This is a genomic window from Kordia antarctica, assembly GCF_009901525.1.
Classification (GTDB): domain Bacteria; phylum Bacteroidota; class Bacteroidia; order Flavobacteriales; family Flavobacteriaceae; genus Kordia; species Kordia antarctica.
In genome coordinates, this window is record NZ_CP019288.1 from 1499228 (window position 1) to 1556898 (window position 57671).

Genomic DNA, 57671 nt, shown 5'->3' on the forward strand with positions numbered 1-57671 from the left:
CTGAATTTACAATGATGGTTTTGTAGTGTTTTTTGACAATTTCTAAATCTGATCGCGATTCTTCAACCACAATGGTATTGCTATATATTTGTGCATAATTAATAATAACTGCTGAAGACAGTTGACTTTCAAACTCAGTATTTTTGCAGAGTTCAGTATTTGCCAATCCGTTGTTTAAATACTCCAGTGCTTTATATAAATCACCATTTGTCCGTTCTATTTGAGCTAAAGATCGATACGAATTTAAGGTATATTTATCTGCGCCACCATCTTGAATTATTGTTAGGAAAACTTTGTAACGTTCAACTTCTTTTTTTTGTTTTCTGTAAATAGAAGCAAGCTTATATCTACTTTTATTTAAAGATGTTACATCACTTAATTTGCTTTTTACTTCAATCGCTTTTGTACTATAAGAAAATGCTTCTTCATAGTCTTTCAGTGTATAATAGCAACGACTGAGTTCATGAAAAAGCATTCCTTTAATTGCTGAAGTTTTTGCAACCGTTGTATCTTTCAATACTGCTTCAAATAGCTGTATTTTATGTTCAGTATCTTTTAAGTTTGCGATACTATCTATTCGTAACGCTAACGACTGTTGCGCATATGCGGACAATCCTATGAATAGTAAGAGGAAAACAATAATTCTTCGCAAGAAAATCATTTTTCTTTAAAAGTAAAGAATTATTTTTTAATCAAACGGAATCACCAATTTGCTATGCAATATATTTCGATATACATATCCGTCCGCCACATCAGAATATACATAAGTAAAAGATGGAGTTACCAATGTTGCATCGGAAGCTAATTGTGCTTTTCTAGCTGTTGGAGACATTGCGCCAGTTACATAAAGCAAACGCGCAACCTCTATAGTCACTCGTGGTGCTGCAAAAGAAGTTCCTTGTACAAAGACATCATAAAAAGGAATTTCTTCGCCTTGGGCAAAAAAATCGACACTTGTTATTCCGTGATTAGAAAATTGAGATATTTTTGAAAGCGCGCCATTGGAAGAAGCTACCGCAATTACATTGTCATGTGTATATGAAGATGGAAAATGTGCCACTTCATCATTATCGTTTTCAGCATTTCCTGCAGATGTAACCAATACTTTGCTACTAAACGTATCTAATATGTTTGAAAATATAGAATTCACATGATCGCCAAAACCATCATCATACCAACCTAAACTCATATGCACAATATCTGCGCGTTCAAAAGCATATTGCGAACCACATAAAAAGTTGAAATAACTAGCTTTTCCTAAATTATTGGACACTTTTATTGGTAATATTTGATGCGGAATACCTTTGTCCGTTAACACATCATGAATTTGATAAGATACAATACTTCCATGTTTTCCTGTATCGTCATCAAACGCATTTGCGTCATTGTTTACAAAATCCCAACCAGACAATTCGCCACCAACAGCAGTATCTGAAGCATCGTACAAAAATTCATGCGGTCCACCAGTTCCGTTAAAAACTGTCAAACCCGTAGCTATGCCAGTATCTAAAACTGCAATCGTAATTCCTGGATTCAGTGCTTTTATGTATGATGTATATCCTGTGTCACTATCGGTTCCAATGTATGGGCTGTCTAAATCCAATCCGAAAATAAATTCGTAATCAACATCTAGCAATCCTGTAGTGCTTTCTTCATCAATATCATCTTCAATAACCTGTTTTTTAGGTTCTACATTGATTCCTCCTTTAAATTGCCACTTTTCAATGTCTTGATCGTCGCAACGGCATATTTCATAGATACCAAAACCTTGTTGGGGCGCTGAATTGCTTCCATTAATCCCATGACTGATTCTAATACTCGATTTCTCAGAATTAGTGGTGCCAGGTTTATACTGAACAATTAGAGTAGTATTGGAATAAACAAGTCGATTAGCATTTGTTGGATTGTTATTTTTTGGACTGACTCCATTTTCTTTCTCTTGTATACTAAAATCATCTGTTGTACAGGACCAAACTAGCAATACGAATACAAATGCAATAAGTTTTTGTATATTTCTCATAATATTTAATTTTTGCGTTTATATATAGGGGTAAAAACACAGAAAACATTACCCAATATTTTTAATCATATTTAGATTTATGGAAGATAGTGAAAGATTTATTAATGCACTTATCACTGGAGATGAAAAGATTACGAAAGAAGTTTACACCAAATTATTTCCAAAAATAAGATCATTTGTCTGCAAAAACAGAGGTGATTCGCAAGATGCTTCCGATGTTTTTCATGATGGATTGATGTATATTATCGTAACTCAAAAAGAAAAAAGAACCGAAATAAAATCATTGGAAGCCTATTTATTTGTGGTTTGTAAAAATATTTGGAAAAAAACTTTAAAAAATCAGGTAATAAAAACGGATACGCATACCCTTGTAGATAAAGAGGAAGAATTAAGCACGTTTATGGTTGAACAAGAATTGTTTGATTTTTATATTGAAAAGTTTGATTTGCTCTCTGGTAATTGTAAAGAAATCTTGAGTAGTTATTTTAACGGTTTAAGTTACGAAGAGATTTTGACCGAATACGCATATGCTTCTATTAACACAGTTCGTCAACGTGTTTTTAAATGCAGAACGAAACTAATAAAATTAATAAAAGAAGATAAACTGTTCCTAAAATTAAAAAAATGGCAATAGAACTCACAGAACAACTTCTGGCGCAAATAGATGCGTATCTACAAGGAAAGTTAACGCTCATAGAAAGTGAAGCTTTTGAAAAACGATTGCAACAAGAACCTGATTTACAGGAAGAAGTGCGTTTGCAACAACAATTATTTGATACGCTTGGCGCGGAAAAATGGCATTCCATTCAACGTACTAAAAATAAAGAACGTTTAGCGGAACTGAAATCGAAATTGAGAAGTAAGGAATATCAAGAATTGTCTGAAAATATTAGAAATGCTGAAACAGTATATTTTAATGAGCAATCTTCTTCAAAATCATTCAAAAAATACTATCGTTATTTCGCTATTGCGGGAATGATTGTATTATTCTGCGGAATTTACTTTTCGCAATTAAATACATCTTATAGTTCGTATTATGAGTCGAATGTAGATTGGTCAACCTTAACTTCTTTCGCTGAAAAAGGAGAATTAAATACGTTTTCTAAAGGAGAATTAGCATTTAAAAAAGAAGATTACAAAACTGCTGCAGAACAATTTTCTATGGTAGAAACTTCTTATGAATTATATGCACATAGCTTACTACGTCTTGGCGCTTCGTATGATAAACTAGATGAAAATGACAAAGCAATTGCAGCTTTTCAGAAGTTAGCAAGTGTTGATGATTCGTATGAAGCTTCCAAAGGATATTGGTATGAAGCGTTACTTCATTTAAAAAATGATGATAAAGAGAAAGCGATTATTGCTTTGAAAAAAAGTGCAGAATTGAAAGATAATTTTAAGTATAGAGAAGCGAAAGTGTTGTTAAGGAAATTGGAGTAATAACTGATTTTATTTTTTGTAATTGTATCAAAGTAAATATTTAGTTTTTAACAATAATACTTACTAGGTAAAATATTTTCAGCTTTTAATTTTCATTTTCTTTGTTTGCCCAAAGAAAACAGAAACAAAAGAAAAGGCACTTTTTCTGGCAGGTATTTTTAGTTTTCTCTTCGGAAAACTAAAACCGAAAAACTTTTGCTTGTTTTCGTTCTTTAAGCCCTATTTTCAGTAAATGATTATCAAAGTTACTCCTAAAAAACAATAGAAATTTTAAACGCAAAAGGATTCCTATACTTCATAAAAAGAATAGTTAAACAACTACCTTTCTAACTTTTTAAAACCACTATTATAACATCGTTCCAATATACTGAACCCAACCTTCACCTTTTTCGGCAATGGTTTGAATAATTTCTTTAGCAGTTTCAGAATTGCAGGTTTCTAAAAATTTACGAAGCAAACTACCCGATTTCTTCTTTTCTTTTTCAGAAGAAGTTTCAGATTTTAAAGTTGCTAACTCTGCAAGAAGCTTCTTTTCTTTTTTGCTATTTTTTGAAAAGGTTTTGATTAAATCAACGATTCTATCATCAATTTCAGAAATATTGATTTCACTTTTGTTAAACGAATTTCCTATGAATTGTGTTTTATCAGTTGTATTACTTTGTTCATTGATAATTGTACTATTTTCAGCAGTAGCTACAAAAAGTTGATTTCCTTTACTCGCAATCAGCTTAGTTATATCTGAAATTTGCTCATTATGACTTTTCAGTAGATTGTTTTCTACTTTTAAAATATCTAACGAATGTTTAAAATGTTGTACTTGATTCTTTAATTTTAAGATTAAAATATCAGCTTTTTCGTTAGTTACTTCAGCAACTGTATTAACTTGAAAGTTGTCTTTTTCCGCAGTTAGAAAACCTAAATATTCATCCAACCAAATTTGTAATTCTTCTTTGGTCGTGGTTTCTGGAAAATCAAAAGCAATATCCAAACCACCTTCAACTTCTGAAGCATGCATTATAATATCTACTTTTTTACTATCATTTACATAATTGGAAAAGAATACCAAATATTGACGAATACTTGAAATAAGTTGTTTGTCTAGTTTGAGAAACGTGTACTTTTTCAATTTTGATTCTATATTATCTTTTGCTAATTGTAGTTCTGAATTTTCCTCAGATAATAAATTATTTGTTATGCTCTTTATTTGATTAATTCTATACAATGATATAGTTAATAAACTTATTATTATTAACATTAAACTTGCTAGAATTGAAGTTAACTTATTCCTTTTATTTACACTTACTAAATCTTCATATGATAACAAATCATTAGTAGATAAATTGAGAGTGTACTGATAAAAAAGTGTAAACATTAACACTACAATAGATATAATAATTAGTGTTGTAATAACTATTTTTCTATTTAAATTATAAAATATTGAATATCTTGACATTTAAAAATTTTTACAGCTCTAAAAATACTGTAAATTTCTTTCAAAAAAAAGTAACTGAACACCTAAAACTTCACCTGCAACGTCACATAAAAATTCCGATTCACAGACGGAATAATTCCAGGACCTGGATAACCAGTAGCGCGGCGTGTGAAATAATTGTTGTCTAATATATTGTTGATTCCAGTTTCTAGTTTGAAGTTTTTGTACGTGTACGACATGGAAATATCTAGAATATCATACGCTGGAATTTCGCCAATAACGCCACTCAAATTACTATCTACTGCGTTTGAAGCATCTGTAAATTGCTGTGAAATGTACGTGTATTGAATGTTTGATAAGAAGTTTTTATACCCAAAACGAATTCCAGTTTTCAAATTTATATTCGGTACAAATTCTACCTTATTGCCTTCTACTCCATTTTCTGGTGTATTTGTATATTCTGAATCTGTAATCGCAGCATTGATGAAGTAATTGAAACTATAATCGTTGTTTTTAATGAAGATTTCATTCAGATTAAAATCTAATAAACCCTCAAAACCGTACATCACAGCGTCACCAATATTTCCACGTTCGCTTTTTACGCTTCCATCCGCAAAAGCACGTTGAATAAATCCAATTCTGTCATTATAAAACAATCCGAATGCGCCAACATCATACGAAACAATATTGTTGTAATTTCCACGCAATCCGAAATCAATAGTCATTCCTTTTTCGTCATCAATCGTTGGACTAATCGCAAAAGCAGGATTGATTATACTAATGTCAGTAAACGTCACCGAACGGTAATTTTGTGAAGCATTTCCATAGATTTCCAACACATCCGAAGGTTTGTAACTTACGCCCAATCCGAAGAGTACAAACGAACGCTTGCGCACTTCGCTGTTGTCAACAGTTTCGTTTAAAATAACGTTTCCAGCGGCATCTGTATTGATTCGCTTGAAAAATCCGTCGCTTTCTGTTTTGATATGTTCAAATCGAAAACCTGGTGTAATGGAGAGTTTTTCATTCAGATAGAAAATATTTTCACCAAAAATTGCCACATTCAAATTAGGATAATCATACGCTGACTGATTTCCATAATTTGGAAATTCGTCCAATTGAAATTCAAAATTTGGATCGCTTCCCGCAGAACCTGGACCTTGCTGACTTGAATTCTCTGCTTTGTAAAATTTTGTTCCAACCAAAAAAGTAGATTTCTTCCCGAATACTTCATATTTATTTAGCAATCGCGCTTCAAATCCGAAGTTATTAAAATCGCCTTTTATCAAATCGCGTTCTGTATTTGGATCAATCTGATTCACTCTATTGGAACGAAAACCAAGTGCATTTCGAGAAGCATTTAAACCAAAAGCATTGAATGTGAAATTTGTGTTTTCTGAAAATTTATGTGAGAATTTTAAGTTGTATAATAACCAATCTACCTGAAACCAATTTCGCGCTCTGTTGCTTTGAAAAGGATTTTCATTGAACATTTCATCGGTTAAACCGCCAGCTTGTTTTGCCAAATACCGCAAATATGTAACCTCAGCTTCTAACTTCGTATTGTCATTGAATTGATAGCCAATATGTGCATATGCATTTTTGGATTCGAATTCAGAATTTGGACGAAATCCATCGCCTTTTTTGTAATTGAAAAACGAATAATAACTCCATTTATCAATGCTTCCGCTTACACTTGTAAAGTTGGTATATAAATTATTACTTCCGATTGTATTTCTAGTGATAAACTCAAAGGATTTCCCTTGATTTGGTTCTTTCATCACAAAGTTGACCAAACCGCCAAATTGCGTTCCATATTGCAATGAAGCCGCTCCACGAATGATCTGAATCTCCTTTAAACCTTCTGCCGCAGGCGAATAATAACTTTCAGGATATCCTAAAACATCTGCGCTAATGTCATAGCCATTTTGGCGTGTGTTGAAGTTTGCCGTTCGGTTCGGATCTAAACCGCGTCCGCCAATATTTAATTGTAAACCTGCGTCATCATTTTGGTAAATATTCAAACCAACAACTTGACTGTATATTTGTCGTGCGTTATTGGAAGCCAAATTTGCCATCGATTGTTCCACCAAAACAACTTCCGTCTTTTTCCCTGCGTAAATCGCCGTTTCTTCTACATCTTTTAATCGCTTTAGCGCGAATACTTTCGTTTTTCGAACATTTAATTCTACTTCTGAAAGTTGTTCGCCAAGTGGTCTTAAAAATATATCTATAACAATTTCAGTATTTCCCGTAAAGGTTTTTTCATACACTTCATATTCAAACGAGAAAAATACCAATGTTATACTATCCTTTTGTGTTGTAAATTCATAATGTCCTTCTGCATCAGTTGTGGCAACTTTACCCGCAACTTTATCGTAAATATCCACATTTGCAATAGGTGTAATGTCCGAATTTTCGAACACAATTCCAGAAATTTTTTGTTGCGCAATTAGTGAGATGCTGCATAAACAAAATGCAATGAATAGGCTGAAACTCTTTATGTTCATTAGTTATTTTTTAGTGGTAAAATCCAATTTTTATGTTGGAATGATTCTTTTTGTTGATATAAATCGACGTTTTTATCTATATATAATTGACTCAATCGTCCGTTTAAAGCCACATAACTTTCTACAAATACTTGTACATTTTTGTGTCCTTGATTTGTGAAATGATCGCCTAAATAATGTGCGTATTCGAGAATGAAATCAGGTTGAAAACTCATTTGTTTTTCTTGATACGAAGTGAGAAAGTCACTGTTTTTTACATAGAAATTGCTTCCTGTTTCGCCAACTACAATTTTGAACGTTGTGTTGCCCATTTTTTCCATCAACATTACGCGCCATGAAAATCTGTAACCTTGTTCTGTCCAAAATAAATTATCAGGATATAAAAGATATCTGAATGGAAATACGAGTTGAATCGTAAAAAACACAATTACAATTGGAATGATAATCGATTTGAATTGCATTCGATACTTAGAAACTGTTTCAATAGTTTCCGTATTTATTTTTATGACAGTTTGAAGTATCTTTTTGAGAAACGCTATAATTTTCTTGTGAAAATCTGCTTCAAAGAAGATTAATGAACTGATAATCATGACATACGGAAACATTCCGATAGGAAATAAAACGCGCGTAAATACATGGAAAAAAACCACTACTACAAATGCAAACCAACGTGTTTTTTTATATAATAGTAGAAACGGAATTAGTAAATCGTACAACATTCCTGACCAACTCATCGCGAAGTGAAACCAATTTTGTTGTAATAGCGTTTCTCCGATAATTGGCAAATCGTATTTTGATGGTAACCAGATTTTTAATGGCATTGCTTTCAAAAGCCAATCTGAGTTTATTTTGGCTAGACCTGCATAGAAATAAACAATTCCGAGTAATAATTTTATTCCATCTAGTGTCCATTTTGGAATTTGTTCATAGGTTCTTTTTCGCAATAGATTGTCTACTGAAAATGTGGCATTCGCCGGAAGGAAAATTAACAGAAAACTCAAAATACTTATGAAATAGTAGTGATTTAAGTAGGTTGTTTTTTCCATCAATTCGATATACGTAAAACTCAAAAAGAACATGATAATTGCCAAGCGATATTTGAATCCTAGTGCGACACAAAAAGCGGCAATTCCACAAATTAAAAATAACAGATATGTGTAATTTCCTAACGGTTTTATCCATTCAAAACCGTAGTAGGAGAAGTGAAAAGTTGGTTGAATATAGATGGTTTCTATCCAACCTTTTGCCCAAAAACGAATGATACTGTAACACATTAGCAACCCAAAACCTATGCGAAAAACTGCCAAAGGCGCCGCGCTAGTTTGTTGCTGTAAGTATGTTTGAAAACGATTCACTCGATAATCGAGATTTATAAGTTCCAACGTTTCCGTTGAAATACTTTTGATTATTTCTTCTGAATACTTCGTAGCTTAGCTCGAAGTAGTTAACTTTTGTACAAAAAAAGGTTGCCTTTGTACGACAACCTTAGTATTGTAGTTTGTTTTATTGTTTAGTCGCCATCTGCATCTGCATAATCAACACTAACGTTAAACGCTTGTAGCATGTCAACTTTTAATGATACAACTGTAGTTTGTAGCGCATCATACGCTTGCGTCATTTTTGTATTATCAGTATTGATTTGTGTGAAAAAATTAGCATTTAATACTTGAATTTTTCCACGCGAAGTGTTGAATTGTGCATTGATTAACGTCGCTAAATCAGCTCTATCTAAAGAAATTAAATACGTTTTGAAGCTTTCGCCAGAAGAATCTCCGTTAAATGTTGTTCCGTTGAATATGTTTTGAACTGCGTTTAATGCTTCTAATGCTAATTCTTTCGATACTTCTTGATTGTAAAATGCTTCTACTTTTTCTGGTAAAGGCGTTGTTGAGAAGTTTCCGGCTGGAATTCCAATTTTAGTAACTCTTAATCCTTTTTCGTAGTAGAATATGAAATCGTTGATAAATTTGTTTGTTGCGCTCGTTGCAGTATTCGCAGTACTTGAGATGAATATGTCTCTGTATGAAGTTGTCCAATCGCTTAATACTTCTTGCGTAAGCAGTTGCATTTGATTTACTAAATCAGAAAGATATGTTTTGTATTTGCTTGATTCTGTATTAGTTGTATATTTTTCCAAGATTGCTACGTCCGTTGCATCAAGTCCATATAACATATAATCTAACGCTGGAAAACCTACTGCATCATTGTTATTTGGATGTGTTAAATCGTAGCTTCCGCCAGTAATATTACTTTCTACATCAGTTGTATTTACTGGATAAATATTCATTTGAAAACTGTACTGAATTTCTTCCGCTTTTCCAATATTGAACGCTTCAACATGTTGCCAAGACTTGTATGCTGTGAACCAAGCTGAACGCAACGTTTCCAGATTTGCTTGATTTGGCGTTGCTACAAAATCATCTTTTGCCGTTGATAATGCGCCTAAGTTTGTACTTAATCCTTGATACGCAGGAACAATAATGTTGTCTGCAATATTGCGCAACATTCCTGCTCTGTCAAAACTGGTATTTCCTGGCGTTTCTGAAACTACAGAATCGTCGCTAGAACTACATGCTGCAATAATTAGCGCTAAAAGTAGTATGGGGAAAATTTTATTCATTGTTTATTATTTTTATTTATTCCAAATAAAGATTGCAAATGTAAAAAAGGAGTTAGAGTATTCCAAAGACTTGAAGTCCTTTTTTATAATAATTCTAAATAATATTTTCTAGTTAGCCGCTTGCGCAGTTGTAAAGCTGAATTCTGCCGAAATTGCTTCCGAAATTTCATCCAAAGTTGCAGGAGTTACGTCCCAAAAACCGTTTCCTGTTAGTAGTTGCGAAATGAATCCGTCAACTTCTGTTTTTGTTAAGTAAGGTTCGTTTGTTCCTGGTTTGCGTGTGAATTGTAGACTGTATATAAATCCAAATCCTTCAGATAAATCATGAAAAGCAGCTGCTTTGTCGGTTGCTAATTTATTTTTTCCACTTTGTAAATAGTATACTGCTCTTACGCCTATGATTGTTGAAATTTTCTCTCTGATTATCGTTGCTTGCACATCACGAACTTCATAGTTTTTAGCTACAATTACCGCTCTACCAAGTTTGAATGCTTCATAAATTTCAGAAGCAATTCCTGCGAAATCAGTATCATTTTCAACTCGAGAAAGGTATTTATTTAGGAAACTATCTTCGTTTAATATAGGATTTGTTGCATTGTCAGTTCCGTAGAGATATCCAAAAGCTTCATCCCATTTGTGTTCCATACTTGTGTAGATTTTGCCTTCTTCAACAATTCCCGCGTCATTATCTGCAACATTACTTCCTGCATCTAAAACGGAAGTACTTAAGTAGTTATTCAGTATTTGATCTACCATTAATGCGCCAATTAACGATTTACTTACGGCTTGATTGTATTCTAACCCTTTTCCGTTGAGGTAACGTGTAGTTCCGCCGCCAGCTTCTTGTAAGTTTCCTGCATTTCCTGCCGTTGCTGTGTTTGTCCAATTTGGAAATACTTCAGCAACTTGATTCGAAATCCACAAATCAAAATCTGCTTTGATTGCGTTTGCATCAGTTGTGTTTGCTGAAAAGAAATCCGAAGAAGCAGCCGTTTTGCTACGAATACTTTTGTTTGATGCGTTTAAATCTGTATTGCTAAAATCTGCATTTCCTTCTACATGCGCGAACATTGCATCTAAAGATATTTCAGTTTTTGTATTATCTGTTAAAGCAGAAATAAATTCCTCGCTCATTTGGATTCGAGTTGTTTGTCCGCTGTAACTTACCGTAGAATTTCCGTCTCTACTAAACGTATATGTTGCAGGCGCAATTACTTCGTTATTGTCAGTAGGAATTGTGTCATCATCACTTGCACATGATGTAATTATAAAACTTGAAAGTGTAAATAATCCGAGGAGTACTTTTTTCATTTTGAATATTTTTAATGGTATTGATTTTTGTTTTGGCAAATATATTATGTGTTTTTGAATTGACAAAGTTTATTTAGACTTAATCTTAATAAACTTAATATTGAATTTTGAATTGGTTTATATCGTATTGTTTTTCAATATTTTATGAGCTTCTTGTTAAATGTTAAATTTATGTTTTTATACATATGTTCAATACTGAATTTAATTTTAAGCATAAAAAAACGTGTTAGCAGATTGCTAACACGTAATTAATATTTTTTATTTAGGAATTTATAAACCCTACTCACCCATCATCTCAATCAACTTTGCAGAAACTCGTTTATACGTTCCATCTTCTAATCGGGTACGAATTGCTGAGAAAGCTACTAACGTCTCTTCAACGTCTTGTAAAGTGTGTGAAGCGGTTGGAATCATTCGTAATAGAATTAATCCTTTAGGAATTACCGGGTATACCACAATGGAACAAAAGATTCCGTGATTTTCACGTAAGTCTCTCACTAACGCCATTGCTTCCGGAATGCTTCCTTTCAAGTATACTGGTGTTACACAACTTTTTGTTGTTCCAATATCAAATCCTCTGTTTTTTAATCCGCTTTGTAATGCATTTACAATTTTCCAAAGATTTTCTTTTAATTCTGGCATTGTGCGTAACATATCTAAACGTTTTAACGCACCAACAACTAATTGCATTTGTAACGATTTCGCAAACATTTGCGAACGTAAGTTATATTTTAAGTAATCAATAATTTCTTTGTCAGCCGCAATAAATGCGCCTGTACTTGCCATCGATTTTGCAAAGGTTGCAAAGTATACATCTATTTCGTCTTGAACTCCTTGCTCTTCTCCAGCTCCAGCTCCTGTCGCGCCAAGCGTACCAAAACCATGTGCATCATCGACAAAAAGTCTGAAATTATATTTTTTCTTTAAAGCTACTATTTCTTTTAATTTTCCTTGCTCACCACGCATTCCAAAAACTCCTTCAGAAATCACTAAGATTCCTCCGCCAGTTTGTTCTGCCATTTTAGTAGCTCTGTCTAAGTTTTTTTCCAAGCTTTCCATATCGTTATGCTTGAATGTGAAACGTTTTCCCATGTGTAAACGTACACCATCAATGATACATGCGTGTGAATCTACATCGTATACAATGATATCATTTTTAGAAACCAATGCATCAACCGTAGAAACCATTCCTTGATATCCGAAGTTTAGTAAGTATGTTGCTTCTTTTTTAACAAATACTGCCAATTCATCTTGGAGTTGCTCATGTAAGTCTGTGTGACCAGACATCATTCGTGCGCCCATTGGATATGCAGAACCATATGCTACAGCCGCTTCTCCATCTACTTTACGTACTTCTGGATGATTTGCCAAACCTAAGTAATCATTGATACTCCAAGTAATAACATCTTTTCCTTGAAACTTCATTCGATTCGAGATTTCACCTTCTAGTTTAGGAAATACAAAATATCCTTCTGCTTGCGATGCCCATTTTCCTAATGGTCCTTTGTCTCTGTATATTTTAGCAAATAAATCCTTCATCTATCTAAGTTTTTCTTTATGTATCAATTCGGGTTGTGGTAATTTATGAAGTTTTTGTGAAAACTCCAATGGCAAAAATAAAAATTTTTACCTGCCTATCATAATTATTACACTTTTATGTGAAGTTCACATTTTTTTGGGTGATTTTTTATGGTATTTTAACCTATAAAGCATAAAAGCAGCATAATTGTTACTATGCTGCTTTTGAATATGTTGTAAAAAGATATTTTTTCTTTATTTAATGTATTCTATTTTTTGCGCTTCTTCAATATTTTTACTGTCAAAGAATCCTTGTGAACGCATCCAATCATCACTATATACTTTACTCATGTATCGAGAACCGTGATCAGGGAAAATTACGATTACATTACTGTTTTCGTCAAATTCTCCTTCTTCTGCTAATTGTTCAATACCTTGCATTGCTGCTCCACTTGTATATCCAACAAATAATCCTTCTGTTTTTGAAATTTCACGCGCTTTATGAGCACTTTCTTCATCTTTTACTTTGATAAATTTATCAATTACATCAAAATCAGTCGCCGTTGGAATTAAGTTTTTACCTAATCCTTCTATGCGATACGGATAGATTTCATCCGAATCAAATTCTCTTGTTTCGTGATATTTTTTCAACACAGAACCATACGCATCAATCCCTAAAACTCTGATCTTTGGATTTTGTTCTTTTAGATATTTTGCCGTTCCAGAAATTGTTCCGCCTGTTCCACTACATGCTACAAAGTGCGTAATGTTTCCGTTGGTTTGTTTCCAAATTTCCGGACCCGTTGTTTTGTAATGTGCATCAATATTTAATTGATTGAAATATTGATTGATGTACACAGAACCTGACATTTCTTCGTGAATACGCTTTGCTACTTGATAATACGAACGTGGATCGTCAGCACTAACATGCGCAGGACATACATATACTTTTGCGCCCATTGAACGCAACATGTCAATTTTATCTTTGGATGATTTAGAACTTACCGCTAAGATGCATTCGTATCCTTTTATGATACTTACCATAGCAATACTAAATCCTGTATTTCCTGAAGTCGTTTCTATAATTGTATCACCAGGCTTTAGAATACCTTTTCGTTCAGCCTCTTCAATGATATATAAAGCAATTCTATCTTTTGTTGAATGTCCTGGATTGAATGACTCTACTTTCGCGTAGAAATTTCCTTTGATGTTTTTAGTTATGTGATTTAACTTTATCAAAGGCGTATTCCCAATGAGTTCGAGTACATTATTAAAAGCATTAATTTGTTGTTCCATAAAAACTAGTAAGTTGTACAGGGTTTTATTTTTGTAAGTTTTGGAAAAATGCAAAACCTTGCAAATTTAAGTTAAATTTTTTAATTATTCCTTAATATTTTCTAAGTCTAGTAAAAACGCGTATTCTTCAGCTACTTCTTTTAAAGATTCAAAACGTCCTGATGCGCCTCCATGTCCTGCATCCATATTTGTATGGAGTAGTAAAATATTATTGTCCGTTTTTAAATCACGAAGCTTTGCAACCCATTTTGCTGGTTCCCAATATTGCACTTGCGAATCGTGTAATCCTGTAGTAACCAACATATTTGGGTAGGCTTTCGCTACTACATTATCATAAGGCGAATATGATTTCATATACTCGTAATATTCTTTGTTGTTCGGGTTTCCCCATTCGTCATATTCTCCAGTTGTTAGCGGAATGCTATCATCTAACATTGTTGTAATTACATCTACAAACGGAACTGAAGCAATGATTCCATTGTACAATTCTGGGTTTAAGTTTGAAATTGCGCCCATTAATAATCCGCCAGCACTTCCGCCAGAAGCGTATAAATGTTCTGGAGATGTATATTTTAGTGCAATTAAATGTTTGGAACAATCAATGAAATCTGTAAATGTATTTTTCTTGTCCATTAATTTTCCGTCATCGTACCAGTTTCTACCTAAGTATTCGCCACCACGAACATGCGCAATGACAAAGATAAATCCTCTATCGAGTAAACTTAACCGTGCAGAAGAAAAATACGGATCTATCGTAGAACCGTACGAACCGTATGCATATTGTAATGTTGGATTACTTCCATCTTTTTTGATGCCATTTTTATACACAATCGACATCGGAATTTTTGTTCCATCTACGGAAGTTGCCCATAAACGTTCAGAAACGTAGTTGTTTTTATCAAACTTTCCGCCAAGGACTTCTTGCTCTTTTTTGACAGTTTTCTTCTTTGTAACCATGTTAAAATCGATCACAGAAGCTGGCGTTGTCATGGAATTGTATGAATAGCGTAACGTATCGGTTTCAAAGTCCACATTCACACCAGTATTTGCTGTATACGTTTCGTTGTCGAACGGTAAATAGTAATCTGCTGTTTTGTCCCATCGCATAATTCTGATTTTATTTAAACCATTATCACGTTCGCTTACGACTAAGAAATCTTTAAATATTTCTATATCTTCTAATAATACATCTGGACGATGTGGAATAATATCTTCCCAATTGTCCATTCCTGTCTTATTTTCAGGTGTTTTAGAAAGTTTGAAGTTGATGGAAGCATCTTTATTACTCATTACATAGAAATGATCTTTGTAATGCGAAATACCATATTCCAAACCACGTACACGCTCTTGAAATACTTTGAATTCTCCATCCGGATTGTCCGCTTCTAACGTTCTGTATTCCATTGTTAACGTACTGTAAGAACCGATGATTATGTATTTTCTTGATTTTGATTTGTAAACAAATGTGATATACGCTTCATCTTTTTCATGAAAAATTACCTCATCATTCGCAACATCATCGCCTAGTTTGTGCTTGTATATTTTTTCGGAACGCAATGTTTGTTCATCTTTATTTGCATAGAACAATGTTTTGTTGTCTGCTGCCCAAGTAGCACTTCCCGTTGTGTTTTCAATACGTTCTTTATGGATTTCTCCTGTTTCAAGGTTTTTGATATGAATTATGTATTGTCGTCTACTTACAGTATCAACACCATACGCCACTAGTTTATTATTTGGACTGATACTGATTCCTGACAATTTATAATACGAATGATCTTTTGCCATTTCGTTGACATCAAACAGAATTTCTTCTGGTGCATCCAATGAACCTTTTCTACGCGTATAAATTGGATATCCTTTTCCTTCTTCGAATTTTTTAATGTACCAATACCCGTTTAATTTGTATGGTACTGAAGAATCGTCTTCTTTGACTCTTCCTTTTAATTCTTTAAATAGATCTTTCTGAAAATCCTTTGTGTGCGCAGTCATTTCATCGTTATAAGCATTTTCTGCTTCTAAATATGCAATGACCTCAGGGTTTTCTCTATCTTTTAACCAATAATAATTGTCAATTCTAACATCGCCATGTTTTTCAAGTTTTGTAGGTTTCTTGGCAACTGTTGGCACAGATAAGGTGTTTTTCATGGATTGTGTATTCTTTTTGCAGGAATTAATTAGTATAAAACTGATAAGCAGTGCAACTACTGATTTTTTCATTTGAAATGTGTGTTAAAAGCCTACAATTTAATAATTTTGTAAAAATTAACCTTTAATTATATACAAATGTTTGGAGATTTAATGGGAATGATGGGAAAATTGAAAGAAACCCAGCAAAAAGTAGAAGCAACAAAACAGCGTTTGAATTCTGTTTTTATTGATGAAAAAAGTTCGGATAACCTTTTAAATGTGACTGTTACGGCGAATCGTGAAATAAAAACAATTCAAATTTCAGATGAGTTATTGCAAGATAAAGAGCAGTTAGAAGATTATTTAATTTTAACATTAAATAAAGCAATAAAACGTGCTGGAGAAGTCCATGAAGCAGAAGTTGGCGCCGTTGCGAAAGATGGAATGCCAAATATTCCTGGTATGGACATGTTTTCTTAACACGTAAAAACATCCTATTTTTATATAAGAAGAGTCGCTTTTAAAAGCGACTCTTCATGTTTGCGGATGAAATAATTATCAAAAAAAGGGAAGCCAAATTGACTTCCCTTTCATATATATTATAAACAATTTAAAAATTAGTTCTTCTGATCTAAAACTCTAAACTGTGTTCTTCTGTTTGCTAAGTGTTCTCTTTCAGTACAAGAAACTCCATCAGCACATCTGTTAGTTAATTTTCTTTCTCCGTAACCGTTAGAAACAATTTTACTAGCATTGATATTTTTAGAGATTAAGTAGTTTGTTACTGCTTGCGCTCTTCTTTGTGATAATGCTACGTTACTTTCCTTTGTTCCTCTTGAATCTGTGTGAGAAGCAATCTCTACAGAAACTCCAGTTTGTAATACAGGTAATAATTTTGCATCAATTTCACGCTTTGCAGCCGCAGTTAATGTTGCACTACCTAAATTCCAGTTAATGTTAAGGTCATTATATGTTAGGAATTTACACTCAACTTCTGTCCAAGTAGTCAATCCACCTTTCTTAGTCAATATTTCTTTCGTAACAGTCTTAAAAACCGCAGGAATATCAGTAGAAACTACGCTAGCATCAGATACTAATTTTGTAGTTTTTAATGTAGCTTCTCTTTGTGCTACCGGAATTGCTCTTGTACTTGGAGCCGATGTCATTACCGTTTTCGTGTACGTTTTACTTATTGAAGGAATATCTTCAACACGAGTCGTTTCGTTTGTAATAATTGTTTTCTTTACAGTTTCAGTAACCGCAGGAATTTCAACTCTAGTCGTAGTTGGTGGTGTTACCATTACGCTACGCTTCATTGTTTTACGTACTTCTGGAACATCAACAACACGTGTAGTTGGTGGTGTAACCATTACCGTTTTCTTAACTGTCTTTGTAATTGCAGGAATAGAAACAACACGTGTACTTGCAGGTGTTACCATAATAGTTCTTGTAAATGTTGCTTCACCACAAGGCTTTCCTCCATTATTGTTAGGATCGCAATCAGGCGTTATATTTGAAGTAGCATCCGAAGCCAAACGTGTTACAGGAACTGTAACGTTTTGAGCTGGAATACCTTTGTAACACCAATATCTACAATCGTCTGGATTTGATGAATTACAATCTGCCGGTGCAATTTCACTCATTTGCCATTCAGCAGCAGCTGGTTTTACCTCAACTGATTCAAAATCACTTGTAAAAGATGCAGGAACTACTCTAATAGAAGAACCATATTCTCTCTTTTTATACGTAATAGTTTCTGTTCCCCAAACTGCAGGAACAACTTCTAAACGTTGTGAAGCGTCTTTAACTGTAATGACAACATCTCTAGTTTCATACACAGCAGGAACAATAACTACTTTTTGATACGCTGGTTGTGTAACCACATCAAAAGTTCTGTTTTCGTATACAGCTGGCACCATTCGTAAGCTAAAACTAGCTTCTTTTACAACTACAGTTTCAGTGTCTCTACTTGTTTGCGATCCAACTCTTACTAAACGTTGAGAAGCCTCTTTAGTTACTATTTCAAAAGATTCTTTTCCGTATGAAGCTGGAACTATTGCTAACTCTTCACCTGCAATTTTAGATAAAACTGTTTCATTAACTGAAGTATATTTAGCTGGGACTACTTTCAACTTTTTGTAAGCTGGCGATATCATAATTTGTACTTCCTGGTTTTCGTATACGTCAGGTGTTACACAACGGACATAACATTTTCCAGGTTCCGGGTTTGTGGGTAAGTCTTGACCAAAGGCGAAAGAACCAATTGCTAAGGCTAATCCAAATAATAGTTTTTTTCTCATGTTAAAAATTGTTAATTATTTAATTGTTGTTATTGATTTGCAAGATACAAAATTACCTATTTGTAAGCGGAATCATATAATTGTATTATTAACGCAATCGAGTTTTAGTTTAACTGCTTTAATTTCCGATTAAAAGCATAATAAGGGGAAAAACCCTGTACAATCTTTTAAAAATGCGCATTCAAGGATTTCTTTTCCAAGATATTTTTGATATATTTACTCATCTAACTAAATCTCTTATAACTATGTTTGAAATATTTCAAAGTGAAAACAATCAGAAGTTTTACTTTAATTTAAAAGCTAAAAACGGGCAAATTATCATGTCTAGTCAAGGATATGCCGATAAAAGTGGTGCAAAAAATGGTGTTGAATCTTGTAAAAAGAATTCTACAGACGATAGTAAGTTTGAACGTAAAACTGCCAAAAATGGAAAGTTTCATTTCGGTTTAAAAGCAGGAAACGGACAAGTGATAGGAAATAGCCAAATGTATTCAAGTGAAGCAGGAATGGAAAATGGAATTGAATCTGTGAAGAAAAATGCAGGAAGCGCTGAAGTGAAAGATTTGACAGAATAAAACTAAAACATACATAAAAGAGGCTGTCTAGAAAGTCGAATTTTCGTCAAACCGAACTTCATTCGGTTTCCCATAATCATTGAAAATCAATATAATGAGATTCTGAATCAAGTTCAGAATGACGCTTTCTAAAACTTTTCAGACAGCCTCTTTTTTTATGCCATTACAATACGTTTTGAATCACTTTCAAAAATTCTTGATGCATCTTAGTCGTATAATCCAAATGTGTTACAATTCGTAATTTTCCACTTCCCATACCAATCAAATCGATTCCCAAAGCTTCAAGTTTGCTCAAAAAACCTTGTTCGTCAATATCATCTTGCAAATAGAAAATAATAATATTGGTATCAATCGGTTCTACATTTTTAATAAATGTCAATTGTTCTAACGTCTTCCCTATTTCTTTTGCTTTGTCATGATCTTCTGCCAATCGCTTCATATGATGATCTAACGCATACGTTCCAGCGGCAGCTAAATAACCCGCCTGACGCATTCCGCCACCTAATATTTTACGAATTCGCAATGCTTTATGAATCGTTTCTTCATCTGCAATCAACACAGATCCGACAGGACAACCCAAACCTTTAGATAAACACACAGAAATAGTATCAAACAATTTCCCGTATTGTTCAGGCGTTTCTCCTTTTTCCACCAACGCATTCCACAAACGTGCGCCATCTAGGTGAAAACCTAAATCGTTTTCTCGAGCAACTGTATGAATTTTTTCAATCTCACTAAAATCCCAACATGCGCCGCCACCACGATTTGCCGTATTTTCCAACGCAATTAAAGCCGTTAATGGACTGTGATAAAAATCGGGCGGATTTATTGCCGCTTTGGCTTGTGCCGCTGTAAACATTCCGCGATGTCCATCAATTAATTTGCACGAAACGCCACTATTAAAACTAACGCCGCCGCCTTCATAATTGTAAATATGTGCGTCTTTATCACAAATTACCTGATCGCCAGGATTTGTATGTAACTTAATTGCTGTCTGATTCGCCATAGTTCCACTCGGAAAAAACAACGCAGCTTCTTTACCAAACATTTCGGCTACTTTTCGCTCTAAATGATTAACGGATTCATCTTTCTTAAAAACATCATCTCCAACGTTCGCTTCAAACATTGCTTTTAGCATTTGTGGAGTCGGTACAGTTACCGTATCGCTTATTAAATTAATTCGCATTTTTCTGGGTATTAGGTATTAGGTATTAGGTAAAAAAATCTACAATCAAAAATCGTTATTCGTTATTCGTTATTCGTTATTCGTTATTCGAAACAAACACTTTTAAATTTAAAATTTCACATTTAGCATTCATAATTACTTTTTCACTTTTCATTTCGATAGCTTCGCTAGGTATTTTCAATCAAAATTCATTTTGATTTCAATAATGCTCAATGCGGCGCACTTTTAACTTTTAACTTTTTATTCGTTATTCGTTATTCGTTATTCGAAACAAACACTTTTACATTTAAAATTTTACATTTAGCATTTATAATTTCTTTTTCACTTTCAACTTTCACTTTCAACTTTTAACTTTTCACTTTCTTACATAATGACAATTATCAGTTCCAATTGGTGAACCATCTGGGATTTTTGGAGAAGCTTCTATTTTAAACTTTTCTGGATATTTTTTAAACTGTTCTATCATTTCTATATAATAAAATTGATATGGCTTTTCAGCTTCCGACTGTTTTTTTGCTGTAACTTTTTTAGCAATTTCATTCAATATATATTGAGTTTGTGCTTTTACTGCTGGCGACGAATTTTCATGTTGTGCCAAATTCATCAAATGTTTCAACACATTTACATTCACTACATGTCCCAATTCGCGCTCATGCGCATCTGAATAGGTTTTATAGATTGTATTTTTTAAAACTTCATTGGTCATTTCCATAAAATCCAATTGTTTAGTATCTATACTTTTTTGTTGAATCAATCGCGCAGCACGTTCTGGATGAAATAAAAATAGCAATGTCATATCGCTTGAAGTCGCTGCTGGACTAAACGCATCAAATCCAACACCCGTTTTTCCAGTAAAAGATTCTCTCGTTCGCCAATATGTATACGCTCGTGGCGGAAATAAATCGAGTTTGTCTTGCGGAATTTTGAGTACTTTCGCGTCAAGCGTTTTCAAAATAACCTTTAAAGCTTCCCGTTGTGTTTCTGGGGAAATTACTTTGGTTATTAACTGTCCATCGTTTTTGGTTGCGTAATTATAATCCAATCCGCCAATAAGTTTTGAAGTTGCTTCTGTTTGATATCTGTGAAAGAAATATAACGGCACAAAAACGTCTTCTAAAACTGTATATGGTTCGTAACTGCGAATGTTATCTTTGGAGAAATTTTTGATCGCTAATTCTCGTACATCTAGTACATCTTGCAATGCAGTGGTAGCACTTTTTCCATTATCCCATAAATGAGCGTTTGCATGCGCGCCGCCAATTGGTCGTGCATCCGAATCTGAAATAAAACGATGTCCTATTTTGTATGCATTGTCTATTATGTTTAATAATTCTTGTTTTTCCGCTTGCGCTGAATTGAACTCAGTATAAGAATATGCAACCGTAACTTTGTCCCACGAGCCAATTCCGGTTGCGTATGCGTCTGATAAATCAATTTGTCCGTTGGTGATTTTTACGTTCGGATGCGGATAATCCATTACCGAACTTCTATTGTTTGTACTTGCTGCAAAATTGTGTGCAAAACCGATTGTATGTCCAACTTCGTGTGCTGATAGTTGCCGAATTCGTGCCAACGCCATTTCCAACATTGGTTGATAATTTGCGTCATTAGTTAAAAAAGGTTGATTCAATAACGCTTGCGCGATTAAAAAATCTTGGCGAATTCGTAAACTCCCCAAACTTACATGTCCTTTTATAATTTCGCCTGTTCTCGGATCTACCACACTTGCGCCATAACTCCAACCACGTGTAGAACGATGAACCCATTGAATTACATTATATCTTACGTCCATTGGATCAGCATCTTCAGGTAACATTTTTACTTGAAAAGCATTTGTATAGCCAATTTCCTCGTAGGCTTCATTCCACCAACGTGCGCCTTCTAGCAAAGCAGAACGAACAGGTTCAGGCGTTCCTGGATCAAGGTAATAAATGATAGGCCATCTTGCTTCACTTTTAGCAGCATTCGGGTTTCTCTTTTCCAATCGATGTCTCGTAATGAAACGCTTCAGCATTGGTTCATGAATTGGCGTTGCGTAATCATAATATGAAATGCTAATTGCGCCACTTCGTGGATCAAACATTCTTGGTTTGTAATTAGCATCTGGTAATGCTACAAAAGAATGATGTTGTGTTACACTTACCAAAGAAGCATTTGGTGTTACACTTTTGATATGATCTCCTTTTGGTTTTCCTTTAAAGGTTAATAACGCTTCAAATTCTACATTTTTAGGAAACGCTTTGATTCTTGGTAATGATAATGCACTTTTTGAAGCATCAATCTTGTAAACACCTTGTTTATTGGCAGCTAAGTTTTGAATAACGCCATGTGCATCTTCCATCAAAAATGGAGTCAACTCAATTATATATTTTTTATCTTTTTCAGAAATAATCGGGAAACCGAATAACACAGATTTTGCAAAAGCTTGTTCTACACTTTTACGTTCTAGCGAATTTGTTGTGTTTGCTCTGTATTTTAAATTCGGCTGAACCAACATCAATTTATTCCCCATTTTTTGGAATTGAACGACAACTCCGTCGCCAATTTGTCCTCTATCTAATCCTATATCATTAGAACCAACACCACTTGCTAATGAATACACATATAGGAAATCTTCATTTAATAGTTCAACTTCTAAGAAAATCTTATCTGTTTTCTCTTCATAAGAAAAATTAAAAAAACCAGTATAATTTTCGCGTGGATGTTGTTTCTTTTCTTCTTTCTTTTTCTCTTGCGAAAAGCTAATTGATGCACATAATAAAATGAAGATCAAGAATGTATATTTTTTCATTGGGATATTTTTTTGGCTGAAATAAAAACCGTTTCCAATCACACAAAAAATAGAATCTTTAGTGATTGTTGCGGTTTTTTAATTTTAAGCCATGAATATACATAAAACATCTTATTTTTGTGAAAATTAAAATAACAAAAATGATAACATCAGATCAAATTAAAGATCTTATCAATCGCCTTGGTGCGTTAAGGAGGTATCTTTGACATAGATGCCAAGCTTGTCGAAATTGCCAATGAAGAAGAGAAAACGTACGATCCAACTTTTTGGGACAATCCTAAAGAAGCGGAAATCATTATGAAACAACTGCGTGGAGAAAAAAAATGGGTTGGCGATTATAATACCATTTCTACATTAATTAGCGACTTAGAAGTCATGTACGAATTCTATAAGGAAGAAGACGCTACCATGGAAGAAGTGGAAATACAGTACGAAAAAGCAAAAATTAGCATTGAAGATTTAGAGTTTCGAAATATGTTGTCTGAAGAAGGCGACAGTATGAGTGCTGTGTTGCAAGTAACTGCTGGTGCTGGCGGAACCGAAAGTTGTGACTGGGCAGAGATGTTGATGCGTATGTATTTGATGTTTGCTGAGAAACAAGGTTATAAGATTAAAGAACTCAATTACCAAGCAGGTGATGTTGCAGGAATTAAAACCGTAACACTCGAAATTGAAGGCGATTATGCGTTTGGTTGGCTCAAAGGTGAAAATGGGGTGCATCGTTTGGTGCGTATTTCTCCGTTTGATAGCAATGCAAAACGACATACTTCGTTTGCTTCGGTGTATGTATATCCATTGGTTGATGATTCGATTGAAATTGATATTAATCCTGCTGATATTGAGATTATTACATCTCGCTCAAGTGGTGCTGGTGGACAGAATGTGAATAAGGTAGAAACGAAAGTTCAGTTGAAACATAAACCTTCTGGTATTCAGATTTCTTGTTCAGAAACACGTTCGCAACAAGATAACCGAACGCGCGCTATGCAAATGTTGAAATCGCAGTTGTATGAAATTGAACTTAAAAAGCAGCTAGAAGCGCGAAGCGATATTGAAGCTGGAAAGATGAAGATAGAATGGGGATCGCAAATTCGGAATTATGTGATGCATCCTTATAAATTGGTGAAAGACGTTCGCTCTGGACACGAAACGGGAAATGTTGATGCAGTAATGAACGGATATATTGATGAGTTTTTAAAGGCATATCTCATGACAATGGGACAACAAAAAAGCGAAGACGAATTGTAATTTTAATAGATAACAAATGATTATTTACGGAACGAATTCAAAAAATTTAGGTTCACGAAAATTACAAGGTGTAAAATGCCCAAATTGTGAAGCTACAGAAATTCATGCACAAGCTGTTTCAAGCTATGTGACTGTTTTTTGGATTCCTATTTTTCCATATAGAAAGAAGTATTCGACTGTATGTAAAAATTGCACTCAGGTTTTGAAGAAGAAAGAAATGCCGCAATCGCTAAAAGATAAGTTAGCAATGGAAAAAGGTCATTTTAAAACGCCATTTTATTTGTTTTCTGGTTTAATTATTCTTGCATTGCTTATAACATTAGCATTTTATTTATCTGGTCAACACGATAAAAGATTGGCGGAAAACGTAGGTAATTTGCAATCAAAAGATATTGTCGTTTTTAAAGTTGCTCATAAAGAATATTCGTTTGCAGAAATAGAAACACATAGCAATGATACTATTTATATGCGTTATGGGAATTATACCTATGATGGTTATAAACCAAGTGAATCTAAGGTTGAAAAATTAAAGGCGAGCGAAACAGATTTTTTTAGTACTGAAATAGATTTTTTCACACAAAAACAGCTAGATTCTTTATATGCTAAAGGAGAAATCGCTGAAATTTATAAAAAGAAATAATGATAAAAATATACCACAATCCAAGATGTAGCAAATCGAGAGAAGGACTTGCTATTTTAGAAGAGTCAGGAAAAGATTTTAAAATTCTTAAGTATTTAGAGAATAGACTTACGTTGGCAGAAATAACGGAAATTATTGAGCTTCTTGATATTGAACCAATAGATTTAGTTCGCCAAAATGAAGCTTTTTGGAAAGAGAATTATAAAGATAAGCGAATTTCAAAAGCGCATATTATCAAATTGATGCTTTCCAATCCAAAATTGATGGAACGACCAATTGTTATTAATGGAGATAAAGCTGTTATTGGGAGACCTGCTGAGAAGATTTTGACGATTATATAAGAGGTTTTCTTAAGTAGTCATTGCGAATGAAATGAAGCATTCTGTCAAATTTAATTTTTTGATTTACAGATTAATTCGAAATTAAAAATTTCTTCTAATGACTCTATATACAGCTTTTAAGAAAACACCTTACTAGCAATCTACTTTTTAGGTTTATTATTTTCTTTCTCTTTGCTCGCACAAAGAATACTGAATCAAGTTCAGCACAGGCTTCACAAAAGAAAGTGCGTTTTTCCAGAGGTGTTTTTAGTTTTTTCTCTGAAAAACTAAAACCGCATTCATTTTTCTAAATTTTTTCCAAGGCTTCAAAAATTCTTAACGAAAAATGAATACTACACTGCGGAAAAAGAACGAATTGCGAAAAAAAATGATTGTTTATATATTCACTTAGGTTTCATTCAGCTTTTGCTCAATATTTAGTGTAAAATACGTTTTAATGCATTTTTACACTGTTTTAGCTTTGGCTCTATTCATTATTTAGTTCTCTCAGTACTTTCATTGCTAGAAACCCGTAAGTTTTTCCAATTCCTTTTTTATGCTCATTAATTTCAAATTTCACTGAAATATTAGTCAATGAGTATAATTCAATTAACTCCGTCTTATCTGAATTGAGGTCTACATCAAACTTAAAAAATTCTGCATGCGGCGTTAATATAATTCCTTCATCGGTACTTATTCCGTGAAAATTTTGTTCGTATTCTATTATAATAGATTTATCGATATCAACTCCTTTTTCTAAGAAGATTTGCCTTAATGGTTGTGGAATACCATTAATTCTCCAATACTTCGCTTCTGAAAAAATCTGATTCTTTTTTACAGCGATTTGCTCTTCAACATTTAGCCTTCGCTGATTCTTTAATTTATCAATATTTGTTTCTGTTCTTTTTTTCATCAATAAAGCCTTAACGCATGCTAAACAAGAATTTTCCGTCATTTCTCTCAAAACCAAACTTTCTAAAATTTAGTCATCACTAAAACTATACAAATCTTACACTAAATCAAAGAAATAGATGCGAATTTCTCAAAACCCACTCAAATTCAAAAAGCTTCAGACTAGCAAATTCACACCATTTTTCTTTTAACAGAATTTTAACCATTCGCCGTTAAACCATGCTGTTTCTTTGCAGTCAAATTCAATTCAAAAACGATACTAAGAAAACTACTCACTGAAATGAAAAAACTATTGCTATTTCTATGTCTTATAGGAATTATTTCTATTGCGAATGCACAACAAGGAAAATCTTCCAAAAAAGTAACGATTACTGGAAAAGTATTCGAAAAGAATTCAAAACAACCGCTTGAATACGCAACAATCATCTTTCAAGATACTGCAAAGAAACGTTCGGTAACTGGTGGAATTACCAAAGCAGATGGTTCTTTCTCCATTGAAGTTGAAGCAGATACGTACGATATTAAAGTTGAGTTTATTTCGTTTTTATCGCAAGACATCAAAGCAAAACCATTATTGGAAAATATGTCGATTGGCAATTTTTTCCTTTCGGAAGATGCGCAAAGCCTTGAAGCGATTGAAATTATTGCAGAAAGAACTACGGTAGAAATTAAACTAGATAAAAAAATATATAATGTTGGAAAAGATTTAACGGTTCGTGGCGGAACGGTTAGTGACGTTTTGGACAATGTTCCATCGGTTTCTGTAGATGTGGAAGGAAATGTTTCACTTCGTGGGAATGAAAACGTTCGAATTTTAATCAACGGGAAACCTTCTGGTTTGGTCGGTTTGAATTCCACAGATGCATTGCGACAATTACCTGCGGAAGCTATTGAAAAGGTAGAAATTATTACGTCGCCATCAGCGCGTTATGATGCAGAAGGAACTGCGGGAATTTTGAATATTATTCTTCGCCGAAGCAAATTGCAAGGAATAAATGGCGCAATTACCACAAGTCTCAGCTATCCAACTGGATATGGAATTTCAGGAAATATCAATTACCGAACAGGCGATTTTAACTTTTTTACAACTTCTGGTTACAACTACCGAGAAACTCCTGGGAATTCTAGGACATTTACGGAATATTTCAATGGAGATGATCCAAATACTTTTTTAGATGAAGATCGTGAGTTTGACCGAATTCGTAAAGGATTCAATTCAAATTTCGGCGTAGAATGGTATGTAAATGAATCAACTTCCGTAACAACTTCTTTGGTGTACAGAGATAGTGACAATGAAAGTAGTACGTTGAATATATTGAACCAATTTGATTCAAACTTAAACTTAACTAATACAAGTACACGTTTTGACCCAGAATTTGAAGATGATAAAACGATTCAATATGCGGTTAATATTGACAAAAACTTCGAAAAAAGTGGTCATAAATTAACAGTAGATTTTCAATATGAAAGCAGTAAGGAATCTGAAAATTCGTTTATTTCCGTAGATAATGTACTTTCTGAACAAGTTGCAACTGTGGAAAATCAAGATAGTATCCTTCTACAAACCGATTACACGCTTCCTATCGGAGAAACGGCGCAGTTTGAACTTGGATATCGCGGAAATTTTTCAACCTTAAACACAGATTATCTAGTTGCCTTTTTACAAGGAACTGATTTTGTATCAGATACAAATTTGAGCAACACATTAAACTATCGCGAATATGTAAATGCGCTATATTCGCAATACGGAAACAAAATCAATAAGTTTTCTTTCTTAGTAGGATTGCGAATGGAAAGTACGCGGATTACGATTGACCAAGTAACAAGTGGCGATTTTAATCAGAAAAACTATGTTGGCTTCTTCCCTACTGTAAATTTAGGATATGAAATTAGCCAAGATCAAAGTATTACATTAGGATATAACAGACGAATTCGTCGTCCGCGTTCACGATACATCAATCCGTTTCCTTCGCGTTCAAGCATTACGAATGTTTTTCAGGGAAATCCTGATATCGATCCAAGTTATTCTAACGGAATTGACTTAGGATATTTGAATCGTTTTGGAAAGCTTACGCTAAATACGTCTATTTATTTTCAACGATCTACGGATGTATTTAATTTTATTAGTGAAGATACTGGCGAAACCACGTTGCTTAACGGACAAGAAGTTCCAATTATTCGTAGAATACCAATTAACTTAGCTAGAAACGATCGCTATGGTTTTGAATTTACGTTAACATACAATCCATCTAGAAAATGGCGTTTAAACGGAAACCTGAATCTTTTTCAATCGTTTACAAAAGGTGATTTTAATGGTGTAAATTTTGATGCAGATAACTTAAGTTGGTTTGTTAGAGTGAATAATAAAGTAACGCTTCCTGCAAATATTGATTGGCAAACTAGTTTATTTTATAGTGGCCCAAGTCAAGATGCACAAAACCTCAGAAAAGGACTTTTTTCTATGAATCTTGCATTTAGCAAGGATTTATTGAATGAAAAAGCTTCCATTGCTTTTAATGTAAGTGATGTTTTTAATTCGAGAAAAAGACGATCGGAATCGTTTACAGATACGTTTAATAGCGAAGGAGAATTTCAATATAGAGAACGTACATTTAATCTTTCATTTACATATAGATTCAATCAGAAAAAGAAAAGCGAACGCGGCGGAAGAGGACAAAATGACGATGATGAAGGCGGATTTGCCGCACAACCGTAATTATCTTTCTATCAAATATTAAAAGAGATTGTCTCAAAAGGCTTAAACAACTTCATTACGAGAAATTTTTAATTTCGAAGTAATCTGTAAATCATTAACTTAAATTTGACAGATTGCTTCATTTCGGTTCAACTCAATGTAAAACATTTCATTCGCAATGACTACTTTTCCGATAACCTCTTTTTTTTATGATTTTACTTACGTGAATTTCGCCATTTTGAAGCTTCTTTTTATTTTAGTATTGAGAGTTGTAATCTTTTTTAGTATTTTAGATTTCTGAGAAATTTTACACTAAAAAAATATATAGTATGGCGCACGCAACTCCGAAAGCAAAAACGAAAGATCGAATTAAATTACCTTTTACGTTTGATGCTGACAAAATGTTAGCTGAGTTTGAAGCTTTAAAGTTGAAAAATTTTGAATATTACAATGTAATTCCGCTACGCGCGCCAGCTCACACCGTAGATTCTTCCATTCCAATGCCGCCGCCAGCCGCAGATTACGCAGATGGTTCTTGGTGCGATTGGTTAGATACGGAACATTTAGAAACGTCTCTATATTTAAAAAGTGTCGTTGATACTTTTAAAGAAAATACAAAAGTGACTTTGGTACGTTTGTTACGTTTGGCGCCAAATTCTGTGGTACAACAACATACAGATCCGACGTTAGGTTTGGAAATTCACAGTTCAGTGATTCGGTTGACAATTCCAATTTTAAATAAAAAAGGTGTTCAATTTTTCTTAAACGATACTGAAGTTCCAATGCAACCTGGCGAATGTTGGTATTTACGCTTAACAGATCCGCATAGAGTGCTAAATAATGGCGCGACAGAACGCGTAAATCTTACGATAGATATGATTCCAAATGATTGGATTCGGAGTGTTATTATGGAAAGTGAATTGTAATTTTTAATCTTCAATAAAATACATGGATAGACAAGATAGATTAATTTACTGCCAACGATGCGATCATAAAAAATTTGATTCAAATAGAGGTGTCATTTGTGGTTTAACGAATGATATTGCTAAATTTAATATTACTTGCAAGGATTTTGCTGGCAATGAAAAAGAAGTGCTCAAAGCAATTGATGATGAAGAAATGCGAAAAGTTCAACTTGAAGAATTGCAAGCTTATATTGAAGCTGATGAAAAAATTTCAGTATGGAGCATTCTTAAAATTATCATTGCGATAATTGGAGCTATTCTTGGTTTTTTAAGCTTATAATATTGTTTTTATGATCATATTTTTTTTTTCAATAAAAAAGAAAATTATCCAACTCAAATACTAATAAAATATAAGATTTTTCTATTTTTACGCATCTATAAAAACTACAAGACAAATGAAAAAAATTACATTATTATTTATTACTTTATTTTACATTGGAATCTGTTTTTCTCAAAATGATATTGCCAAAGTAGCTAAAGTAAATGGTATTGAAGTATATATACTAAATGAACCACTTAGAAAATATGAAGTTGCTTTTAACAAGAAAAAAGGAATACAGTGGAGTTCATTTTTAACTGGTGGTTTTATAAATGCATCTATTTCTACTAAAATTACAAGATACATTGATAGGCTTCAAAAAGAATCTAAAGAAACAGGAGAAAAATTTGATGCAATAGTTTATACTAATGGAAAAAATGTAACAGCTATACGTTTCATCGATCCTAATGATAGTGAAAATAAAGGCTTAGCGACAGTTCAAAAAATTGAAGGAATTCCTGTTTTTGCAATGTGTGAACCAATACTCGCTTATGACGAAACTAAGAAAAAAGGTGGCGGAATCAAATGGAAAAGTATGGTTACTGTTGGTTTATGGAATAATAGTATTGAGCAAGATTTGATCAAATTTGCTAAAAGATTTAAAAGGCATTATAAGAAGAAAAAAATTGATGCAATTATATACAGAAGGCAGAAAAAAGCATATGGAATTAAGTTCTCTGGAGGAAAAAATACTAATGAAGTAGCATCAATAGAAATAGAAGATTCTACAACAGAAGAAGAGATTGAAGAAATTTCAACTATTGATAACAAAACGAAAACTTTTACGATTAACGGAAATTGGAAATCTTCTTGTGGACGTTCTTTTACACTTGTTAAATTAGAAAAACAATTAAAGCAGTTTGTTGGAGATAAAGAATTTACTTTTGAGAAAACAGAAAAAGATGGTGTTTCTGCTTTTCAAACTAAAGATGGAACTAAGAGTTTAATGATAAACGAAGATGGTTCTATCAATTACAAAACTACTGATGGTTTTGAATGTACTTGGACAAAAGAATAGTCTCTAGACATTAACTATATGATTAATCATCATAAAAAGAGGCTGTCTAAAAAGTCGAATTTTCGTCAAACCGAACCTTTCAACTGTCGCTCAAGACAGGCTTGATTCGGTTTCCCATAATCATTGAAAATCAATATAATGAGATTCTGAATTAAGTTCAGAATGACGCTTTAAACACTTTTCAAGCAGCCTCTTTTTTATGCTTTTTGTTTAAAACATCTTGTGATAAGATTTATTGGTTTCGTTCCAAAAAAAGTTCATCTCGTTCCATTAGTTTGAAAATGAGTAATTTAATACATTCTCTTTGTATAGAATTGCTTTCCTAAAAAAAGTAGCAATTTTATACACAAACTAAAATTTAACTAATTAACGAACCTTAAAACAATGCATTATGAAAACAATTCAAGCAGATCCAAAAACAGCATCTTTACAAGGAATTTCAGAAATTGAAAGAAAATTAAGTGATGTTATCGTCACAAGAGTTGAAGTCTTAGGCATACCAACTTTGATTACTTCCATTGTAAATGATAAAGACCTTTTCCCGCCTGCCGCTCAGGTATGTATTATGAATGATGAGGAAACGGAATTTACGGTTTCTACATTTGTTTATATAGATAGTCAAGTTGATATTGATCCAGAAAAGATATATGTTTCTGAAAAAGTAGGTTCAATGATTCCTGAATTTTATATCTCATATGATGCTTATGAAAACGCCACGGAATCCTATTATATGTATCAAGTTGAATTTAAATGTCCATTTTCAAACAATCCGGCTACTTCCAATTTAGAAATCGTAACTTTTTTAAGAAATTTAGATCCTATAACTTCAAGAGGTACAGTTACTACTGTAAAAAAGCCGATGGGACATCCATCTTAATAAATCTGGTAAACACAATAAAAAAACAGAAAAATCGCACGTATAAAGCATTGGTTATAAACTAATGCTTTTTTTATCATCAAAAATTGGCTACATTGATAAGAAAATAGCACATGAAATTTATAGCAAAAGTGATATTTATTTTTATATTTCTAAGTATTCCTGTGTTGCTTTTTTCTCAAAATAAAAATAACTATGATCGTTTCAAAGAAGCACTAACTACTAAAAGCGCACAGTTTAACACTGAAAATTACTTTTTAAAAGCACGCACTTTTTTTATAGCACAAGAGTGGGATTCTACGCTAGTGTACGCTATGAAACAATTGAGTACTGACAATCAAAATAGACAACTCAAAAATTATTGTCATTTTTTTAGAGGATACAGTTTTACTGAAAAAGAGATTTTTATAGAAGCTAAAAAAGAGTTTGCGCTAATTTCTAATGATTTTGTGTTTTACTACAATATGAAAATGATTTTAGGTAACATTGCATTAGAAGAAAGAAAATTTACCAAAGCAATTGCTTATTTTAAAGAAATTGAAACGCTTCAAACACGAAATCTTTTAGGTATAAAATCTGGAAATATTGAAGAAAATATTGGCTTAAGTTATTTTCATCTGAAACAGTATGACAAAGCAGAAATCTATCTAAAAAAAAGTGTTTTACTTCAAGAAAAAGAAAACGATACGTTGGAATTAATCAGTTCGTATGGAAACATCGCTAGTCTTTATTACGAACAATATAAAGATAACCAAGCTATTCCCTATTTTGAAAAAGCCTATGCATTAGCTGCCACAACTGATGATATTTTTGCCAAGCAAAATACAGCTCGAAATATGGCAGTTGTAGAGGAAAATCGTAAAAATCTAGCTAAAGCTATTCAATTCCGAAAAGAGTTTGAACAATGGAAAGATTCCGTTAATGATCAGAGTAAAATATACGCTGTTGCGCAAATAGAAAAACAAATTGCCGTTAAGGAAAAACAGAAAAAAGTTGTTTTATTACAAGCGGAAAATAAAGTGAAAAATGCACAACGAAATACCTTTTTATATTCCGCAATTATTCTGCTTTTGTTATTGGTTGCAAGTATTTATTTTTATCGTGAGAAAGTAAAATCGAATAGAATTATTAATCTCCAAAAAGAAAATTTGGACGAACTGAACGCTACAAAAGACAAACTTTTTTCCATTGTAAGTCACGATTTGCGTTCTTCAGTACAAGCAATCAAAACAAGTAACAAAGAACTGATTGAAACCTTAGAAACGAAAAATCTAACGAAAGTAAATAGCTTACTTCAAAACAATAGCGCTATTGTAAATGGTGCGTATAATTTGTTGGATAATTTATTGAATTGGGCATTATTGCAAACCAAACAATCCTATTTTGAAATCACCAAATTACGCTTGCTTTTAATCGTTGAACATGTATCTTATAATTACAAAGCGATGCTTGCTGATAAAGAAATTTCTTTTGAAAACAAGGTTGGGAAAAGTGATATTGTATTTGCCGATCAAGAATCGTTTAAAATTATTTTGCGTAATTTGATAGATAATGCAATCAAATTTTCCAATCCGAATAGTACGTTAAAAATCTATACTGAACATAAAGATGAAACATTCTGTTTGTTAATTATTGAAGATGAAGGCATTGGAATGGATGAAATTACGTGTGAAGAATTACTAAAAGATACAGGTCTTTTATCCAAAAAGAAAAATGAAAACAGCATTGGCACAGGATTGGGCTTACAGCTTTGCAAATCGATGGTTAAAAAAAATAACGGTACATTTTCCATAGAAAGCGAACTTGGAAAAGGTACTAAAATGATTATTTCATTACCAAAAAATCTACCAAATGGAAAACGTTAACATACTGATTATTGAAGATACAGAAGCTGAAAGTAGCAGACTTGTAAAAACGTTAACCCAAAACGGTTTTACAATTGTCGGTGTTGCTAAAACACTGAAAAATGCTTTAGAAATTTTCTATAACGAAAAAGTAGACATTGCAATTATTGATATTTTCCTTGATGGAACTCCAGATGGTATCGCTTTCGCTGAAACGATTAATGCCGTACCAAATGCCGCAAAACCATTTGTGTTTCTGACAAGTTCTACCGATCGGAGAATATTTGAACGCGCAAAACTCACACATCCATTTAGTTATCTTATCAAACCATTCAATGAATTGGAAATTTTATACGCGATTGAAACGGCTTTGGAAAAATTTTACGATCAAGATGATTCTTTTTTGGGTGCAGAAGAAAACACGATTATAAGCAAAGAAAGTTTATTTATTAAAAAAGGAAAATCGCTCAAAAAAGTTCACACAAATGATATTATTTACATAGAAGTAGAAGAGAAATACTGTAACATCATTACTGAAAAAGAAAAATTTGTCATCCTAATATCACTTGTCAAAATTATAGAATTGCTTGATGCTACAAAGTTTCACAGAACGCATCGAAATTTCATTGTCAATTTAGAAAAAGTACAAGAAATTATTCCTGGTGACAACCTCATCATCCTTTCTGGAAATCACAAAGCAACGTTGAGTAATACGTATAAAGACATTATCAAAAAAATTCGTACGCTTAAATAAAAAGGGCTTCTTTAAATATTTTTTCAATTTTCACTTTTAATTTTGTTTTTTGTCAATTTGTTGATTTGTTGATTTGATCTACAATTTTTAACTTTTCACTTTCAACTTTCAACTTTTAACTTTTAACTTTTAACTCTTAACTCTTAACTCTTAACTTTCAACTCTTTCCAACGCTAGTGCGAGTTTTTTCAACTCGTACCGATTATGAGTAAGGACTACTAATATTGAAAATAATTTTGAGTAATTCTTATAAGTTTCTAACATAAATTAGTAAATATTGAGCTTGTTTTACAGGGGTCAAAACAGTTTATCGGCACGAGTTGAAAAACTCGCGCTAGCCACTTCTTAAATATATTTTGTACTTCCCTAAATAGTGTTGACCGTTTTTCACTTTTCACTTTCAACTTTTCACTTTTCACTTTCAACTTTTCACTTTCAACTCTTAACTCTTAACTCTTAACTCAAAAAATCCTACTACCACAATTCTTCCAACTCATGGATAAGAATCTCCACCTCATACCATTTTTTACTTTTCTACACTAGTTGTAGCCTAATTTCACATCAGAAATAAAACGCTAGCGATTTAGTAACTACCATTAATGTGGAACAAAAACCACTTTAAAAAATAGGCGGAATCCGAAAAGCTTTATGAGTAGGAAAAATTAATCATTTAAAAACCAAAATTATGGCAACAATTAATGTATTAGTCGCAGTAGACGGCGCAAAATTAGCACAGCAAGTAGCAGACGGAAGTATCAAAGCTGGATCTAAAGGAAGTCCAACCGTTTTAGGATCATACTCATCATCAGATGTTTACATTACTATGACAGCTCCAAATAGTTCTATTGACAATGGAACTAATGGCCAATCGGAACTTCAAATTAAAGCAAATGGTGGCGATACTGTAGAATGGGCAATCACTACATTTGACAACAATTTTGATCAATCAGTGTACATTTACAACGGGAATTTTAATCCATCTGACGCAATAAATTCACCGCTTTCGTATGCTTCTGGGCAAGCGTATGCATATTTAGCGACAGGAAATCCACCTTCAGATACACCTACAAAATTTGTAAATCAGGTAAGTACGGTTTCTGGAACTATTTTGAAAATTGGACTTCAAATTCAGTACACGTTATCGTTTGCTCTTGTAGACAATGCGTCAGGAAAGATTATCGGATATTTTACTTGGGATCCGTTTATTAACGTAAACTAGTAACGGTTTATGAGTTTATGAGTTTATGAGTTTATGAATACTACTAAAAGAATTGCTTTTTCAAATAGTGAAAGCAGTTCTTTTTTTGTTTGATTCTCAATACTACTTCTCTGAAAAAAAATTACGTTTGTATTTGTTTCGATGAAAAAAGAAATAGCCTTTTTTTGAAAATAAAGTTAGTATCTTCATCTCTAATTTATTTCATCAAATAACCGTCAAACAATGTTGCCAAAGAATTGTACGATAAATTAAATGTTGAAACCAAAGAAAATTATATACTTTTTTATAAATTTTTAGAAAACCAAAGTCACGGAGATGCATTGCATTTAGCAACTTATCACGCTTTTGAAGCAATTTTTAAAAAGAAGTAAACTTGTTTCTTTCGACAAGATATACACTATTTTCAATCATTAAATTATTGAATCTTTCAATTATTTTTAGTGCGTAAAATTCCCAAAATACACCATATTGATATCTAGTTTGGAATTTCCAAGTGTAGAACCATCATGAAAACAATTGTCGGTTGGCGCAATGTAATACTGAAAAGGTTTTTGCGGAATGCGAATTACAGGATAATCTGGAAAGTGCTTAAAAAACGTTTCTGCCACATTATACACATCAACTTTCCTAATATCTGTTACTTCTTTGAGTTTGTTGTATACTTGAATCATAGACAAATTCACATATAAAAAATACCGCGTTTCCGTTCCGATGTTGATACAAATTCGATTTCCATGTTTGTACGTTGTATGTAAGGTCATAAATTGCGTTCCGTCGTTGTGCATTCCCATGTATTTTTTCTCAGGAATGGTAAAACCTGGATGCAATCGCGTAATGTCGCAAGCCACCATTTCTACATTTGGTAAATTTGCAGTAATGCAATGTAAATGAAACGGTTTATCGTTTGAAATGGTTTGTAAAAAATTACTCAATTCGGTATTCAATGCCAATGTCAACTCTTTGTGTTTGCCAAAATGTTGCATCACATCTTCCCTACTTTTACAGTTGCTAAAGTCAATTTTTTTAAAGAGTTCTTGTGCTTTTTTTGGAAGTTCTCCTATATAAATATTGTTATGATCTTTTAAACGTTCCGTTCCTGTCAATGTACGCTGTTCCGAAATTTCCAACGAACGCCAATCGCGTTTCGGAATGTACGCTTCGTCAATATATAATGGCATAAACGAAAAATGCTCGTAGTTTACTTCCGAACCTTCATGCGCTTTGTGATGCTTGACACCAGAATTGATTTGTATTTCTTCAAACCCTTTAGGCAATCTGTTATGAATTCCTATTCCTTTTTTTATCGTTTCAGTTTGTGTCATGATTCTAATTTTTAATATTGAAAACTTCCAAAATATACCATTGTAATATCTAAATTTTTGTTCCCTAATGTAGAACCATCATGAAAACAATTGTCAGTAGCGGCAATGTAATATTGATATTGTTTTTGTTGCACTTTTAGTACTGGATAATCTGGAAAATGACTAAAGAAATATGCTGGAATGTTCGTAATATTCACAGCCATAAATTCGTCAGCACTCATTCGTTCTTGAAGCATTTTGTAAGCTTCCATTAAATGTAAGTTTACAAATAAAAAGTAACGCGGATCTTTTCCTAGATTGATACTAATTCTGTTTCCAAACTCATGTGCCGTTTTAATAGTCATCAATTGTGTTCCGTCGTTATGAAGTCCTAAAAGTTTTCTCACAGATTCTTTGTGACCAACAGCTAACATTGTCGTATTTGAAGCCACTAATTCTAAATTAGGATGATTTACACCAATACAATGAAAATTAAATTTTTTACTGTTTGACTTCGGAAGTAAAAATTCATTCAGTAATTCTGTTGCTTTTTGAATCGCTGGCGGATCTTTTTCTAATCTATCAAAAACCTCATCTCTATTGGTACTTTCGACTAAATGCAATGTTTCAAAACACGCTTGTAATGCCTCAGGAATTTCTCCGAGATATATCGTATTAAAATCATTTCTGTCTTCATTTGGTGCTAAACAAGCAAGTTCTTTCGCTGTTAATTGTCGCCAATCTTTTTTATTTACATAAGCTTGAGGAATAAATTCTGGTGTAAATTTAACTCCTTTATAATTTACTGTAGCCGTTTTTTGCTTGCTGTGATGTGTTGTTCCTGAGTTTATGGTTAGTGCATCCGAACCTTCGGGAAGCATATTGTGAACCATTAATTGTCTCTTGATTTCCATGTTGTTATAGTTTACAAGTGAATTTAATATTGAAATTTTCCAAAATAAATCATCAACACATCTAGTGTTGTCATTCCATACGTTGAACCGTCATGAAAACAATGATCGGTTGCCGCAATATAGTATTGATAGGGTTTTTGTGGAATTTTAATGACTGGATAATCTGGGAAATGTTTGAAAAATAATTTTGATATGTTGTATAAATCTACCTGCTTTGTTGTCACGCCAAATTTCTTTTTAAGCATATTATATGCTTGCGTCAGTGATAAATTTACATATAGAAAGTAGCGTGTTTCGTTTCCTAAGTTAATTGTAAAACGATTGCCCGATTTGTATGTTGCATGCACCATTTTTGGTTCAGCGCCATCATTGTGAATTCCCATACATTTTTTATCTTCTTCTGTATGATTTGGCGGAAGCATATTCGTATCTGCCGCAACCATGTCAATGTTTGGAAGGTTTCCGCCAATGAAGTGAAAGTGAAATGGTTTTTCGTTTGCAAAATCGTTCAGATAGTTTTGCATAGTATTGCTCAGCTTCAACGTCATATCATGATCTTTTTGCATACAGGTACGGACATCTTCTGGTCGCAAACAATCTTTGAATTTTAATGCGTCAAATTGCTCTTTTAATTCATCAGAAATATCGCCAACATAGACTGTATTATAATAATTTCTGTTAGCAATTGCTTTTAATGAATTGATTTCTTTTTCAGATAGTTTTCGCCAATCGCGTTTTACGACATACGCGTCATCTTCATATTTCGGAACAAAAGACCAATCTAAATAGTCAATTTTACTTTTTTCTTGTTTTGAATGATGAATTGTTCCAGAATTGATTCGAACTTCATCAAAAAAATTGTCAAGCGTGCTGTGTAATTTTATGCCGTTTTGTATGATTTCCATCTGATTAAATATTAAGAAAGTTGATCGAATAAACCAGTATATACAATAGTAATATCTATTTCTTTGGTTCCAACCGTAGATGCATCATGAAAGAAATTATCCGTTGGTGCTACATAATATTGATATGGTTTTATTCCTAATTTTATCACTGGATAATCAGGATAATGTTTGAAGAAATACGTTGCAATGTTATCTGGGTTGAGTTGTATTTTTTTTACATCTATTTTTTTACGTACTAAGTTATAAATTTGAATTAAGGTTAAGTTAGTAAATATTAATGTGCGCGTTTCATTGCTTAGATTGATGGAAATTCTGTTGCCAGATTTGTGCGCCGTATGAATTTTAAAATGCTTGCTTTGATCAATGTGCAAACCAACGTAAAGAAAAGAATCATCAACATAAAAACTTGTCATGGTTTCTCTGTTTGGCATTGCTCTGGTGATTTTGTGAAATTTAAAATTTCCCGTAGAGGAACAATCTTTTAGAAATGAATGCAACGCTGTGTTTACTTTTTTTGTGTTTGCTTTATTGTCTTCAAATTTAGGATATACTTCAGTTGGTTGTGTACAACTTTTTAAATCCAACAGATTGAATGCATCTTTTAATTTTTTAGAAATTTCGCCAACATATAAGTTTTTATTATAGTTAGAAAATTTAGCGTTTGTTGCTACCAATAATTTTGATTCTACTGAAGTTAGTGAACGCCATGTATGCACAGGAATATAAGCATCTTCAAAGTATTTTAAGCCTTTGTATTCCAGCACTTCGTGTACACCAGTATTGATTGTTATTTGGTCAGAAATATCTTTTATATTTCCAAAAACGCGCATTCCTTTTTGTAGTTTCATCTGTTTGCTTTTATATCATTAATCTTGTCAGATGTAAGTATTTATATGTGTAATTCCTTTTTGAAAGAAACTAATTTTTGTTGCATTACAGGATCAATTTTAATTTTATTTTCTGTTGAAAAACCTTTAATAACATTTTCATAAACCAATCGTTCTGTATCTAATTCTGCAACTGATTCCGCAGGTAATGCATTAAGAATATCGTTTTGAATAAACGCAATTAATCGTACCATATCTTGGCAATACATTGTAGGATTATCAAATCCGTTTTCCTCAGAATACCGATGTCCTAAAAATCCGCCACCGCAAATATCAAAAACTGGACAGTTTAGACATTGCTCTGCTACATGATCATGCGCTTTGTAATAGAGTTGAAATGTTTCATCTTCAAATAAATCTTCTAATTTATTGTTATGTACATTGATTTCATTTCGTGTAATTCCCTCAAAACAGGCTCTTAGCGAATCTACCACTTCTACACTTCCGTCAGATTCTACCACCAAAACGCCATTAGTACGTCTTCCAATGAGTTGATTTCCTATTCCATCTTGTCCCATGATTAGTTTTACTAAACTTTCAAAGAAGTAAATTTTTGGACGTTCTTTATCAGCTTTCCATATTTTGTATAAATCAATAAACCAATCTGCATATGGTGTGTAATTTTTGTCATTCCATTTATTGACATCTAAACCTAAAGGTGCCTGATCGTAATGACCATCTGGCAATAATAAATTGAGACTATTTACTGCCAAATTCTTCATTTCAGTGTATAAATCATGTACAGGAATTCCGATATTAACCACTAATAATAAGCCAGCCAATCTATTTTTGTTTCCAAGCTGAATAGCTTTTGCCACTAGATTATACGAACCTTTTCCGTTATGAAAAACGCGATATTCATCATGATATTTTTTAGGTCCATCAATGCTAATTCCGACTGAAATTTCCAGTTTCTGAAATAGTGTATACCAATTTTGATCTAGCGTAACTCCATTGGTTTGTATCGTAAATACAAATTCCACTTTTGGAGCTGTAGTTTTGAATATGGAAACACATTTTTCAAAGTAATCTGGTTTTGCTAATAGTGGTTCGCCACCATGAAATACAATTTGAACGTATTTAATTTCAGAACTTTCACAATAATCTCGTAACCTATTGGCAAAAAATTGCACCGTTTCTAATGCCATAAATTTTGGCTGTTTTAAATACGTCTGATCGCCCATATTATACATATAACAATACGAACAATTGAGATTGCATCTGCTAACAATTTTCAATACAAATGAGGTGACTTTATACATAGTTGTTTTTTATCTGATTGTTAAAAAAAACAAGATAATCTCTATAAATAGAGATTATCTTGAAGAAATTACCTGTCTCTAACTGGCGCTGGGTCCATCGGAGTTGCTTGCAAGAATTGATCAATTTTGTCATAAGCAGATGCTCTTGAGCTTTTTGCGCTCACAGCTACTACTGGACAATTTGAACTTGCACGACCTCCAAAAATTGCTTTGTAAAGGTCTAATTGGTCTTCGTTAGAGTTGTTTAACGCTTTGTCAACAACTTCTTTCGACTTTAAGTCTGAAGTGATTTTTGAATTTTTCTTCATCTTTAAAATATTTAAGTGATTAATAAAAATGCTATCAGTAAGGACATAGCAATTGCCCTTCATTTTATAGTTAAATGAAAAACTTAAACTCTTTTATATGTTTATTACGGTTTAAAGTCGTCGTTGAATATCACTATTCCCTGGATCTCTATACCGTTGATCTTTTACTGTTGACTTACCAAAAGCGTATCGCACTGCAAATGCTACACTTCTAGTATCGTGATAGTTAGTGTCATTAATTTGAATGTCACCAACTTGGATGTCATATCGGTCTTTGTTACTCCTAAATAAATCTCTTCCAGATAGGGACAAACTAAAGTTTCCAATATTCTTCCTTAGAACAATTTCGGTTTCTAGTCGATTACCAATTTCGGTATTGACTAATGTAAAGGGGAATGTGTTTTTTGCGAATACTGTTAAAGAGAGTCTTTTTTCTTTTGATAAAGTAAAAGTCTGATTCGCAGAAAGGTTTAATAGTAACGTATTACTGTCAATAGTTATTGTATCATCTGCATAACTTCCTGTGGTTTGCACATGACCAAATAGTGAAGTCGCATTTACGCGCCACCACGATTGTATTTTAGTTGCAATGGAGATGCTTCCTGAGTATGAATATTTGTTTCCATAGTTTGTTTTTCTGTTGATAATAATTCCATCAGCAGCATTAAAAGGAAGTGCGTAAAACTCATCTAATAATTGACTTGCTGCAATTTGTGCTACCACACGAATTTTTCCTTTGTTTTTTGTGTAATTTAACTCTTGGCGATAATATCTAGAAGGATTTAAAAAAGGATTTCCTTGAAAAAATGCTCTGTCTGTTGTGTATTTTCGAAATGGATTTACGTCCCAAAAACTTGGTCTAGAAATTCGGCTCGATACTGAAAGTACAAAACTATGATTGTTATTTGGCGCGTATTTTAAGAATGCTGTCGGGAATAAGTTTGTGTAGTTTCTGTCTACTACATTTTCACTTTCTAACTTTCCTTTGGCAACTGTATTTTCTACTCGTGTTCCCAATTGATACGCCCATTTTTCATTTAATGTATGATTGAATACTGCATAAATAGCATTTATATTTTCGTCATATTCAAAGAAGTTACTTCGTGTAGCATCATCTTCAAAAGTCATTGATGCTTCATTTCGTGTATCAAAATCAAGATCGTTGTCAACATTTGAGAAAGAGAATTTTACACCAGTTTCAATTGATATTTTATCATTGATGAGAACTTCTAAATCGAGTCGAAAAGATTTATTATTTACATTTTGAATTGTCGCATTTCGAAACCAATCGCGAATGTATAAAACGTCATTGTTTTCTGACGAAAGTACATTCGTTTTACTGATTCCTGTGTTATCCGAAGAAAATTCTATTACATCAGCATCAATTGTCAATAAAGTTCCTTTGTCGTCTAGTTTTCCTTGATAGTTTAGATTGATGGAATAGTTGTAATCATTTGCTTTATCATTATTTCTAGTAAACGTTAACGAATCGCTCGATACATAGTTATCAAAACTTCCTGCATTTCTGTATTCGTTTTCATCCGAACCTGAATATTCAAGCAAAACGCCCACAATGTGTTTTGAATTTATTTCATAGTCTACACCTAAATTTGCTCCTGAGAATAAAATTTTTGAAGTGTTTTCCGTGTCTATAAAACGTGTTTGTAAATCTTCCGTTTCTGGGTAGAATATGTCTTTTTCAAACGTAGTTAAACGTTCTCTGTTACTTAGATATGCTGTAGAATATACATTCCATTTTTCTTTTCTATAATTGAGATAAATACTTCCAGCTTCCGAGAATAATCGTGTTTGGCGCGCACTTATACTTGCACTTCCAACCAAACCTTCTTCTTTACTTTTTTTGGTAACAATATTGATGATTCCTGCGCCGCCTTCAGCTTCAAACCTACTTGATGGCGTTGTAATGACTTCTATTGCTTCTAGATTATCGGCAGGAATACTTTTGAGATAATTCATTAATACTTCACCCGAAAGCCGTTTTTTTCTATTATTTATATAGACAATGACGCCGCTTGTTCCGGCAATTTCAATTCCGCCATTTTCATTGGTTGATACAAAAGGTGTTTTATTCATCGTTTCCCAAACACTACTTCCAATAATTAAGTCAGAATTGGCAACGTTGAAACGCAAGCGATCTATTTTTCGTTCAATGATATTTTTTTCAGCCGTTATGACAACTGTAGAAAGTTGTGTGTTTTTTTTAAAGCTAAAATTTTGAATTTTATTTTTTTGAAGATCAACAGTTATCATAGAATCAACATAGCCAATATGACTAAAATTTAGATGATAAGTTCCTTTTTGTAGGTTTTCAATTTTGTAATAACCAACACTGTCTGTAAGCAGGTTTTTTATAAGTTCTTTTCCTTTTAGAATACTTATAAATACATCAGGAAGCGGCGTTTTGGTTGAGTCTGTTACAACACCTTCAATAGCGGATTGACAATGAGCGAACTCATTGCAACTGATGATGAGCATCAATGCTATTAGTGTTTTTTTCATGTAACTTCCCTACTGTTATTGAAATAAAATAATTCTCATAAAAAAAATTCTATATGGTTCATATAAAATTTTACTTTCACATAACACAAAGAATTATTACTTATGTATTACCCTGTACTAACTTACAATAAATAAAGTGTTTTACCTAAGAGACTTGTTTTAATTAACGAATTATTATGTGCTATTTATTTGTTAAAACCATGTAATGAACATTATTTTAATTCTGAAAATCAATAGATTATAGATTGTAAAATTGATGCTATTATTAAGATTTCTCTTAGAATGACTTTCCAATACTAATGATTGAAAAGTTGTGATAATTTATTAATATATTCTAAGAATCGTTATTATTTAAAAATAAAGTCTTACTACTTATAGCAAGACTTTACCCTTATAATTGCATAGGACTTCCCAAAATAATCATTCCGTAAACTAGCGTATCTCTTTCTCGTATGTGTCTCCATTTCATTACTTCGACTTTTATAGGTTTTCCTATCGAATCCTTGATGGCAACTTTCATTTTCATAGGAATTCCCGTAAACGCAACTGAAATATCATAATTACGATACACATCTGCTACACTTTTTGGAAGATAATCATAATCAGTTTTACCAATATATTTATACCGATTATATCCAAAATTATGTCCCATTAGTTTCACATATGCTGGATTGAAATATTGCGCAATGAAATAATCGCCTCTTTTCAATTTTTGAAAAATTGGCATCGGAAAGGTTTCAAAATTTCTATTGTATAGTATCATATTGGAAACCAACGCTTCGTTAATTGTCTCCAATCTTGCAATTCGTTCTACCAATCCTTCATTTTTGATCCGCAAATTATAGGCAGATAAGGTTAAGATGGCAATTGGTATATATGTGAATAATTTGTGCTTTTTGCAAAACTTAAAAAATACCGCATACCATTTTCGTTTTCGTTTGATGTTTTTATGTATAATTTCCATCAAGAAGCGAATTTTTTAAGTGCATTTTTAACAAATAACCCTAAGTTATTGTTTATAATTCCTATGAATTTTCCGCTAGAACTTACCGCGAAACCTAAGATGACTAAAATTATTCTTGTTCTGGAAAACTGTATTTCTTCCATTCCAATAATCATATACGCGTACATCGGTTGAATGAGCGGAATGATAAATACTATAAAACCTATAAGTCGTACAATAAATACCCAACGTCGCTGTGATGTATTGTCTCTATCTTTAATTATTTTAATTGAATTCATTTTTCTTTTTCTTAAATTAATGTGTAATTATTGTCTAAAAAATTTAAGTCGTTGCGTCCAATCAAAAATCAATCGTGTTATTGATGATCGTGATTAAAATGCTGATCTAAAAAGTGAACTATATTTATAGAATGCTATGCTTCGTAATCGTTTTTGATGGCTTAAGTAGCATCAACATGGATATATTGGGAGAAGTTACCTGAAAACGTTTTGCTATAAAGCTGAACCTATACTTTCTGATGAGAAGATTTCGTAGTTTTTTAAGTAAACTATTACGAATTTAATACTGTTTTTTGCTTGTGGTAACTATATACTTGTACTCGGCATTTTTTTGACTAAAAATCCTTTAGCATACAAAAATATGGAAAGTGAAGTAGGTTTTAAACTATTTGCAAGTCGTTTGCCCGTAGTTTCAGTAAGTTGTTAAGGTATGTTTTGTATTGAAATTCATAAAACAGACAATTTAGCATTGAACTTATCAAAACGCATGCACTCTCAAAATGAGCAGATACATATAAACAATGGTTATTTCCTAAAAATGAATTCGTGCAATAGTTTTTTTACAATTTATAACAATAAATATTGTCAATTACCAATTCTCTACATGTAAGAATATTAAATCCATATTAAGAACCTTTTATTGCTTCTAAAGACTAGCAGTAGCCCCAACTAAGAAACTCATTATTGAACTAAAATACTGATAATCAAATACTAAAATATATATTCTCGAAAGTACTAGTTTACCACATTATTTCACATTTTTTTAATGAAACTTAAATCTTATCTTGCTAATTTTAATTTATTTTCATACATTTAGTATCATACTCCTACATTATTAATCATTAATAAAAAATCATTATGACTACTAAAAACACTTCAAAATCCGCATCAACCAACTCATCCAAGGCAATTAATGAAAAAGACTTAATAACTAATTTCTTAACGAATCTTGAAGAACTTCATAAGGAAGCATCCAAAATACAGGCAAATTTACAGCAAGATGCAAATGAAAAAATTCAAGCAGCCAATGAGACTTATAAAAAAGTATATGAAAGTGAGCAAAAGTCACTTTCAGATTATATGCAAAAATCTCAAAAAAGTACTTCTGATTCTGGGAATGATGAATATGAGGCATATTGTAAAGCAAATAAAAGTTTTTTTAAGAAACTTAATGATGCTCAAGAAAACTTTAGAAATACTCATACAAAAATCAATGAAGATTTTTCCGAAAAATTTCAGTCAAAGCACAAAGGACTATTAAAAGATTATATCAAGGTTTACAGAGAGTACAATACTTCTATGATGGATGTTTTATCAAAATCTGTGCAATCTAATAATCCCAATGAAGTGATTAAGGCTTGTCAATCAATGATTTCTGTTTCTCAAGATGCTTTAGTAAAAGGAATTCATTTAGAGCAATAGAAACTATTTAGCTTACTCCTTCCTCAGTGTCTTTAAATATGTATTGAGGTCATGTTATAATTAATTCATACTTTAATGAGCACTCAGAGAATCATCAGATCGCTTAAAGATAGAGGTATCCACATTTTTAAAGATAGTGATAACATTAAATTAATTGGACCAGAAAGGCAACTGACCAAAGATATTATAAGTAATGTGAGGCACTACAAAAAAGATATCTTGTCCTTTATAGATAAATCTTCTTCTCTAATCTCAAACCAAAGGGAACAGATTGGATTCATAGAACAGCAAACGAATTATGAGTTGTCGGCTGCCCAAAAAAGATTGTGGATAGAACAGGAAATGGCTCCTGAATCCGCTTCTTATAATATTATGGAAGTTGTGCAATTACCAGCTCCATTAAACGCTAGAGCATTAAGAATGGCATTTTCGTTATTAATAAAACGGCATGACATTCTTAGAGCACGATTCATTTCTTTAGATGATTCTCCACGACAACAAATTTTAACACCTAAAAAAAATCAATTCAAACTAGAATGCAAAGAACAAATTCTACATCATGAGTTTTACCAGCTTGTGGAGCATAAAATAAAGAATGAATTATCCAGACCTTTTGATCTTGCTTCTGAATCTTTGTTTAGAGCTCACTATTTATCTTCGCAAACAGGTCAAAGTGTTCTCATTCTAAATCTTCATCATATTATATGCGATGGCTGGTCTATGAATATCATTTATCAGGAATTATTTGACTTCTATGAATCGTTTCAACAAAAACAAATTCAATCTTTACCAGCGTTACCTATTCAGTTTCAGAATTTTGCAGAATGGGAAGTGAAACAGATGCATACAGATTCGTATAATCTAAGTCGAAAGTTTTGGCTACATAAGTTTCAAGGGGAAATTCCAGTGCTTAATCTACCAACGGATCGTCCCAGACCTGCTCAAAAGACAAGTCGGGGAAAATGCCTGACATTCAGTATTCAAGCAGATTTAATAGATGATTTTCAAAATATTTGTGATCAAAAACAAGTAACATTATTTGCTGGAATAGTGAGTGTTATTTATATTTTATTTAGTAAGTATACGCATCAGAAAGACATGATTTTTGGAATTCCAATAGCAGGTAGAACATTGCCGGAAACAGAATCACTAATAGGTTGTTTTGCTAAAACATTGCCTCTTAGGCTTATCTCTGAATCTTCCTTATCATTTAGCGAATTGTTGTCTACAGTAATGGAAGAAATTATTAATTGTAACGAATATCAGGAATTTCCATTTGACAGTCTCATAGACGAACTAAAAATTAAACGAGATGTTAGTAGATCACCTCTGTTTGAGATCTTAATCGCTATGCAAGATTTAAAGTCGAATCCTTTTGAATCATCTGTAAGTACATTAAATGATCCAAATCTAGAAAGTGAGCATGAGGTTTCTACCAAGTTTGATTTGAGTTTTGGCATTAAGCAAACTAAAGATGCTTTAATCATATCCATAGAGTATAATACAGCTCTTTTTGATTCATGGCGAATTCATCAGTTAAAAGATCATTTTATTACTATCGTAGATAAAGTTGTGACAAAACCGTCAGTACAAATTCAAGATATTAATCTCTTGGAAGCCAAAGAAATTGACATCTTATTTAATCAGTTTAATCCTGGTATTTCAAAAACTTTAGAAGCAGCTACACTTCATCAACTTCTCGAAAAGAATTTAGATCATTATCGTGATGCTATCGCTTTAGTTTTTCAAGATAAAAAATTGACACATGGCGAACTTCATGATCTGAGCAATCAAATGGCTAGGTATATTTTAGATATTTTAAAGGCAAAACCATATGATTTGATTGGTGTTTGCATGAACCGAACCTTAGAAATGGTGGTAACGCTTTTAGGTATCCTTAAAGCTGGATGCACTTATGTTCCTATTGATCCTACTTTTCCAAAAATTAGGCAACAGATGATTATTGAAGATGCTGAAACCAACCTATTAATGTCTGATCACCAGATGGCTTTTAATGACTCAAACACCAACATCTGTATGGTGATAGAAGAATGGAATACAATACGCGCTTTAGATAAAACTCCCGTTTTCAGTCACTCAAATCCTGATGCACTTGCATACATAATTTATACTTCAGGTTCAACTGGAAAACCCAAAGGTGTAGAAATAAGTCATAAAAATGTCACTAACTTTATTCAATGGAGTAGAGATTGGTTTTTGGACAGAAATTTAAATGGAATGTTATTTTCCACTTCAATATGTTTTGATCTTTCTGTTTTTGAGCTATTTACACCATTATCTAGTGGAGGTCAGGTTATTTTGGTCAATAATGTACTAGAAATCCAAAACATTCCTCATTATCTTGCTATTGACATGATTAATACAGTTCCGTCTGCCATGAAAGAACTGATAGTATTAGATGCAATTCCTGAGAATGTTAGACATATTGGCTTAGGTGGTGAGGCTTCAAGTCGTGAATTAGTAAATACTATTTATGAAAAGTCTTTTATTGAAGGCGTATATAACTTTTACGGTCCAACTGAAACTACTGTTTATTCTGTATGGGATAGAATTAGAGAGGAAGAAACCAATCCTCCCGCAGTAGGCAAACCGCTTTACAACACACGTGTAGCCGTTTTAGACGAATATCAAAAACCAGTTCCAATAGGTATTATTGGAGAAGTTTATTTGGGCGGCACTGGTGTTTCTTCTGGATACCATAATCTACCAAAAGGTACAAAAGAGCGTTTCATGACTATTTCATTTCCACCTGATGTGTCTTCAATTATAGATGATAGCTGGAACAACACACCTTTTTATAAAACAGGCGATTTAGGGTATTGGCAGCCAGATGGAAGATTAATATTGTTAGGAAGAAAAGATTCACAAGTAAAAGTAAGAGGTTATCGAATAGAATTAGACGAAATTGAAAATCAAATTTTGAGTTTACCTTCTACTCTTGAAGTATCTGCAGTTATCAAACAAGATCACAACGATCAAAATTTTATTGCTGCATTTTTCACTGCAAATGAAAAAGTAGATCATTCTCAATTGCTTCAAAAATTGAAGGAAACATTACCAGGTTATATGATTCCACAGCGACTTGTTCAACTAGATGAAATGCCTCATACACCCAATCTTAAAATCGATAGAAAGGCACTCGAACTTCCTGCACAATCTCAGTCAGAATCAATACATGAAGCGCAAGAACTAAATGAAACTGAGCGCAAATTGACAGAATTATGGAAAGACGTTTTGGGTATTTCTCATGTTAATTTAGATGATGAATTTTTCCAAATTGGAGGACACAGCTTGAGAGCAACTCGTTTGGTTTCTATAATTAATAGACAGTTTAAAGTAAATCTGAAATTGCAATCTATTTTCTCTCATTCCACAATTCGCGAGTTATTTCCTTTAGTTGAAGCAGCCAAAACCAATGGAACAGGAGAAATTATCAAAATTGAAGAAATGGACTTCTATATGTGTTCTCATGCCCAAAAAAGTATGTGGACACTGAGTCAGAATTCTGAATCACATTTGGCATATCTTCTTCCACTTCGATTCGAAATTAATCAAAATCTAAATATCAAAGCTGTTCGGCAAACACTTCGTGATCTTATGGCAAGACATGAAATTTTAAGAACTACTTATTTATATCAAGAAGACCAACTTGTTCAAACCATTAAACCTATTGAAGAAATTAACAATCTTCCATTTCAACTTACTGATTTATCAGATCATAAGCATGCAAGTTTGATAGTTCAAAACATAATAAATAGGGAAGAAACGACACCATTTGATCTAAGCAGTGAGTTTCCATTAAGAGTTCATATACTCAAATTCAGTCACAATCAATTTGTAGTACTACTTACATTTCATCACATCGCTGTAGATCAATGGTCGTTAAATATCTTAAAAAGCGAAGCTCTCAAAATATATCATTCACACACTGGAGGACCTTTACCTCGTTTAGTTTCACTTTCTGTGCAGTATAAAGATTATTCGGTTTGGCAAAGCGACAAACTTTCAAAGGAAAAAGATCATGAAATTTACTGGACATCGCTGTTTAAATCAAAACCTGAAATACTATCATTGAACACAGATTTTCCTAGATCGGCCATACCTACATTTGAAGGTTCTAGGTTTCACTTTTCATTAAACTTTGACGAATCTAAAGAATTAAAAGAAATAGCATTCAAATCGTCATCTACGTTATTTATGACGCTATCTTCTTTGTGGAAGGTATTATTTTATAAATACACTAAACAGGATGATTTGGTGATTGGTACTCCAATTTCAGGGCGCGATCACGGTGATTTGGAAAACCAAGTAGGCTGCTATATCAATACACTGGCAATACGATCAAAGTTAAATCCTGAGAGTACTTTTTATGAATTTGCAGCACATGAGAAAGAACGAGTTCTTGAAGCATTTAAACATCAATCATATCCATTTGACCAACTGATTGACCAATTGGGTTATTCGTATGAACCAAGCCGATCACCTCTTTTTGATTTTATGATTAATGTAGGAGAAAGTGATGCAGATAATAAACCTATTGATCCTTTTCATCAACTGAATCAACGAAGCAAGTTTGACCTGTCATTTTCATGTAATGAAGCATCAGAAATACTTCATTGTTCATTGGAGTACAAAAGTCTTCTTTACAGTCAACAACGTATAGAATTATTGGTTTCTCATTTTAAAACCTTAGTAAAACAGGTTAGTACAAAAACCAATTTTCCTATCAATAAACTAAGTTTGATGAGCTTGGAAGAACGAACAAAAGTAACCAAAGGATTCAATGAAACGTACGAAAGTCTTCCGCAGGATATTACTGTTTGTGATCTATTCTTTGATCAAGCGAAACTCCATCCAAATCAAACAGCTATTTATTTTAAAGGAAAGAAATTTACTTACAAATACTTAAGTGAAAAGGTTAGAAAAATTCAATATTGGCTACAAAACACTCATAATGTTGGTATTGGTACTCTTGTCGGAATTCATATGAATAGAACACCCGATATGGTAGCCACACTGCTTGCCATTATGTCTAGCGGAGCCACTTATATTCCTGTTGATATTAATTATCCTCACAAAAGAAAAGAGTATATCCTTAAGGATTCCGAAGTTTATCTAGTAGTATGTGATTCTGAAGAATTATCAGAACTTTATGACGTTAAAATGATGCTTTTGCCATCTGATAAAGAAAAAATAACCAACGCTAACAAACCTCAACATACACATTGTAAGCCTGAAAGTATTGCTTATCTTATCTATACTAGCGGATCTACTGGTAAACCAAAAGGTGTTGAGGTCACGCACAAAAACCTTCTAAATTTACTTTTATGGGCAGGAAAACAATTCAGTACATACGAACTTTCTGGACTCTTAGCTTCGACTTCCATTTGTTTTGACCTTTCAGTGTTTGAGCTTTTTTCACCGTTAACTCATGGGGGAAGCATCGTGCTCATGGATCATGTGTTGGAATTGATGGAATCTGAAGATAAAGCGAAAGTTACTTTAATTAATACAGTGCCATCTGCCGCCTTAGAGTTGGTAAAAGCTGACGCCATTCCTAAACAAGTACAATCTGTTATTTTAGCTGGTGAAGTACTTAGACGCAATTTAGTGAATCAGATGTATCAACTTGATCATATTCAATCGGTTTATAATTGCTATGCGCCTTCAGAAACAACTACTTACTCTACACTGGAATTGGTTCATTCGAAGAATATTTCGGAAGAACCTAGTATAGGACAACCAATTTTAAATACATCTATTTTTATTTTAGATGAACACATGAAGTTAGTTCCTTTAGGAATAAAAGGCGAATTATATATTTCTGGCGAAGGAGTTACTAAAGGATATTATAATAGATCAATTTTAACTCAGGAAAACTATGTAACTATATATCCTTTTGGAGATTTACAACCTGTTAGAGCATACAAAACAGGAGATTATGGAGAATGGTATTTTGATGGAAGAATAAAGTTGTCTGGAAGAGAAGATAATCAGATTAAATTGAGAGGTTATCGTATTGAAATTGGAGAAATTGAAGCTCAACTTGTAAAGTATCCGGAAGTATCTTCTGTATGTGTTTTGAAAAAATCTGATGAAGATCATGAGTATCTTGTGGCTTACGTTCAAACAGATCATACTAAAATAGAAGAATCAGAACTAAAGCAATTTTTACAACAAAGATTGCCCTCTTATATGGTTCCTGATACAATTGTCTTTCTAAAAAAATTTCTACTTACTCCAAATGGAAAGATAGACAAGCTCGCACTTCCAAATCCGCAAATCAAAACACTTCATTCTATAAATGAAATAAATTTTAACTCAGAACTAGAGTTAAAGTTGGCAACTATTTGGTCTAAAATTTTGAACTTGGAAGTAGTACTTCCGCAAGATCATTTTTTCAAATTAGGAGGACACAGTCTGAAAGCCGTTCGTCTCATTACGAAAATTTACAAACAGTTAGGTGTTCAGTTAAAAATCAATGACATTTTTACGCATCCTACATTAGAACAACTTGCACAATTCCTTAAAGGAAAGGATACAAATACATCTTCTGCCATTCCACAAATTCGTTTGGCAGATCATTATGAAGTCTCTCCACAACAAGAGCAATTATGGTTGCAAGCTAAGTTGGAGCAAAACCCAGTATCCTACAATATTCCAATGCAATTTGAAATAAATATTCCCTTGAATTTCAAAATTCTTGAAGAAGCATTTCTAAAATTAATTGGAAGGCATGAAAGTCTCAGAACAAGTTTTTTAGAAATTGAAGGCGAATTGCGACAACGTGTTTCTCCATTGGAGCAATGTCAATTCAGTATAAAATTAACAGACTTATGTAGGCAACCAAATCAAGAACAGCTTATTAAAAATATTGTAGCTCATGATCTGATGCAGCCATATAATCTTACAAAACCTCCTTTGATTAGAGCGCATCTTATTATTACAGCGCAAAATTGCTATCAACTATTGCTCAATGTTCATCATATTATAAGTGATGGTTGGTCATTGTCCATAATGATGAGAGAACTCTTTGAGTTTTATGATAAATTGGCGCAAAATGAAACCAACTTCCCTACGCAGCTTCCTGTTCAGTTTAAGGATATTGTGGCGTGGCAAAATGCACGTTTGCGAGGAGATGAAAACACAGCGTTAAAAAATTATTGGATGAATCAATTGTCTGGAAAAATCATACCAATAGACCTTCCTTTAGACAAACCACGTACAGAAATAAAGACTACTTCGGGTAAAATATTTTTTGGTAGCATAAGCAAAGACATTGTAATACCATTTAAAAAGATATTGGCTACATATGAAGCGACATTATTTATGGGATTCTTAGCTGTTTTCAAAACACTTATCTACAAATATACAGGCTCAGAAGATATTATTGTAGGTTGTCCAATAGCTGGTAGAGATCACCCAGATATGGAAGGACAACTAGGATTGTACACTAGAACTTTGCCTTTGCGTTCTAAGCTTTCAGGAACAACTCCTTTTTCAACTTTTCTTCAACATTTACGAGATATTACGCTTTCAGGATATCAAAATCAACTTTATCCCTTTGATTTGGCTACGGAAGAACTTAAAATTAAACGGAATCCAAGCCGTTCGTTACTCTTTGATATAATGGTTGTAATGCAAAATTTTAATGAATTGGATCAACCTGACTCTCAACAGCAAAAAGAAGACAGTGAAAATACAATTCAAAATATTCATCAGGAAGAAGTGTTTTGTAAGTATGATTGGCTCTTTTCTATTTTTGAGGTAAATGGAGGACTTGACATGAAGGTTGAGTATAATACCGATTTGTATGAAGAAGCTAAAATTGAACAGTTTATTGCCCATTTGTCCATTTTGATGAAAAACGCAAGTTCAAATCCTAATGAACTGATCAATAATCTTAGGTTCTGCTATAAAGAGGATTTACGCGTTCAAAAACAGTTTAATAGTTTGCTCCAAAAAAATAAACCGTTACCTCTTGACGAAATAAAAATAAACGATTATTACACGGATTCTAAAATTCAACATAAATATACAGCATTATCAATTTCAAACTTTTTTTCGGATAAACACGGAATTGGCACTCATAAAATTGTCGCTATCATAGATTCCGACAATTTGGAAACAGCTACGCTAATACAAGGCATTAAACAAGCTGAATGTCATCTACTTATACTCCAATCAGAAATAGCATTGGAACACATGAAGCGTGACGTAGATATCGCCAAGGTTGAAGTGATTATTGCTTCTACGACTGATTCACTTAAAGGAGAACAATTACTTTGGGGATGTAAATCAATGAAACATTTATTAGTGCTAGACGCTATTCATGATGCCAAAAAGCATACAACAAAAGCCATTATTCAAGACAAATACTGGAATGATCTTTCATCTTCTAATGACATTTTCGAACAATCTGGAAGACCTTTGCAAACAGATTGGAAAGGAGAAATGAAAACCTTGAAACATCATTTAAAAAATAGATTAGACAAAACCTGTAAAATACTCGAAATAGGTTGCGGCAATGGACTTATAATGAATGAAATAGCCTCAGATGTAGATTACTATACTGGAATAGACTTCTCTGATAGACAGCTTCAACTTGCCAGAAAAAATAAACGAAAAAATAAACTCAGAAATGTTAGCTTGTTTCAAATGGCTGCACATGAAATCAGTGAATTGGAAGCAGCACATTTCGATTTAATTATTCTTTCTGATGTAGCACAATGGTTCGATAATTACAACTATTTTGAAACAGTACTCGAACTTTCACTGAAAAAGTTAAATACCGGCGGAGTTATATACTTAAAAGGACTTCCAGAGTTAGTGAAAAGAAAAACTTTTTTAAGAAAAAACGACTTGAGCTTGCCTTTAATTGCAGATCTTGTTGAACATGGTTTATGGTTTTCGAAAGCATATTTCTCCTTTTTAGGTAAAAAATTGCCTAACATAGAAACGCTAACCTGGGGAGAAAAATTAACTAAAAGGCAATCATTAAATGATAGTTGTAGATTTGATGTACTGATTACAGCAACTAAAAAGTCTCCAAAACAATCCGTAAAAAATATAAAACGTCGATGGACAAATCAAGATCTGATTTCAATACCTCATTCAACTCATTCTGCAAAACATACATTTCAATGGACCTGCAAGCATGATGAAGAATTGTACACTTTTGACGCTACACAGTTGGCACAACAACAGCAATGGCTTGAAAATCAGTTTCCTGAACTTACGCAATTAAAAAGATATCACACTATTCCGCATAGTATATTATCATTTCCAACATCTTCGGCAGAAGTATCACTAATAGCTTTTTCACAGTTTTGCAATCATGAGTTTACCTCAAGTAAGCATGCTAAAGATGTAGCATTGGTATGCACTGCAGCAGAGTTTAGTAGATTGATTGATTTGCATGAGGTTGATTCAAGTATTTCACTGTTTAAGCATCTAAAATTGGTTGTTGTCTTTGAAGGCTTCTTAAGTCAGCACAATTGGTCTCGAATTTCTGTTCTGACAAACACGAAAGTCATTCAATTAGCAGGACTTCCTAATGCTCCCGTAAAATGGTTTGTTTATGAAGGTCAAGAGCAAGTATCAGTTGCAGGTATAGTTTTAGGCAAGCCAGTTTCGTATATGGAAGCGTATTGTTTGGACTCCGCAAATAAGAGTCTGCCTCCAAATATTACTGGAACTATCTGTTTGGGAGGTTTGGCGATTCCTAAAAATTTCAAAGCTAGCTTTCAGCATCCTTTCAACAATAAGAAATATGTTTTTAAGAGTAAACTTCAAGGTCGATGGACAACAAATGGATTGCTTATTATGCACGTACCAGATCCTATCAATTTGCTTCATCTCCAGCGCATTCAGCAAGAAACAGAACATTATTTGAATCTGCGACCAGAAGTTAAAGGAGCAGTTGTACAAATTATAGATTTTGAAAAAGGGAATCCATCGCTTCAAATTTATATTGAAACAGATGATAAACAAATGGATTCCGCACAATGGAATCAATTGATCAAACGTCATATAGCTGGTATTAATATCCCAATTTCTATTCAAAAAAAGGTATTACCAAGAACAACAGGAGGCATTATCAACAAATCATTATTACAGGGAATTTTTGAAGCACCTAGTTCATTCACCGAACAAGAAGTGGCTAAAATTTGGAAAGCTGTTTTGAAGATAAAAAAAGTGAGCGTTGTAGATCATTTTTTCCATGAAGGAGGAAATTCTATTCAGGCGCTTCAACTTATTTCTAAACTCAATAGTGAACTTCAGCTTTCGTTATTGGTGCTAGATATTTTTGAATATCCTACAATTAGAGAGTTATCCAACAAAATAGGAGAATTATCAAATTCTGGGGAATCACAAGGAATTCCATCAGTGAAGCTTGCTGCTTCTTATGAAATATCTCATGCTCAGAAACGATTATGGATTATTTCTCAATCTCTTGATGCTTCATTGGCGTATCACATTAGTGAAACTTTCCATATAGATGAATTTAACGAAGAATTATTTAATAGAACTTGGTATGATCTTATGGAAAGGCACGAAAGTCTGAGAACTTATTTCTTTGAAAGCGAAAAAGGAATTAGACAAGGTATTATGAGTTCATCAGATTTTCAGATCGATATAGAAACCGTAGATCTTACGCATGATTTTCATCCAGATTCTACGATAGCACATATTTCGCAAGAGCGTTCAGAATATTTCTTTGATTTGGAAGAAGCACCTTTGTTTCGTTTAACAGTATTTAAACTTCCTTTCAACCAAGCTGTCATTCATACAACTATGCATCATATTATAACAGATGGCTGGTCTACAGTAATTTTAAAAAAAGAGTTTCTCCAAATGTATACCAATTACGTTCGCGGAATAACGCATCGACTTCCTACTCAAAAAATTACGTATAAAGATTTTGCGCATTGGCAGAATAATATCTTGAA

40 protein-coding genes (2 of these 40 running past the window's edge) are annotated in these 57671 nt (G+C 32.9%); 17 read left to right on the plus strand and 23 right to left on the minus strand.

Going from position 1 to position 57671, the window contains the following annotated elements:
• Together IMCC3317_RS06080 and IMCC3317_RS06085 are read right to left on the minus strand one after the other, a co-directional pair.
• Window positions 1-652, minus strand: the 5' end (the start) of a protein-coding gene (locus IMCC3317_RS06080; RefSeq protein ID WP_160128616.1) for a CHAT domain-containing protein. 2090 nt of this gene lie to the left of the window's left edge; 652 of the gene's 2742 nt are visible here — the first part of the coding sequence; the start codon lies at window positions 650-652; its stop codon lies off the left edge, out of view.
• Between the two features lie 36 nt (window positions 653-688).
• Window positions 689-2020 carry a S8 family peptidase gene (locus IMCC3317_RS06085; protein WP_160128617.1) on the minus strand — a complete coding sequence of 444 codons (1332 nt, stop codon included), beginning with the start codon at window positions 2018-2020 and terminating at the stop codon, window positions 689-691.
• Window positions 2021-2099: 79 nt separating this feature from the next.
• On the opposite strand from IMCC3317_RS06085, the gene IMCC3317_RS06090 reads away from it, so the two are divergent.
• Window positions 2100-2654 carry an RNA polymerase sigma factor gene (locus IMCC3317_RS06090; RefSeq protein WP_160128618.1) on the plus strand — a complete coding sequence of 185 codons (555 nt, stop codon included), beginning with the start codon at window positions 2100-2102 and terminating at the stop codon, window positions 2652-2654.
• Window positions 2645-3460, plus strand: coding sequence for a tetratricopeptide repeat protein (locus IMCC3317_RS06095; protein ID WP_160128619.1), 816 nt, complete (start codon window positions 2645-2647; stop codon window positions 3458-3460). Before IMCC3317_RS06090 ends, IMCC3317_RS06095 begins: the two co-directional genes overlap by 10 nt.
• 346 nt (window positions 3461-3806) lie before the next feature.
• Here IMCC3317_RS06095 and IMCC3317_RS06100 read toward each other — a convergent pair whose 3' ends face one another.
• The 8 genes from IMCC3317_RS06100 to IMCC3317_RS06135 form a co-directional block, all read right to left on the minus strand.
• Entirely contained in the window at window positions 3807-4913 is a 1107-nt protein-coding gene (locus tag IMCC3317_RS06100; RefSeq protein ID WP_160128620.1) for a hypothetical protein, read from the minus strand.
• Window positions 4914-4975: 62 nt separating this feature from the next.
• Window positions 4976-7402: a TonB-dependent receptor domain-containing protein gene (locus IMCC3317_RS06105; RefSeq protein ID WP_160128621.1), complete on the minus strand. Its 2427-nt coding sequence runs from the start codon at window positions 7400-7402 to the stop codon at window positions 4976-4978.
• The gene (locus tag IMCC3317_RS06110; RefSeq protein WP_394351587.1) at window positions 7402-8784 is read right to left on the minus strand and encodes an HTTM domain-containing protein; all 1383 of its coding nucleotides are present in this window, start codon (window positions 8782-8784) and stop codon (window positions 7402-7404) included. The genes IMCC3317_RS06105 and IMCC3317_RS06110 overlap by 1 nt, the downstream gene beginning before the upstream one ends.
• A 128-nt stretch (window positions 8785-8912) precedes the next feature.
• A complete protein-coding gene (locus IMCC3317_RS06115; RefSeq protein ID WP_160128622.1) occupies window positions 8913-10022 on the minus strand; it encodes an imelysin family protein in 1110 nt (369 codons plus the stop codon).
• A 108-nt stretch (window positions 10023-10130) separates the two neighbouring features.
• Entirely contained in the window at window positions 10131-11333 is a 1203-nt protein-coding gene (locus IMCC3317_RS06120) for a DUF4856 domain-containing protein (RefSeq protein WP_160128624.1), read from the minus strand.
• 279 nt (window positions 11334-11612) lie between these two features.
• Window positions 11613-12872, minus strand: a complete 1260-nt coding sequence (locus IMCC3317_RS06125; RefSeq protein WP_160128625.1) for an aminotransferase class I/II-fold pyridoxal phosphate-dependent enzyme — start codon at window positions 12870-12872, stop codon at window positions 11613-11615.
• 234 nt (window positions 12873-13106) lie between these two features.
• Complete coding sequence (locus IMCC3317_RS06130; protein WP_160128627.1) at window positions 13107-14147, minus strand: PLP-dependent cysteine synthase family protein; 1041 nt, start codon at window positions 14145-14147, stop codon at window positions 13107-13109.
• A gap of 84 nt (window positions 14148-14231) precedes the next feature.
• A complete protein-coding gene (locus IMCC3317_RS06135) occupies window positions 14232-16364 on the minus strand; it encodes a S9 family peptidase (RefSeq protein WP_160128629.1) in 2133 nt (710 codons plus the stop codon).
• Window positions 16365-16430: 66 nt separating this feature from the next.
• On the opposite strand from IMCC3317_RS06135, the gene IMCC3317_RS06140 reads away from it, so the two are divergent.
• Complete coding sequence (locus IMCC3317_RS06140) at window positions 16431-16754, plus strand: YbaB/EbfC family nucleoid-associated protein (RefSeq protein ID WP_160128630.1); 324 nt, start codon at window positions 16431-16433, stop codon at window positions 16752-16754.
• 137 nt (window positions 16755-16891) lie between these two features.
• Here IMCC3317_RS06140 and IMCC3317_RS06145 read toward each other — a convergent pair whose 3' ends face one another.
• Window positions 16892-18574, minus strand: a complete 1683-nt coding sequence (locus IMCC3317_RS06145; RefSeq protein WP_160128631.1) for an OmpA family protein — start codon at window positions 18572-18574, stop codon at window positions 16892-16894.
• A 245-nt stretch (window positions 18575-18819) separates the two neighbouring features.
• Here IMCC3317_RS06145 and IMCC3317_RS06150 point away from each other — a divergent pair, with 245 nt between their 5' ends.
• Window positions 18820-19149 carry a YegP family protein gene (locus tag IMCC3317_RS06150; RefSeq protein ID WP_160128632.1) on the plus strand — a complete coding sequence of 110 codons (330 nt, stop codon included), beginning with the start codon at window positions 18820-18822 and terminating at the stop codon, window positions 19147-19149.
• Between the two features lie 163 nt (window positions 19150-19312).
• On the opposite strand, the gene IMCC3317_RS06155 is transcribed toward IMCC3317_RS06150, so the two are convergent.
• Both IMCC3317_RS06155 and IMCC3317_RS06160 read right to left on the minus strand, forming a co-directional pair.
• Window positions 19313-20335, minus strand: coding sequence for a threonine aldolase family protein (locus IMCC3317_RS06155; RefSeq protein ID WP_160128634.1), 1023 nt, complete (start codon window positions 20333-20335; stop codon window positions 19313-19315).
• A 355-nt stretch (window positions 20336-20690) separates the two neighbouring features.
• Window positions 20691-23126: a zinc-dependent metalloprotease gene (locus IMCC3317_RS06160; protein WP_160128635.1), complete on the minus strand. Its 2436-nt coding sequence runs from the start codon at window positions 23124-23126 to the stop codon at window positions 20691-20693.
• Between the two features lie 140 nt (window positions 23127-23266).
• On the opposite strand from IMCC3317_RS06160, the gene prfB reads away from it, so the two are divergent.
• From prfB to arsC, 3 genes are all read left to right on the plus strand, one after another.
• Window positions 23267-24374 (plus strand): peptide chain release factor 2 gene (gene prfB, locus IMCC3317_RS06165; protein WP_160128636.1). Its coding sequence is split into 2 segments (ribosomal slippage): window positions 23267-23329 and window positions 23331-24374, totalling 1107 coding nucleotides; the frame shifts between segments, so codons are not numbered across the junction.
• 16 nt (window positions 24375-24390) lie between these two features.
• Entirely contained in the window at window positions 24391-25014 is a 624-nt protein-coding gene (locus IMCC3317_RS06170; RefSeq protein ID WP_160128638.1) for a zinc-ribbon domain-containing protein, read from the plus strand.
• The gene (arsC, locus tag IMCC3317_RS06175) at window positions 25014-25355 is read left to right on the plus strand and encodes an arsenate reductase (glutaredoxin) (protein WP_160128640.1); all 342 of its coding nucleotides are present in this window, start codon (window positions 25014-25016) and stop codon (window positions 25353-25355) included. The genes IMCC3317_RS06170 and arsC overlap by 1 nt, the downstream gene beginning before the upstream one ends.
• 466 nt (window positions 25356-25821) lie before the next feature.
• Here arsC and IMCC3317_RS06180 read toward each other — a convergent pair whose 3' ends face one another.
• A complete protein-coding gene (locus IMCC3317_RS06180; protein WP_160128641.1) occupies window positions 25822-26247 on the minus strand; it encodes a hypothetical protein in 426 nt (141 codons plus the stop codon).
• Window positions 26248-26526: 279 nt separating this feature from the next.
• On the opposite strand from IMCC3317_RS06180, the gene IMCC3317_RS06185 reads away from it, so the two are divergent.
• The 8 genes from IMCC3317_RS06185 to IMCC3317_RS06220 all read left to right on the plus strand — a co-directional run bounded on the left by IMCC3317_RS06185 (window position 26527) and on the right by IMCC3317_RS06220 (window position 35937).
• Window positions 26527-28962, plus strand: a complete 2436-nt coding sequence (locus IMCC3317_RS06185; RefSeq protein ID WP_160128643.1) for a TonB-dependent receptor domain-containing protein — start codon at window positions 26527-26529, stop codon at window positions 28960-28962.
• A 308-nt stretch (window positions 28963-29270) separates the two neighbouring features.
• Window positions 29271-29867, plus strand: a complete 597-nt coding sequence (locus IMCC3317_RS06190) for an aspartyl/asparaginyl beta-hydroxylase domain-containing protein (RefSeq protein WP_160128644.1) — start codon at window positions 29271-29273, stop codon at window positions 29865-29867.
• Between the two features lie 22 nt (window positions 29868-29889).
• Window positions 29890-30186, plus strand: a complete 297-nt coding sequence (locus IMCC3317_RS06195) for a hypothetical protein (RefSeq protein WP_160128646.1) — start codon at window positions 29890-29892, stop codon at window positions 30184-30186.
• A 115-nt stretch (window positions 30187-30301) separates the two neighbouring features.
• A complete protein-coding gene (locus IMCC3317_RS06200; RefSeq protein WP_160128648.1) occupies window positions 30302-31243 on the plus strand; it encodes a hypothetical protein in 942 nt (313 codons plus the stop codon).
• Window positions 31244-31634: 391 nt separating this feature from the next.
• Window positions 31635-32120, plus strand: a complete 486-nt coding sequence (locus IMCC3317_RS06205) for a hypothetical protein (RefSeq protein WP_160128649.1) — start codon at window positions 31635-31637, stop codon at window positions 32118-32120.
• Between the two features lie 113 nt (window positions 32121-32233).
• Window positions 32234-33985 (plus strand): ATP-binding protein, encoded by a 1752-nt coding sequence (locus tag IMCC3317_RS06210; protein ID WP_228054969.1) that lies wholly within the window; start codon window positions 32234-32236, stop codon window positions 33983-33985.
• Window positions 33972-34718, plus strand: coding sequence for a LytR/AlgR family response regulator transcription factor (locus tag IMCC3317_RS06215; protein WP_160128650.1), 747 nt, complete (start codon window positions 33972-33974; stop codon window positions 34716-34718). The genes IMCC3317_RS06210 and IMCC3317_RS06215 overlap by 14 nt, the downstream gene beginning before the upstream one ends.
• Window positions 34719-35403: 685 nt before the next feature.
• Window positions 35404-35937, plus strand: coding sequence for an AidA/PixA family protein (locus tag IMCC3317_RS06220; protein ID WP_160128651.1), 534 nt, complete (start codon window positions 35404-35406; stop codon window positions 35935-35937).
• 437 nt (window positions 35938-36374) lie between these two features.
• Here the strand turns inward: IMCC3317_RS06220 and IMCC3317_RS06225 are convergent, their stop codons facing one another.
• The 9 genes from IMCC3317_RS06225 to IMCC3317_RS06265 form a co-directional block, all read right to left on the minus strand.
• Window positions 36375-37259, minus strand: coding sequence for a hypothetical protein (locus tag IMCC3317_RS06225; protein ID WP_160128652.1), 885 nt, complete (start codon window positions 37257-37259; stop codon window positions 36375-36377).
• Between the two features lie 11 nt (window positions 37260-37270).
• A complete protein-coding gene (locus IMCC3317_RS06230; protein WP_160128654.1) occupies window positions 37271-38152 on the minus strand; it encodes a hypothetical protein in 882 nt (293 codons plus the stop codon).
• Window positions 38153-38175: 23 nt separating this feature from the next.
• Window positions 38176-39057: a hypothetical protein gene (locus IMCC3317_RS06235; protein ID WP_160128656.1), complete on the minus strand. Its 882-nt coding sequence runs from the start codon at window positions 39055-39057 to the stop codon at window positions 38176-38178.
• An 11-nt stretch (window positions 39058-39068) separates the two neighbouring features.
• Window positions 39069-39905, minus strand: coding sequence for a hypothetical protein (locus IMCC3317_RS06240; RefSeq protein ID WP_160128657.1), 837 nt, complete (start codon window positions 39903-39905; stop codon window positions 39069-39071).
• 41 nt (window positions 39906-39946) lie between these two features.
• Window positions 39947-41206, minus strand: a complete 1260-nt coding sequence (locus IMCC3317_RS06245; RefSeq protein ID WP_160128659.1) for a radical SAM protein — start codon at window positions 41204-41206, stop codon at window positions 39947-39949.
• Window positions 41207-41274: 68 nt separating this feature from the next.
• Window positions 41275-41514, minus strand: a complete 240-nt coding sequence (locus IMCC3317_RS06250) for a hypothetical protein (RefSeq protein ID WP_160128661.1) — start codon at window positions 41512-41514, stop codon at window positions 41275-41277.
• 111 nt (window positions 41515-41625) lie between these two features.
• On the minus strand, window positions 41626-44034 hold the full coding sequence (locus tag IMCC3317_RS06255; RefSeq protein ID WP_160128663.1) for an outer membrane beta-barrel family protein: 2409 nt from the start codon (window positions 44032-44034) through the stop codon (window positions 41626-41628).
• 391 nt (window positions 44035-44425) lie between these two features.
• The gene (locus IMCC3317_RS06260; RefSeq protein WP_160128665.1) at window positions 44426-44998 is read right to left on the minus strand and encodes a hypothetical protein; all 573 of its coding nucleotides are present in this window, start codon (window positions 44996-44998) and stop codon (window positions 44426-44428) included.
• Window positions 44998-45276, minus strand: a complete 279-nt coding sequence (locus IMCC3317_RS06265; protein ID WP_160128666.1) for a hypothetical protein — start codon at window positions 45274-45276, stop codon at window positions 44998-45000. Before IMCC3317_RS06265 ends, IMCC3317_RS06260 begins: the two co-directional genes overlap by 1 nt.
• Window positions 45277-46134: 858 nt before the next feature.
• On the opposite strand from IMCC3317_RS06265, the gene IMCC3317_RS06270 reads away from it, so the two are divergent.
• Window positions 46135-46698 (plus strand): hypothetical protein, encoded by a 564-nt coding sequence (locus IMCC3317_RS06270; protein WP_160128668.1) that lies wholly within the window; start codon window positions 46135-46137, stop codon window positions 46696-46698.
• 75 nt (window positions 46699-46773) lie between these two features.
• A protein-coding gene (locus IMCC3317_RS06275; RefSeq protein ID WP_160128669.1) for a non-ribosomal peptide synthetase crosses the window boundary here: on the plus strand, window positions 46774-57671 show its 5' portion. The gene runs 2629 nt beyond the window's last position; 10898 of the gene's 13527 nt are visible here — the first part of the coding sequence; the start codon lies at window positions 46774-46776; its stop codon lies off the right edge, out of view.

What these genes read in the sequence shown, in the direction of transcription:
- IMCC3317_RS06145 (WP_160128631.1), bottom strand. Translation starts at nt 18,574, where the DNA reads ATGAGAAAAAAACTATTATTTGGATTAGCCTTAGCAATTGGTTCTTTC.
- IMCC3317_RS06155 (WP_160128634.1), bottom strand. Translation starts at nt 20,335, where the DNA reads ATGCGAATTAATTTAATAAGCGATACGGTAACTGTACCGACTCCACAA.
- IMCC3317_RS06225 (WP_160128652.1), bottom strand. Translation starts at nt 37,259, where the DNA reads ATGACACAAACTGAAACGATAAAAAAAGGAATAGGAATTCATAACAGA.
- IMCC3317_RS06130 (WP_160128627.1), bottom strand. Translation starts at nt 14,147, where the DNA reads ATGGAACAACAAATTAATGCTTTTAATAATGTACTCGAACTCATTGGG.
- IMCC3317_RS06270 (WP_160128668.1), top strand. Translation starts at nt 46,135, where the DNA reads ATGACTACTAAAAACACTTCAAAATCCGCATCAACCAACTCATCCAAG.
- IMCC3317_RS06085 (WP_160128617.1), bottom strand. Translation starts at nt 2,020, where the DNA reads ATGAGAAATATACAAAAACTTATTGCATTTGTATTCGTATTGCTAGTT.
- IMCC3317_RS06190 (WP_160128644.1), top strand. Translation starts at nt 29,271, where the DNA reads ATGGCGCACGCAACTCCGAAAGCAAAAACGAAAGATCGAATTAAATTA.
- IMCC3317_RS06120 (WP_160128624.1), bottom strand. Translation starts at nt 11,333, where the DNA reads ATGAAAAAAGTACTCCTCGGATTATTTACACTTTCAAGTTTTATAATT.
- arsC (WP_160128640.1), top strand. Translation starts at nt 25,014, where the DNA reads ATGATAAAAATATACCACAATCCAAGATGTAGCAAATCGAGAGAAGGA.
- IMCC3317_RS06265 (WP_160128666.1), bottom strand. Translation starts at nt 45,276, where the DNA reads ATGAATTCAATTAAAATAATTAAAGATAGAGACAATACATCACAGCGA.
- IMCC3317_RS06230 (WP_160128654.1), bottom strand. Translation starts at nt 38,152, where the DNA reads ATGGAAATCAAGAGACAATTAATGGTTCACAATATGCTTCCCGAAGGT.
- IMCC3317_RS06200 (WP_160128648.1), top strand. Translation starts at nt 30,302, where the DNA reads ATGAAAAAAATTACATTATTATTTATTACTTTATTTTACATTGGAATC.
- IMCC3317_RS06160 (WP_160128635.1), bottom strand. Translation starts at nt 23,126, where the DNA reads ATGAAAAAATATACATTCTTGATCTTCATTTTATTATGTGCATCAATT.
- IMCC3317_RS06235 (WP_160128656.1), bottom strand. Translation starts at nt 39,057, where the DNA reads ATGGAAATCATACAAAACGGCATAAAATTACACAGCACGCTTGACAAT.
- IMCC3317_RS06150 (WP_160128632.1), top strand. Translation starts at nt 18,820, where the DNA reads ATGTTTGAAATATTTCAAAGTGAAAACAATCAGAAGTTTTACTTTAAT.
- IMCC3317_RS06250 (WP_160128661.1), bottom strand. Translation starts at nt 41,514, where the DNA reads ATGAAGAAAAATTCAAAAATCACTTCAGACTTAAAGTCGAAAGAAGTT.
- IMCC3317_RS06220 (WP_160128651.1), top strand. Translation starts at nt 35,404, where the DNA reads ATGGCAACAATTAATGTATTAGTCGCAGTAGACGGCGCAAAATTAGCA.
- IMCC3317_RS06215 (WP_160128650.1), top strand. Translation starts at nt 33,972, where the DNA reads ATGGAAAACGTTAACATACTGATTATTGAAGATACAGAAGCTGAAAGT.
- IMCC3317_RS06185 (WP_160128643.1), top strand. Translation starts at nt 26,527, where the DNA reads ATGAAAAAACTATTGCTATTTCTATGTCTTATAGGAATTATTTCTATT.
- IMCC3317_RS06205 (WP_160128649.1), top strand. Translation starts at nt 31,635, where the DNA reads ATGAAAACAATTCAAGCAGATCCAAAAACAGCATCTTTACAAGGAATT.
- IMCC3317_RS06105 (WP_160128621.1), bottom strand. Translation starts at nt 7,402, where the DNA reads ATGAACATAAAGAGTTTCAGCCTATTCATTGCATTTTGTTTATGCAGC.
- IMCC3317_RS06210 (WP_228054969.1), top strand. Translation starts at nt 32,234, where the DNA reads ATGAAATTTATAGCAAAAGTGATATTTATTTTTATATTTCTAAGTATT.
- IMCC3317_RS06195 (WP_160128646.1), top strand. Translation starts at nt 29,890, where the DNA reads ATGGATAGACAAGATAGATTAATTTACTGCCAACGATGCGATCATAAA.
- IMCC3317_RS06180 (WP_160128641.1), bottom strand. Translation starts at nt 26,247, where the DNA reads ATGAAAAAAAGAACAGAAACAAATATTGATAAATTAAAGAATCAGCGA.
- IMCC3317_RS06115 (WP_160128622.1), bottom strand. Translation starts at nt 10,022, where the DNA reads ATGAATAAAATTTTCCCCATACTACTTTTAGCGCTAATTATTGCAGCA.
- IMCC3317_RS06100 (WP_160128620.1), bottom strand. Translation starts at nt 4,913, where the DNA reads ATGTCAAGATATTCAATATTTTATAATTTAAATAGAAAAATAGTTATT.
- IMCC3317_RS06125 (WP_160128625.1), bottom strand. Translation starts at nt 12,872, where the DNA reads ATGAAGGATTTATTTGCTAAAATATACAGAGACAAAGGACCATTAGGA.
- IMCC3317_RS06135 (WP_160128629.1), bottom strand. Translation starts at nt 16,364, where the DNA reads ATGAAAAAATCAGTAGTTGCACTGCTTATCAGTTTTATACTAATTAAT.
- IMCC3317_RS06255 (WP_160128663.1), bottom strand. Translation starts at nt 44,034, where the DNA reads ATGAAAAAAACACTAATAGCATTGATGCTCATCATCAGTTGCAATGAG.
- IMCC3317_RS06170 (WP_160128638.1), top strand. Translation starts at nt 24,391, where the DNA reads ATGATTATTTACGGAACGAATTCAAAAAATTTAGGTTCACGAAAATTA.
- IMCC3317_RS06090 (WP_160128618.1), top strand. Translation starts at nt 2,100, where the DNA reads ATGGAAGATAGTGAAAGATTTATTAATGCACTTATCACTGGAGATGAA.
- IMCC3317_RS06095 (WP_160128619.1), top strand. Translation starts at nt 2,645, where the DNA reads ATGGCAATAGAACTCACAGAACAACTTCTGGCGCAAATAGATGCGTAT.
- IMCC3317_RS06240 (WP_160128657.1), bottom strand. Translation starts at nt 39,905, where the DNA reads ATGAAACTACAAAAAGGAATGCGCGTTTTTGGAAATATAAAAGATATT.
- IMCC3317_RS06260 (WP_160128665.1), bottom strand. Translation starts at nt 44,998, where the DNA reads ATGGAAATTATACATAAAAACATCAAACGAAAACGAAAATGGTATGCG.
- IMCC3317_RS06245 (WP_160128659.1), bottom strand. Translation starts at nt 41,206, where the DNA reads ATGTATAAAGTCACCTCATTTGTATTGAAAATTGTTAGCAGATGCAAT.
- IMCC3317_RS06140 (WP_160128630.1), top strand. Translation starts at nt 16,431, where the DNA reads ATGTTTGGAGATTTAATGGGAATGATGGGAAAATTGAAAGAAACCCAG.